Below are 55821 nucleotides of genomic sequence, written 5' to 3'. Positions count from 1 at the left end.
CCGGACCGGCACACAAAGACACCTCCGACTACAACCGGGAACTCGAAGAGGGGCTTGCCGCCCGGAAGCGGATTGAGGGGCACTTCGGAAAGATGGCCCGGACACCAAACCCTGCTCCCCGCAGATCTCCACGAGCGGCACAGGTGGAACCGGCAGAGCCCACCACTGGCGGAGAAGCACCCATTCCGGAATCCGTCGCTCAGGAACCCACTGATGCCGGTGATCTTGAGAAACTTCTGGAGGAAAGCCGGAGGGGTGAGGAAACATGGGCCGGCATAAAGAGCCGGATTGAAACACGAAGATCGGTCTCACTGGATCAGCTCGTCCCGGCCAATGAAGAAGAGCAGGCGGTCGATGAGGATGAGTGCCCAAACGAGAATCTTCCTGCACCCGCAAAGTCGAGTGATGTCGCTCTGCCTGAACCGGTACTCCCTGCAGGACCGTCGGAACGAGATATCCGGGAGAGGGCATCACTCGAACGGTATCTCAACGCTTTGCAGAATGACGACGAGGAGATCCGCGCTGCGGCGGTTGCTGCGTTACGGAGCCTTGGCAAGCCGGCAATCGAGTTCCTCATCCGGGCACTCTCTGATCCGCACTCCACAGTTCGTATCGCCGCCGCTGAAGGGCTCGGTGAGATTGGTGACGATAGCAGCGTCGGTGCGCTGATCCTGTTGCTGGATGATCCTGAGCGGGATGTCCGAATCGCCGCTGCCGGTGCGCTCGGGCAGATCGGAGATGCGCGGGCGATTATCCCGCTCGTACGCCTGTTCGGTGATGGATACCCCACGGTTCGGTCGGCTGCGGCTGCGGCTGTTGCGGCGTTTGGCCCTGATGCGTTTGAGCCGCTTGAAGTGGCACTGGATGATGCGGTGCCGGCAGTCCGGGTGACGGCGGCACGGGCTATCGGGATTATCGGGAATCCCCGGTCGATACCGCTCCTCATCAGGCACCTGGAGGATCCTGCCCGGGAGGTCAGCGTGGTTGCTGCCCGGGTTCTCGGGGGATTTGGGCATCCTGCCGTTGAACCGCTCTCCACGGTGCTGATGAAAGGCGGAAAGGATGGGCGTCTCGCCGCAATTGATGCACTCGCCCTGATCGGGTCGGCGGAGGCGGACGAGTCGCTTGAATACGCCCTGCGCGACGAGGATCGGGATGTTGTGGAACGAGCGGCAACCGTGCTCATGCGGCGGCGGGCTACACGTGTACGGCGCAGCACCTCCGATAGCCGGGTCCGACATGAGGTTGAGACACTCATAACTGCGCTCAAGGACGGGTCCGTAGAGGCACAGGTCTCTGCTGCCACCCGGCTTATCGAGATGGGGCGCCCTGCCGCTGAAGGGCTGATTATGGCGCTCAAAGACGGCGACCCGGCGATGCAGGCCGCTGCTGCCGGGGTGCTTGGCGAGATGCGAGAGGCCGCGGTCGCGCCGCTCATGGATGCCTTAAACGATGCTGATAGGTTTGTTCGGCTCGTTGCTGCCCGCAATCTGGGCAATATCGGGGACAAACGGGCTATCGGGATACTGAGTGAATCCCTGCGAAGGGAGCCCGACACCGAGGTCCGGGCAGCCGTGGCGGAAGCGCTGGGCTACATAGGAAGCAGGCAGGTGATAGAACCGCTGACGCTGGCGCTGCGGGACAGGGACGAGGCAGTCCAGATTGCCGCAGCCCGGTCACTCGGTTATATCGGGGATAACTGCGCCATTGAACCGCTAATTCTGGCCTTGAGCGATGTGGATGATCGGGTCCGATACGCTGCGCTCGAGGCCCTGAAAGATCCCGGAGGCGCGGTACGAGGTCACCTGATCGGTGCCCTGCGTTCCGACGACGTAAGACTCAAGGCGGGGGTCGCCGAAGCACTGGAAGCAGCGGGTTGGGAACCGGAGACCGGCGAAGAGAGGACGCTCTTCCTCATGGCCCTGGACCGGTGGGCTGAGGTGGAGCGGGTCGGTGCCGATGCACTGCCGGTGCTTGCCGGGGCGCTCTCCGACCCTTCGATTGAGGTACGGACAAATGCCGTCAGGTCTATCGCCCGGATAGGGGGAGAGGAAGCCATCGCGCCCCTCATCAGGGCACTCGGGGATGGCGCTCTTGTCGTCAGAATGCGGGCTGAACGGGCCCTGATCGATATGGGCGATGCAGTTGTTCCTGCGCTCACCCTGGCGGCCGAAGGGGCGCGGCCGGAGGAGCACGAGGGGCTGCAGCGGATCCTCGACGAGATCCGCCGGTGAGCGATACTCTAAGGTATCCGCCCGGTTGCTTTCCAGTAGTCGTACTCGTGGTGCCAGCGGTCCTTGTTCGCCAGGACCAGGGCCCGCATGTATTCAAGCCTCTCGGCGTGGAGTCTCTCCTGCTCCGGGTAGGTTGTCTTCTCCGCAATGGCCCTCACGAGTTGTTTGCCGAGTTCGCGGGCCCTCTCCTCGGCCGGTACGATGACCGCCTCCGGGTCTCGCCCGAGGATCACGCCGATCCCGCCGACGGTGTTTGCACCCAGGGTCTGGAGGACATCGTTGAGGTACGCCACGACCTCGTCCGCTTTTGACCCGCCTGCCGTGGCGACGGCGCACCCGTACTTCCCGATGAACATCTGGCAGTGGATGGCGTCCGCCATCCGGTCAAGCAGGGTCTTTGTCTGGGCCGTGATAGAGTCGATGTAGTTGGGCGACCCGAGCACAATCCCGTCGCTTGCAAGCATCTTCTGGTATAACTCGGGGAAATCGTCCTCCTTGACGCATGTTCCCCGCTCGTAGCAGACCTGGCACCCGTTGCAGTACTCGATCTGGAGTTTGCAGACATCCACAAGTTCGACATCGGCCCCGGCGCTCCTGGCCCCGTCGAGGACCGCCTGGACAAGCCGGAGGGTCTGGCTCCGCGGACCCCGCGGACTCCCGTTAATTGCAAGTATCTTCATTTCTTACCTCGTATGTAGCGTTCTGCTGGCTGGTTTTCGTCCGCTCACCCGCAACCTCATGGGATGTCGCGCGTGACGGCGATCTCGGCACGATACTGGCGGTCCGGGTCACCGGGGAGCGGATCGACGGTGAATATCTTTGTCTCGCCCGCCTGGAATCGCGGGATGAGGATGGTCTCGGTCGACCGGATCATACCGGTCTCATCATCGATGAGCATGAACCGGACGACAACGTTTCTCCCGGGAACCGTGCCGGTGTTGGTCACCGTCCCCGTCACAACCCAGTAACAGGACGTGTCGGTGCGGTAATGCTTCTCCGGCGCGGTAACGATGGTTGAGAATGACGGCTGCGGTCCGGTGGAGGAGTAGGTGGCATGGGCGGTCGGCGTCGCTTCCGGTGCAGGCACCTCCAGTCCTCCGGAAGTCTCCATGCAGCCTGCCACGGCAATAACGCCTATGATGCAGGCGAGGAGCAGAAGACTCATGCAGTTCTTCCTCGTGAAAGGCACCTCCTGTATGAAGGTTCATCGACCGGAGGCTATATAACTGATTCGGAAGCGTATTCGGGTCGGGATCTTGGCATCTCCTGATATTATCGGGCATCTCCCCGACCCCACCCGAAGGATAGGTTTACATGCTCTCCGGATAAGGTGGCCGAACCGGAGGAGCCGTGATGTGCGGAGATGTTGCGGAGACCGTTGGGACCGTGAAGGTCTGCAACGCTGTAACAAGAGAGGTTGAAGAGGTCGAGCGAGTCGTCAAGTCCGACGATGAGTGGCAGCGTCAGCTGACGCCGGAAGAGTTCTCTATTGCCCGCAAAGATGGTACGGAACCGGCTTTCACCGGGCGATACTGGGACTGCAAGGAGGACGGCCTGTATGTCTGTGTCTGCTGCGGCAACCACCTCTTCTCCTCGAAGACGAAGTTTGAGTCGGGGACGGGCTGGCCGAGTTTCTGGAAGCCCGTCTCGGACTTGAACATCAGAACTGACCTTGATACCCGGTTCTTCATGAGCCGGACCGAGGTGCTCTGCAGGCGATGCGACGCCCATCTGGGCCATGTCTTTGACGACGGGCCGCCGCCGACCTACCAGCGCTACTGCATGAACTCGGCGGCCCTCCGGTTCGTGCGGCAGAAGGACCTGCAGCACCAACCCTTATCCTCTGCTGGCACCGACCTCTGAGGGTGTGACTGCCCATTCATCGGCCTGGGACGAGGACTACCGGAGGCGGGGAGACCTCTGGGGCGGAGTGCCGGCGCCGCTTCCGGAGATCCCTCCCGGTGCCGCCGTCCTGGAACTCGGCTGCGGGAACGGCAAGACCCTCACAGCCCTTGCCCGACGGTCGGCACGCGTGACCGCGGTCGACATCTCCCCTCATGCCCTCACCCTCGCCCGGCGGCATCCCGCGACCGCAACGGTCCATCTCGCCGTTGCCGACGCGCGGTGCCTGCCGTTCCGTGAGGGGACGTTTGACGCGGTCTTCCTGGTCCACATCGCCGGCCACCTCCCCCTCTCGGGCCGGAGGGCCGTGGCGTCCGAGGTCTTCCGGGTGCTCGGACACGGGGGTACGGCCTTCTTCCGGGCCTTCTCCGTCGAGGATATGCGCGCCGGGAAGGGGACAGAGACGGAGCCGCAGACCTTTCGAAGGGGTGACGGCATCATCACCCACTACTTCACCGAGACCGAGACGGCGGAACTCTTTGCGCCGCTCACCCCGGTCTCTGTCCGGACGCATCGCTGGCAGATGCGTGTCAGGGGCAGGGATCTCCCCCGGGCAGAGGTAGAGGCGGTGTTTCTGAATGCGACGGGCCGACAGGTGCGATGTTCCAACGAACGATTGTCCGTAGGACAGGAGTTCAAGAAGACCGGAGGTCTTTGAGGAGCGGAGCATGAGCACCATTAGGTGCGGGACCGAAGTTTGAGAAGCCATCAGGCTTTGAGGAGCGGAGTTCGAGCACAGTTAGGTTGAAGGGTAGGCGGGTCTGTACGCCCAGGGCGGCTGGATTCTGCCCGATCGGTTTGCATAAATCGTATCTGCGAATCTTCATTACAGATCTGAGAGGGATTGGATACGACTTTTCCAAGCGGTCCCCGCACAGTGGACCGTGGGGATATCACCATACAGAGGGGTGGGGACAGGGGGGGCATGCCCCCTCCGCACCTATCGGTGCTCAAACTCGCTTCGCTCGCACTCCCCGTCAGCCCCACAGCGAAACCCTTCGGGTTTCTCGAACTCCTGTTCTGTGGACAGTCGTTCCCCCAATGGCGATATCCACTGGAAATCCGTGCCCAATGGTTGCAGTTGACGAAAACCCGGATTCTAATGCCGACAGACACAAACCGTACCTTATTCTTCCGGCGCGTTTCACCATGGCACACTAGTCCGGCAACCCGGCTCTGTTTAACATCGGCACACCTGGTGCAAACATCGGAAGGGCGCGGGCCGGCGGCACTGGAGGCGGAGACGTCCCACGGCCGACCCCGCGCTCTGCCCCTCCAGGGGCCGGAACGGGAGACCCTGACATACCTTTTTACCCGCCCGGACCGATCTATTAGGTACCTAAATACGGAGAGGACGGGGATCGCACCGGTCAAAACGGCCGCTCCCCCGGGATTCCCCTGTGCAGTATGGTCAACCTTTTTTGACATTCAAACGAAAGATCAGGAGAGGAAGAGAGGTCATGTGTATTGCAATGCCCGCTGAGGTACTCGAGATAAAAGAGGGCAACATCGGCGTCGTCGACTTCGGCGACCTGCAGCAGGAGGTCAGGCTCGATCTCGTCGACGTGAAGGTCGGGGAGTTCGTGCTCGTCCACGTCGGGTTTGCCATCCAGCGCCTCAGCAGAGAGGAAGGGCTTGAGACCCGCGAGGTCTTCAGGCAGGTCTACGCTGCGATGGAGGAGTGATGCACGAGTACAGCATCGCCTACGATATCTACACGACCGCCCGCCGGGCCGCGGTCGAGAACAGCGGAAAAGAGGTGAAGTGCGTCTCCGTAGACGTCGGCAAGATGGCGATGGCGAATCCCGAGCAGGTAGAGTTCCTCTTCAATATCATCATCGAGGACGACCCGCTCTTCGCGAACGCCCGACTCTCGTGCCGGGACGTCGAGGCACGCACCCGCTGCTCCTGCGGCTACGAAGGGAGCGAGCGGTTTGTCTGCCCGCAGTGCGGGAAACTCCCGGAAATCGTTGCAGGAATGGAGATTGTGGTCACCAATATCGAGATAGAAGTGGACGAAGAAGAATGAAAGTCAACCTCATGCATGGCGCCGGCGGCGAGGTGATGGGCGAGCTTCTGCGCGTCATCACCAACCTCGAGCACAACAACGCCGGCGGAATAGGGCTCGAATCGCTTGACGACGGGGCCGTCATCCCGCTCAACGGCCAGAATATCGTTTTTACGACAGATAACCATGTGGTCTCGCCGATCTTCTTCCCCGGCGGGGATATCGGGCGTATCGCCGTCTGCGGCACCATCAACGACCTTGCGATGATGGGCGGCCGGCCGATCGCCCTCTCGTGCGGCATGGTCATCCCCGAAGGCTTCGACGTCGCCGACCTCGAACGGATCGTCGCATCGATGGATGCCGCTCTCGACGAGTGCGGGGCAAACCTCGTCACGGGTGATACCAAGGTGCTTGAGCGGAGCGCGCTCGACACCATCATCATCAACACCGCCGGCATCGGCGTCGCCGGGCGGGTGGTGCGGGACAACGGCCTCTCGGTCGGCGACAAGATCCTGGTCAGCGGCACCATCGGCGACCACGGCATCGCCATCATGGCCCACCGCGAAGGGTTCGACTTCGGCGGCCAGATCCATTCCGACGTTGCCCCCCTCTGGCCGCTCGTCGAGCAGGCGCTCGCAGCCGGGGATATCCACGCCATGAAAGACCCGACACGAGGCGGGTTTGCGAACGCCATCAACGAGATGGCGAGAAAGAGCGGTGTCGGGGTCGTCATCGAGGAGGAAGACCTTCCCTTCCGGACGAGCGTCCGGAGCGCCGCCGGGATGCTCGGGATCGACCCCCTTGAGGTGGCGAACGAGGGTAAAGTCGTCATGGGAGTCGCGCCCGACGACGCCGAAACTGTTCTCGCGACGCTCCGAAAGCATCCCTACGGACGTGACGCCGCAATCGTCGGCGAAGTCGTCGAAGGCTCCCACGTGGTCATGCGGACCGCGATCGGCGGAGAAAGATTCATCGAACCGCCGGTCGGCGACCCGGTCCCGCGCGTCTGTTAGGAGACGACCATACCTTTTTACATCTCCCCTCGATCCTGCTGGTTTATACATCGTTGTTATGCAGTCTTATGGAGAGGCGTGAATGATGGAAGAAGCAGGCATCGAGGTGCGCCTGGTGAACGTCTGGGACGTTGAGACGATCGCCGACCTCTACCGGGCGGGCGGCTGGTGGAACGAGGAATGGGACCCTGCAGGCCTCGGCGCCCTCATCGCAGGGAGTTTTGCGTTCGCCGTCGCCGTCGACCCTGCGGCCGAAAGAGCCGTCGGCATGGGCAGGGTGATCTCGGATGGGGTCTCGGACGGTTACATCCAGGACCTGGTCGTCCTTCCCGGATATCGGGGCCGGGGTGTTGGAACGATGATCTTATCAACGCTGCTTGATTACTGTAAAACTGCGGGTGTCACCTGGGTCGCCCTTATCGCCGAACCCGGGACCGAAACGTTCTATACCGCGCTCGGGTTCCGGAGAATGGAGGAGCATGTGCCCATGCGGTGGTACCCGGAAGATTGGTGAGCCATGCTGAGATTTGCCGACTTCAAACCCGTGAGCCTGGATGATCGCGACCTCTTCTCTGAGCATTACCGGCAGTTTCCCCAGGTGCATAGCGATAACACGTTTGCAAATATGGTCTGCTGGAACCACTACGCAGACTACCGTTTCACGGAAGCGGAAGGCGCAATCGTCCTCTCAAGCACCATTGACGGCGTAACGGCGTTTCGCATGCCAATCGGCCCGAGAAACCCGGACCTGCTTGAAGACGTCATCGACCTCGCGCTCAGGGAGGGGGGTGAGATACCGTTGCGGGTCCTCGACCCGGTAAACAAAGCGTGGCTCCAGGAACTCTACCCGAACCTTCCGCTGCATGAGAACCGTGACTTCTTCGATTACATCTACCATACCGAAGACCTCGCTGAACTTGCCGGCAAAGGTTACGCCACCATCCGGCGCCAGGTCAACCGATTCGGGCGAGAGTACGCGTACACGGTCGAGGCGATCACAAAAGAGAACATCAACGAGGTGTGGGAGTTCCTGGTTGTCTGGTGCGAGTGGCGGGACTGCGACTCAGAACCCATCCTTGCCGCGGAAAAGGAGGCCATCCTCTTTGCCGTGAATAACTTCTTTGCCATCGGGCTTGAGGGGTGGATCGTCAGGATTGGCGGCACCATCGGGGCGATATCGGTTGTCGGACCGGTCAATGCATCGATGGCGGTCGTCCACTTTGAAAAAGCGCTTCCCGAGACCTACCGCAACATCTACAAGGTGATCACGACCGAGACGGCGGCGGGGCTCCGGGACCGCTACCGCTACGTCAACCGGGAGTGCGACATGGGCGTCGCCGGGCTCCGCGAATCAAAGACGCGGTACCACCCGGCCTACATGGTCGAAGTGCACTCCGCGACCCGGGACGACCTGGAGGCATGCTGCAGGTGAACGCCGATCTGGTGCTTCGGAACGTAACGCTCCCGACGGGCCGGCGGGCCGACATCGTCGTCGCCGATGGAATCGTCCGGCACGTCGGCGCACCGGTGCGTGCCGGCGAGACGATCGACTGCACCGGGTATACCTGTCTTCCCGGAGCGGTTGATATGCACGTCCACATGCGGGGTGGGGTGCAGGCAGAGAAGGAAGACTGGCGGACGGGCACGATGAGTGCGGTCGCCGGCGGGGTGACGGTCGTCGTCGACCAGCCGAACACCGTCCCGCCCATCACCACTCCCGAACTCCTCCGGGCACGTATCCGCGAGGCGGGAGAAGGGGCTGTATGCGGGTTTGCGGTGAATGCGGGGGTCACCGTGGACGCCGATCTTGCCGGGATGCGGGATGCCGGTGCGATGGCGTTCGGGGAGACCTTTGCCGCACCGTCAAGTTACGGCGAGGGACTCGACCCGGAGGTCCTCCGGGAGCTGTTTTACCGCATCCACGCCCTCGGGGGGCTTGCCACGGTCCACGCCGAGGAGGTCTCCGGCCCGGTGCCGGCAACGCTCGCCGACCACGACCGCGCCCGCTCTGGTGCGGGGGAGGCACGCGCCGTGCAGGCGGTCCTGGCCCTTGCCCCGGCCGAAATGAGGCTCCACTTCTGCCACCTGAGCACCGCCGCCTCGGTCAGGGCCGCCCGCGGAACGGTGGAGGCGACGCCCCACCATCTCTTTCTCTCTCACGAGATGTTTGATCCGGACGACACCCGCGCCCGGGTGAACCCGCCCCTTCGTGACGAAGAGACCCGGCGCGGTCTCTGGTCCTGCTGGGATAGGATTGACGTCATCGCCTCGGACCACGCCCCGCACACGGTTCCTGAGAAGGCACTGCCGTTTGATGCCGCTCCCTCCGGCATCCCCGGGGTCGAGACGATGGTGCCGCTCCTGATGGCGGCGCACCGTCGGGGACAGATCACCCTCTCGTCGGTGATCGAGAAGACGGCATGGCGGCCCGCCGCCATCCTCGGCATACTGCGCGCAGGGTTTGAGCCGGGCGACCGGGCAGATTTCGCCCTCTACCCGGACGAAGTCACCCGGATCGACCCTTCATCCCTCCACGCAAAGTGCGGCTGGTCGCCGTTTGAGGGGTTCGACGCGGTCTTCCCGGAGGTGGTGATCGTCCACGGTGAGCGCGCCTACACCTGTGGAGAGTACGGGGAGGCATGCCCGGCATGGTACCCCGGGCAAGGATTTTTATCCCAGGACAATAAATAATATAAGGCCGATATAGCGCATCTTATAGGTCCCCGGGTGATCGCCTGGCGAGATGCCTGATATGATCCATGGGACAACCCAGGTGCGCGACAGGCACGCCTGGCATATGGGTACGATCGGGTGAGGACCGGCAGAAGCCGCCTGTGATCCAGGATCGTTAGTGCCGGGCGACATTCCTATATCAGAAGGGCTATTCTCATGGAACCATATGCCGATGCTGTTGTCGAGACCGCGCATGGTGTGACCATAGCACTCGACGTTACGGCTGGGGCAAAAAGGCAGTCATTTCCAGCAGGTTATAACGAGTGGAGGAAGAGCGTTCGCTGCCAGGTGACCGCACCTGCTGTCGGCGGGAAGGCGAACCGCGCCATCATCGACCTCGTCGCAGAGACGTTCGGCATACCCCGCGCCGATGTAAGCATCATCGCCGGGCACACTTCTTCGTCGAAGATCGTGGCCATCGCCGGCACATCGCGTTCCGAAATCCTTGCAATCCTCTCCGCTTCCGGTGCCTGACCCGGTGGGGACGGGAATCGAGCAATAGCGGGATGATTATCATTCCGGGCAATATATAACCGAAAGAAAATCAAAATCGGGGCGTGTTGAACTTTGATTTTGGATTTTTGCCCTGAAATACCTTATGTTCGCGGTGCCATCTGGTTTAAGTAATTGCACCCTAGATATATAATTGACCCCTATGCCCGCGCATTGATTCCTGCACGGCGTACGGCGATCAAACTTACACTAAAGGGGGCAACATTTCCATGTATTCATCAGAAACCACAAAGTACCTTATCCATCTTACTCTGCAGATCGAGGGGGTGGTCGATAAACCTGACGTGGTCGGTGCCATCTTCGGCCAGACTGAAGGTTTGCTCGGCGAAGACCTCGATCTGCGCGACTTACAGAGGACCGGCCGCGTCGGCCGGATCGACGTCCAGATCACGACGAAGAGAGGCGAGACGAAAGGCGAAATACTCATCTCATCCTCGCTCGACCGGGCGGAGACCGCACTTCTCGCCTCGTCGCTTGAGATGATCGACCGGGTCGGGCCATGCACGGCACACGTGAAGGTCGACCGGATCGAGGACATCCGGGTGACCAAGCGACGCAAGATCGTCGAGCGCGCGAAAGAGCTCCTCCTTGAAGACTTCGACGAAGGCACGATCAACAGCGACGACCTGCTGGACGAGGTCCGGGAAGTCATTAGAATCGAGAAACTCGAGTATCTCGGTGAGGAGAGGGTGCATGCGGGCCCGAACGTCATGGCCTCCGATGCCATCATCCTCGTCGAAGGGCGGGCCGACGTCATCAACCTGCTCCGCTACGGGATCAAGAACGCCGTTGCGGTCGAGGGGACCAACATCCCGCGTGTCATCATCGACCTCTGCTCGCAGAAGACCGCGACGACCCTGCTCGACGGTGATCGGGGCGGGGAGTTGATCCTCCGCGAGCTCCTCCAGGTCGCCGAGATCGACTTCGTGGCATACAGCCCGCGAGGAAAGAGCGTTGAGGAGATGAGCCGCAAGGAGATCGTCAAAGCACTCCGGAACAAAGTGCCCGTGGAGGTAGTCATTGAGCACATCTCCGGTGAAGGAACGGCCGAGGCGCGTGCCCCTGCCCCTGTGCCTGAGACGGAAGTGGACAAACTCCCCGAACAGCAGAAAAGCGTGAAAGAGGGAGGCCAGAAGGTCCCCTCGACGCTCGGCGAGCACATGGCCGACGTCCGGGACAAAAAGATCGCGCGGTTCCTCTCTCCGGATTTCACCGTCATCAGGGAGTCCAAAGCAGCCGAACTTGAGGGTGCGCTCCAGACCCTGAACGACGACGTTGAAGGGCTTATCGTCGACCGCATCGTTGACCAGAAACTCCTCGACCAGATCGGGGGAAGAAATCTCGAATTTGTGGCGGCCCGTGACTTCAAGGGAATCATCAAGCGCCCCCTCTCCATCCGGCTTATAAAGATAGGATGATTGTTATCGGGGGTGCAAATTTATATATGTTTATATTTACTATTTTTATCTCTGGGAGAGAATATGCACAAGGAAGAATTAATAGCCTTACATGGGATCCTTACGGAGATTAAAGACTTTTTTGAGATGAGTAATCCGGAGTTAAAATTTTCGCAGTATTATGCCCTGAAGATCGAGCCTTCTCAGGTGCATAAAAGCAAAATGGAACATAAATACGCAATATTCGTGCTCGGAACGGAACTGGCGAACGCCATGAAAGACGTGGAGTTCTCATCGTCGGGACGGATCTCTGCCCGGATGAAGGAACTTGCAGAGAAGACCTTAAAGGAGATTGAGTATCTCCAATAAGTCTGCCCGATAACTGCGTATCGCCCCGAATGGATACAGCCGCCGCCGGGGGATCCCCCTCTCCCCCGGCGCTCTCCTCAGGCCCGCATCCCGCGCTCGCGCTCGATAAGGTAGGTGGCAAGCAGGGCCGGGATGGGCGCCGCCATGCAGTGCCAGTTCGGCGTCCCGTTCACCTCAAGAACCGTGTAGCCCTCTCTGTCACGGAGAAGATCGACACCGCAGTAGTCGATCCCGATCGCCGAGGCTGAGACCTCGGCAATCGCGCGCATCTCCTCGTCGATCGGGACCGGCATACCGATCCCACCCTGGTGGATGTTATGCATCAGGCTATCGGATACCCGGGTTATCGCCCCGACGGCCTCTCCACCGAGGACAAAGATGCGGAAATCCCGGTCGTTCTCGACATACTCCTGCAGGTACCAGGGTCCCGGCCCGAGTTCGCCCGGTTTCGTCACGAGCCGGATACCGTTCCCGTCATACCCGTAGAGCGGCTTATAGACGACCTTCCCGTGCCGCAGGAGAAAGTCCCGCGCCTGTCCCTCTGTTCGGACGTAGGCCGTTTCCGGCGTCCGCACTCCATTCTGCAGAAGGAGTGCGGATGTCATCACTTTCGATGCGCAGGTAACGATGCTCTCGGGTGTGTTGATCACCTGGTTGTTGAGCGAGAGCACGTTCAGGGTCTCAAACTGGTGGCCGTCCTGCCGGATTCCGCAGACCCATATGAGTTCGTTCTCAAGCCCGGAGTCGAGGGGGTCGATTGCGCCGAGATCAAGGATACAATATCGGGCACCGGCTCTCTCCAGCTCTCGTATAACAGCGCCGGTCGAGTTGTCGTCCGGCGTATCCGTTGGTTTTGGTACGATATGGATCATACGCCTCACGTCCTGGTCCCGGGACTAACAGTTCGCGGTCGAAGGATGTTCAGTATCATTTTGTACTTTGCTGGATATAATCGGTAGGGAAGAAGACCATGCAGAAGAACCGGATTGGTATCATCGGGTGCGGAAATCCCCTCATGGGAAACGATGGAGCAGGGATCCTGGTGATGCGGCTCTTCAAAGGGAGGTACGCCGGGGTCGATTGCATCGACGGCGGCACCGGGGGGTTGGGCCTGATCCCCCTGATGGAAGGCTACGAGAAGGTCGTGATCGTCGATGCGATGATGGGCATCGGCGAGCATATCGGCGACGTCCGTGTCTTTGAGGCACCCCCGTCTTCGGGCCTCCCGGCATGTGCGCTCCACGACATCGGGATCGGGGAGGCGGTAGCGTTAGCCCGTGAGCTCGGGTATGCCGCAGACGTTGTGGTCATCGGGATTGAGGTGGGCGAGATCCGGGCATTCAGCCGGGAGATAGACCCGACGGTCGAGGAAGGGATCCGGGTTGCCGGGCAGGAGATCCGGAAGATCCTGCTGGAGATTGGCCTGTAAGCCCGCCGATGCCGTTAGAAATATGGAGATGAGGCACCAGGGTGTGTGGGTACCAGGATCATTTCAAAAGTTATAAATAGCAAGGTTTATTTCATACCTCTGCGCTGAGTTGTTTGTATGCAGCTGCCACGAGGTCAGTTCCATCGTCTTCTCAAGTCCACGGCACCCTGTGCCCTGATAGAAGAGATGGGCTCTACACGGTTTACCGGGATCTGCACGATCGTCCTTGGCAGTGAGAGCGCCGTCCTGGTGCTGAATGAAGGTCTGGTGGTGCTTGCCGAATATGGGGGCATAAAAGGTAGGCGCGCACTGGATGCGGTGTTGAAGGGCGAAACGAGCGAAGCGGCCGCAGAGTTAAACCTCCTGACATTTGAGCAGATCCGGCTCTCTCTGGAGTTCAACCGGCCGTTTGCGACCACGGATCCCGATGCCAAAGGGCCGGAAAGGCTATCGCCAGCGAAGGCTGGTCGGGAAGGTAAGGAACCGCCTGCCGGGAAGAAGAGGGCCGGTGAGGCTCCCCCGCAGAAGCATCCTCAAAAACCGCCCGCAGAGAAGCACCGGATCCCTATGCCGGGGGTGAAACCCATACAGGAGACAGCTGCAGCGCCTCCCTCCGGGAATGGCGAGATTGACACCCTCATGCGGAATATGGAGGAGATGGATGTTGAGCAACTCGTGAGCAGTTTCAGGGTAAACTGCAAGGATATGCTCCGCCGAATTCATCTCGATCATCTCATCCAGGATGGAGACACTTAATTGGCAGGAGCGGGTAGTTGAATGGATTCAGCAGGCATTATCCAGGTCTTCCTTGGTATCATCACAGTAACGGTCGTGGCCGGTTTCGCCGGCACCCTATACTTCCTCTCGAGGATCTCCACGGCACTCACCGGGCAGCTGCGCGGTGAGGTCTCCGGGGCTGCCGGGGTTCACGAAGAACCGGCACCCGTCGAGCCCGCGAAACCTCGCGGTGAGATCGATCCCGGGGATATAGGAAGCCTGGAAGAGTATATCGGGGCAATCGGGAAGAAGTATGGTCTTGCATCCTTCACGCTGGCAACCGCGGACGGTCTCCTGATCGGCTCGACAAAGCCCGGCAGCGAGGACGAGGCAGCCCGATACAGTTATCTCTACACCCAGGGCAGACTGCAGGACGAGACCGGGGCAGAACTCCTTGGCATACCCTATCGCGGGGAGACGGTGGTCGGTATCGTCCGCCCATCGGAGCATCTTTCCGCCGAACTGATGAGCGCACTGGAACAGGATACCCGGAATGCCCTGCAGTACTGGGTATAAGGCCGGTGAGCCTGGAGTGAATTAAATAACGAGTGATTTCATGGTAAAAGTGTACACAATTGCGTCCGGTAAAGGCGGTACCGGCAAGACGACGGTCACGGCCAACCTGGGGCCGATGCTGGCCCGGTACGGGAAGAGGACATGCATCCTGGATGCCGATGTCGGGATGGCGAACCTTGGCCTCATTCTCGGGCTTGAGGATCTGCCGGTGACCCTGCATGAGGTGCTGGCAGGCAAAGCACGTGTCAGGGATGCCATCTACGACGGACCGTTCGGCGTGAAGGTGGTCCCGTGCGGGCTCTCGCTGCAGGGTTTCCAGCAATCGAACCCGGACCGGTTAAAAGACGTCATGACCGACCTTGTGAGTGAGTTCGATATCCTGATCCTGGATGCTCCTGCAGGGATCAGCAGGGACGGCGTCATCCCGCTGACCATCGCCGATGGAGTGATCCTTGTCATAAACCCCGAGATCTCCTCGATCGTCGACGCCTTAAAGACGAAGATCCTGACCGAGACTGTCGGCGGACACATCGAAGGGGCGATCATCAACCGGGTTGCCGGTAGCGGGGACGAGTTTAACCGCGCACAGATGGAGAAGCTCCTCGGGGTCCGGGTCCTCGGGGTCATACCCGAAGATGCCAACGTTCGGCGTGCGTCTGCCGGCAGGTCGCCGATCGTGGCGAAGTATCCGTCGTCCGACGCTTCCCGGGCCTTTAAGCGTATATCTGCCGATATAGTCGGCATCGAGTATATCGAAGAGCAGACGCCCGTGCCACGGGAAGGGTTCGTCGATCGGCTGGCCCGTGTCCTCTTTCGGGCAAAAGCCTGAAGTTCGAGGATCATCGGCAACCGTCTTTTTTTGATTGCGCCGGGTGCGTGACATGCCGGCGGACCAGGGCTCATCCGGCGAGGGATCGAACGTATCAGTGCGATTGGGGTACACTCTTTCCCGGATAGCCTACAAACGTGAAGAAAATGCGCAATATCTCCAATTCTGCTCTATAATAATTCCTCTTGCGTCGATTAAGATATATATAACTATATTTTAATATCAGGAGGTGATAATCACATTCAGAGGCTCATAATGGATATACGTGTGGATAAGGATGCGTGCGTCGGGTGCGGTCTCTGCGTCAAAGACTGCCCGATGCACGTGTACGAACTCCAGGATAATGTGAGTGTTCCGGTCAGGCCGAATAACTGTATGGGGTGCCTGTCCTGTCACGAGATCTGTCCGGCCCAGGCGCTCGAGCATCGCGGCATCTACCCGGCCCGGAGACACTACATCGACATCAAGGTCTGTGAGATGCTCCGAAAGGTGATCTGATGAGCGCAGGTTACATTGACGAACTGCACGAGGCCTTTCACTCTGATCTCGTCTATCGTGCCGAGGAGATTCCGCTTGAGTGTTCGCCGCGGCCCAAAGAGATGGAACAGACGCTCCATGGAGTGATGAAACTCAATGGTCTCGTTATCCGGTCGCTTGAGGAGATCGCAGGCAGGGGCGCAAACGCAGTCACCTATCGGGCCGGTAAGAAGTTCGGCCACGAGGTCGCCCAGTACTTCCAGAAACGTGAAGATGTGGAGGGGGCCCTCCATGAGCTCTCCGACCTGCTGCGCGGCCAGTATTCCTTTGAGGTCTGGAAGCCCGAGGATAAGGAGACGTTCATCATTGAGGAGAACGGCGAGACCTTCATCTACCTCGTCTTCCACGACTGCATCGTTCGTCAGACGCTCCGGCGCAACGGCCTCGACCAGGGCGGCCCGCTCTGCCAGACGCTCTTTGGCTACGTCGTCGGCGCAATCGAGGAGATCACCGGCAGGAAAGCCAAACTGGAGATCGTCCACACCGGCCCGAATGCCTGCTTGAAGAAACTGGTTCTGAAATGAGGCGGAATGATGAAGATCGCTATTGAGGAACTGGCCGGATGCTCCGGGTGTACGATCGCGGTGCTCGACCTCCACGAGATGCTCCTTGATGTCGTCGCGGAGGCGGATATCGTCTACTCGCCGGTGATCATGGATGTAAAGGAGCCCCCTGAAGGTATCGATATTGCGTTCGTCACCGGGGCGGTCCGCAACGTCGAGAACCGCGAACGCCTTGAGAAGATCCGGAAGCGGTCAAAGACGCTGGTGGCGCTCGGAACCTGCGCCTGCTACGGGGGGATATCGGGTCTCTCGATGCTGAGTTCTAACGAAGACATCTTCTCCTGCGTCTACCGCGAGGTGGAGACGGCGAAACCCGACGGGGTTATCCCGACGGACGTGCCGCCGTTCCTTTACCGGGCGTTTGCGGTGGGCGACCTTGTGAAGGTCGATTACTACATCACGGGTTGCCCGCCCAAAGAGGCGTTCTTAAAGGAGATCATCCCGGCGATGGTCGCAGGTAAAACCCTTGAACTCTCGCGCAAATCCGTCTGTTCCGAGTGCGACCGAACCATGGGGCCGGTCGAGAACTGGACGCTTATCCGGCGGCATGAGGGTGTTCCCGACCGTGAGCATTGTCTGCTTGGGCAGGGTTACCTCTGTCTTGGAAGCGTCACCTTCGGCAGGTGCGCCGCGGCCTGCCCGAAGAACAACATACCGTGCCACGGGTGCAACGGCCCGTCGCTCGATATCCTCCGAGAACCCTGCCGCGACATCCACGGCATGATGGTGCGGCGGATCTCGGATCTCACCGATAAACCCGCAAAAGAAGTGGAGAAGGAGCTCTACGACGTCGCCCACACGATGTACGCCTTCACCATCGGGAGCCTGATCATGGAAGACAAGGAGAACTCAAAGATCCGGGACCTTGTTAAGGAGAGGAGCGGATGAAGGAGATCACGATCAGTCCGGTGACCCGGATTGAGGGGCATGCCGGTGTGAAGGTCTACCTCAACGAACAGGGAGGGGTCGACTCGGCCCACTTCCAGGTCGCTGAGCTCAGGGGGTTTGAGAAGTTCCTCGTCGGCGCTGCGATCGAGGAAGCGCCCCGGATCACACCCCGCATCTGCGGTATATGCCCTTCGGCGCATCACCTGGCGGCGGCGAAGGCGACCGACCAGATCTTCGGCGTTGAACCGCCCGCGACCGGGAGGAAACTCCGGGAACTCCTCAACATCGGCCAGTTCGTCCACTCCCACGCCCTCCACTTCTTCATGCTTGCGGCCCCGGACTTCATCCTGGGCCATGACGCACCGGCGGAGACGCGGAACGTCATCGGGCTTGCCCGCCAGTCGCCTGAGATCGCAAAGAAGGCGATCGCGGTCCGGAAGTTCGGCCAGCGCCTGACGGAAGCGGTCGGCGGCAAACCCATCCACCCGGCAAATGCGCTCCCCGGGGGGATGTCGGCGCCGCTCAAGGAGGGTCAGAGATCGGAGCTGGCCGCTATGGCCGGGGAAGCGCTCGGGATCGCCCGTGAAGGGTGGGATATCGCCCGTAACCTCCTTGACGGCGTCGATACGGAGGTCGGGGCTGTAAAGACCGGGTTTATGGGCATGACCAACCACGGGCTCTATTCGACCTACGGGGGTCCCGTTGCGATGCTCAGGGCCGATGGGGGCCGGATCGGCTCGTTCTCGAGTCAGGAATACACGAACTTCATCGAAGAATACTCGGAGGACTGGTCCTACCTGAAGTTCGCCCGGTTCAAAGGCGGAGACTACTACCGGGTCGGACCGCTCGCCCGGCTCAACATCGTCGAGAGGATGGGTACGGAAGACGCGGACGCCGCCCTCGCAGAGTACCGAGAGCGGTTCGGCACCGTCGCCCAGGCTGCGCTCGCCTACCACCTGGCACGCTACATCGAGTTCGTTGCCTCGTGCGAGCGGGCAGTGGAACTTCTCTCGGACCCCGGCATCACCGCTACAGACCTCCGGACTCCGGCTGGAAAGGTCGTGAACCGGCGGGGTGTCGGGATCATCGAGGCTCCTCGGGGGACCCTGATCCACGATTATACCGTCAATGAGGCCGGCATCATCGAGCGGTGCAATCTCATTGTGGCGACATGCCAGAACAATTACGCGATCGACCGCGGCGTGGAGGATATGGCGCGCCGGGTGGTGGAGAACGGAGCGTTGACTGACGGGGCGGCAAACCGCATCGAGATGATCATCAGGGCGTATGACCCCTGCATATCGTGCGCAACCCATGCAATCGGGCGGATGCCCCTCCGGATCGAACTTCAGAAGAGCGTGAGGTGATATGGATGCTTAAACAGATCCTTGGTGAGTTTCTGAAACTTGACGGGGTTACCGCCGCGGTCGTGGCGGGACGGGACGGCTTTGTGATCGAGAGCGTCGTTGCGGGGGACGTGGATGTCGAGGCTCTGGGCGCCATGGCATCGACCGGCATGGGTACGTCTGAAGCCATGAGCAACGAGCTCGGGAAGGGAGAGATGTATCAGATGCTCGTCGAACTGGAGAATGGGCCCATCCTGCTCTCCCCGCTCTCCGAGGACGAGTTGATCGCCATCGTGGCGGACGCAAACGTCAACGTCGGGCGGATTCGATACGAACTGAAGAAGAACCGGGACCGGATAACCGCTGCTCTGTGAGACGATGCTACCCGACGGCGTCTCACTCGGGCGGATGCAGGGGCCTCTCGCAGCCCTTGCCTCCATCAGTCCCCGGTTCACGGGAGCAGTGCGTATCGACGGCCCCGGGGGGACCGGTTTTCTCCTGGTCCAGAGCGGGAGCCCGTATGCGGCCGCGTTCGAGAGCATCGACGGCAATCTGCTGCTTGGTGGAGATGAAGCCCACAGGTACCTGCTTGGCCGGCCGTCCCTCGATTACGAACTCGTTGCGTACACCGCCGGAGAGACCGAGGCTGCCCGGGAGGTCTCCCGGAGGAGAGGGTATCTGGTCAACGGAGACGGTGCAACGCCTGCTGCCCCGGCCGGGCCGATGAGCACGGAGAGTCTTGAGCAGGTTGCCCGGCAGCCGGGCGTCATTGCCGTCTCGGTCTTTCACGAAGGGTTTGCCCTTCAGTCGCTCGGCTCAGCGGACTTCGAGCAGGTGGCCGCGGTCGCCGAGGACCTGCTCCGGGCCGGCACCCGGATCACGGCCGATATGGAGATGGGGCGTCTCTCCCAGGTGATCCTTGAGACACCGGCAGGGAAGTTCATCATCGCACCTTACGGGGATCTCTTTCTCTGCATACTCGCAAAGCCCGACGCCAACCTCGGTCTGATCCGGCTCTCGATACGGGGCATGCAGGACGGGCCGGCCTGATCGGTGAGTATGGGGCAGCTCCCTTTCTCTTTTGCACCCACAGGTTAATCTCTCTGAAGCATGGAATGGGTTCCATGCATCTCACTGCCACACCGGAACTCCGGCCGGCCATAGCCCTTCCGCGACGGACCGAGAGGTTGCCCTGCCGGGGGGCGGTCGCCGGATGAAGTATTATCCGGTCCACTCGGGATATCCGCCGTATGCCACGGTAAACCAGGCAATCGAGGCGGCCTTTGCTGAGCACGGGAGAGGGAACGTCCAGATGCCGCCGAAGGTCTATGTGACGTTTGTCCAGACTGGGGATTTCCGGACGATGCCTGCCTACCTCCCGGCGCTTGAGATTGCCGGGGTGAAGATCGTCAATGTCCACCCTGATAACCGGGCACGGGGTCTTCCCACCGTCATGGCCCTCACGGTGATCATCGATGTGGAGACCGGCACGCCGGAGGCGATCGTCAACGCCACCGAACTTACGGCAATGCGTACCGGTGCGGCGGGAGCCATCGCCGCGAGGCACCTTTCACCCCGGCGGTCCGTCACCCTCGGCGTCATCGGAACCGGACGGCAGGCCGAGGCGCTCGTCGAGGCGACGGCTGCAACGCTCACGATCGAGAAGATCCTGGCCTGGAGCCGGACTGAGAAGAGTGCAGAGGCGTTTGCAGCCCGTTACGCGGAGTATGACGCTCAGGCTGTCTCGATCGAGCGCGCCTCTGACTGTGACGTCCTCCTCACGACGACGCCGTCGACGAAACCGCTCGTGATGGCGGACTGGATCCACGAAGGGACGCACATCAACGCGATCGGCGCGGATGCGCCTGGCAAACAGGAACTGGACCCCGCCCTCCTGCTGATGGCAGAGGTCTTCGTCGACGATCCCGGCCAGGCGATCCACTCGGGTGAAGTGAACGTCCCGATCAGCACCGGCCTCTACGACTCCGGCCGGATTGCAGGAACCCTCGGCGAGGTCGTCATCGGGAAGAAAGGCCGATCGAGTCCCGACGCTATCACGATATTCGACTCCACCGGGCTTGCCATACAGGACCTCGCCATTGCCGCCCTTGTCGCGCGGAAAGAGGAAGGGTATGAACTGCCGTTTCCCTGATACTCCCGGGGTATAACCGGGTGCCCCGGCCCCTGTGCGTCTCGTGAAGCGTGAAACTGCGCAACGATGGCTGAAATGTATCGGTCGTGGTGTAAGCCGTCCGGCCATCAGCATACCATCCCGGGCAACCGCATCATGGCGCAAAAAAGTTCATCCGGGGGATCACCCCCGGTCAAGATGGGCCGTTACTCGTCTTTTTTGGGCTGCGCGAAGGCTTTCCAGACCTTCTCCCGGTAGACCGGACCGCTGTTGTAGGTGCAGAACGGGATCAGGCGGCCGTCGGGTGTCGCGTAGTGGATACAGCACCGCTCCACCCTGGAGAGGTCGTAGTTGTAGCAGTCCATGAAGTGCATCGTGCCGATGAAGAGAGCGTTCCAGTGGAACTCGCGCAGAGCTTCGAAGTTCTGCATTACGAGCGTCTTTCCGATCAGTTTGAGGAACTCTCCGGTATTCTTCTGCTCCGCCTTCCGCGTGGAGCCGTAGAGGTCCTTGACGCCCTCGACGAGGGTCACATACTTATTGAGCGACCCACCTTTCGCGAGCTTCGCCCCCATCTTCTCGACCGATTCAAAGAAGGCGTCGACGTCGACCATCTTATTTATCGGGACCATCCCTTCCTCGGTGATAAAGACGTAGGTCGCCGCACCACAGTGCTGGTGCGTGGTGAACGTGACCTGGGGTTTGCCGGTGTACTCCTCAACGAGTTCGGAGATCGGGACGACGCAGGGCACGGGGTAGAAGTATTCCTTCTTGATCACCCCATCTGTCTGCTCCTCGATCCGCTCTGCAAGTTCCGGGATGGTGATCCGCTCTTCCCTGACGTCATCCTCGCTTGCCGCCCCGGTGAAGGCCACCGGCTGGAAGTTGACGCCCCGGATGGTCCTGATGTGCTCGGCGGCGTATTGAATGATGGCGCCCACCTCGTGGTCGTTCTTGCCCTTGATGACCGTGGGCACCAGCACCATCCCTAACCCGATCTTCTCGCAGTTCTCGATGGCCCGCCGGTCACTTGCGAGTTTTGGATTGGTCTCGCGGGATATGCCGTCGAAGTGCAGGTAGACGGTGGAGAGCCCTGCTTCCTTGAGCTGTCTGGCGTAGTCGGGCTCCTGGGCGAGTCTGATTCCGTTTGTCGCGACCTGCACCTGATACAGCCCAATCTCCTTTGCCTTTCGGATGAGTTCGGGGAGATCGTCGCGCAATGTCGGTTCTCCGCCGGAAAATTGAACCGCTGGCGCCGGCACAGGCTTTTCCTCGCGCAGCATGCGTAGCATATCCACGACCTGATCAAATGTCGGTTCGTAGACAAAACCGCATGCCCGCGCATTCGCAAAGCAGAAGTCACAGTTAAGGTTGCACCGGTTCGTCAGATCGATATTTGCGAGCAACGTGGTTGACCGGTGGTTCTGACAGATGCCGCAGTCATTCGGGCACCCTGCAGGGGACGAGGCCTTCTGCGGGTTTGAGATGCCATGTCCGATGCGCTCGTAGGCGTCGAACCTCCGGTACATCTCTGCGTCCGACCAGTAGAGGGCCCGGTACATGCCATGCTCTGGGCAGGTACGGACCAGCCAGACCTTCCCCTCTCCCTCAACGATATCGGCGTCGAGGATGCGGCCGCACGTTGGACAGAGGCTCTTTGTCTTTTTTATCAGCATTTTCTCACCGTGCCCATCGAAGTTCTATCTCATATTTCGACACTTTAATCTTTATATTTACTGATTGTAATGGATATTGGCGTTTCTGGATATGGACATCGGCTACTGGATCGTGTCGTTGCTTGCGGCATTGTGGATCATGCTTCCGGCGTACGTGCCGAACTCAGCGGCTGCACTCTTCGGCGGAGGAACCCCAATCGATCTTGGGAAGACGTTCACCGACGGGAGAAGGATCTTTGGTGACGGCAAGACCTACCGGGGATTCTTCGGTGGCGTCCTCAGTGGAGTACTGGTGGGTCTCATCGAGATCTGGGTCTGGTCCTCGTTCAGCCTGACGGCGCTTCCGAATCAGACCATTCTCTCCGTGACTCTGCTTGCGTCGGGTGCTCTCCTCGGCGATCTCGCCAAGAGCTTCCTGAAGCGGAGGCTGGGCAAGGAGCGGGGCGAGTCCTGGTTCCTGGCCGATCAGTATGACCTGGTTATCGGTTCCTTTCTGCTCATCCTCCTGGTTTACCCCCAGTGGTTGTTGGAGAATATTACCTTACCCGTTGCCGTCTGGATCATCATCGTGACACCGCTGCTTCACCGGATAGTGAACATTATCGGTTATTACATCGGAGTTAAAGACGTACCATGGTAAACCCTATCGCGACACTGTTGCTTGAGAGCGGGGCTATCGAGTTCGGGGACTTTGTCCTTGCATCCGGAGCCCGGAGCACCTACTACATCGACATCAAGGCTGCAACAACAAACCCTACCATTCTTGCGGCAATCGGAGAAGCCATTGCCGAAGCCCATGAGTTTGATATGGTTGCCGGGGTGGCCGTCGGTGCCGTTCCGATTGCTGTCGCCGTCTCGCTCGCGAGCGGTCGGCCCTACGCGATCATCAGGAAGGCAGAGAAGGACCACGGCAAGGCCGGGGCGATCATCGGCGACGTGAAGGATAAGCGCGTGCTGCTGGTCGAAGACGTGACCACATCCGGGGGAAGCGCCCTCTACGGTCTTGCAGCACTGCGTGCCGCAGGGGCGCATGTCGACCGGGTAGTAACCGTCGTTGACCGGGAAGCGGGCGCCCATGAGGCGCTTGCAGAAAAAGGGGCGTCGCTTCTTGCTCTTGTGCGGGTCAGTGAGCTGCTGGACGGATAAACATTTTTTTAAGAGCAGACGAATATGATGGATATGAAAGTACTCGTTGTAGGTGGTGGTGGCAGGGAACATGCGATCACCAGGGCGCTTTCCTGCAACAGCGGCGTGAGAATATTTTCTGTTATGGCACGCAAGAATCCAGGGATTGCCCGGCTCGCGGAGCGGGTGCTCCTTGAAAAAGAGACCAATATCCCGGAGATAATACAATTCGCCACCGAGAATGCGGTTGATGTTGCGGTCATCGGGCCAGAGGCGCCCCTTGAGGCGGGCATCGTCGATCACCTCGAAGCGGCGGGGATACCATCTCTCGGGCCGACCCGTGCAGCGGCCCGGCTTGAGACGGATAAGGCGTTCTGCCGCCGCCTGATGGAGCGGCATGAGATTGCGGGATGCCCGGATTACCGGGTCTTCCACGACCCGGAGGAGGCACGGCAGTTCATCGAGACCTACGACGGCGACCTCGCTATCAAGCCCATCGGCCTTACCGGCGGGAAGGGGGTGCGGATCATGGGCGAGCATGTCGATACTGCGGGGGCTGTCGAGTATGCCCGGGAGATCGGGGGCGACGTCGTGCTGGAAGAGCGGCTCATCGGCGAGGAGTTCACCCTTCAGGCGTTCGTCGACGGCGAGCACCTGGTGCCCATGCCGCTCGTCCAGGACCACAAACGTGCATACGAGGGTGATGTGGGGCCGAACACCGGGGGGATGGGCTCGTACTCCCTGCCGGACCACATGCTCCCGTTTGTCGCACGTTCTGACTACGAGAAGGCGCTCCGGATCATGGAGGATACAGTCGCGGCCATGCAGGCTGAGGGGACGCCCTACCGGGGGATCCTCTACGGCCAGTTCATGAACACCCGCGACGGCCCGAAGGTCATCGAGTTCAACGCCCGGTTCGGAGACCCTGAGGCGATGAACGTCCTCTCGCTCCTGGAAACGGACTTCTCCGAGATCATCCGTCATGTCACGGAGGGAGACCTCTCGCCGTCGCATGTCCGGTTTGCTCATAAGGCGACGGTCTGCAAGTACCTCGTCCCCGAAGGCTACCCGGAGGCCCCGATGACCCATGAGCCTCTCGCCATCGGCGACTATGGTGACGCTCTCCTCTACTACGCAAACGTCGAGGAGCGGGACGGGACGCTCTACACCCAGACGTCGCGGACGCTCGCGTTCGTCGGGAGAGGGGAGACGCTCGAAGAGGCCGAGGAGATCGCCGAGAAGGCGGCGGCGTCCGTCTCTGGCCGCGTCTTCCACCGCAAGGATATCGGCACCCGGGCGGTTCTCGAGAGGCGGTGCCGGCATATGAGGGAGATTGCATGAAGAAGGACTTTCTCTCGATCATCGATATCGACGAGTTTGAGCTGGAGAGCATCGTCGCCGACGCAATGCGCTTAAAGCGGCTGAAGAGTGCAGGGGCTGCGCATGAGTTTCTTGGCGGGAAGAGCCTCGGGATGATCTTTGAGAAGGCGTCGACCCGCACCCGTGTCTCGTTCGAGGTGGGAATGACCGACCTCGGCGGCCACGCGCTCTTCTTAAACCCCCAGGATATGCAACTCGGGCGGGGCGAGGAGGTTCGGGATACGGCGCGGGTGCTTGCCCGCTACGTCGATGCGGTGATGATCCGTGCCTACAGCCACGCCACCATCGAGGAGTTCGCCCGCTACTCGACGGTCCCGGTCATCAACGGCCTCTCGGACCGGCTGCACCCCTGCCAGGTGCTGGCCGACATCATGACCTTGAGCGAGCGGTTCGGCGATCTCCACGACCTGAAACTCGCGTGGGTCGGGGACGGCAACAACGTCTGCAACTCGTGGATCCTCTCCTCGGCCCTGACCGGGATGGAGATTGTGGTCGCAAGCCCCGATGGCTACCAGCCAAAAGTTGAGGTCATTGATCTGGCACGGGCGCGAGGCGCTAGGGTCAGCGTCGTCACGGACCCTGCGGAGGCCGCCCGGGATGCGGACGTCCTCTACACCGATATCTGGGTCTCGATGGGTGATGAGCAGGAGCGTGCGGAGCGCCTGCGGGCCCTCAAGAACTACACGATAGACTCCCGCCTTCTGGCGCAGGCATCAGACGACGCTCTCGTGATGCACTGCCTCCCCGCCCACCGGGGCGAGGAGATCACCGACGAGGTGATGGAAGGGCCGCAGAGCGTCGTCTGGGACCAGGCTGAGAACCGGCTCCACGCACAGAAGGCGCTCCTTGTTAGGCTGATCGCCGGCGGGATGCCGGCGACGGATTAAACATCCCGCGACCGTTCCACCTCGGATTCAACGGGTGCAATCGGTTATGGGCTCTTCCCGACCTGGGCGTCACAGTGTCTCCTGGCGGGGGGAGCCTATCCTGGAGAATGCCGGGATGACCTCAGGTAGTCCCTGTCTGACCGGTCCACCTGCAACCGTCCCGGCTTACATGACTCAGCCCGGGGTTATGCCGTACGCGACGATCCCGCGGCGCACGAATCCAAAAAAAAGGTATCTATTCCGCGATGAACTCTTTGAGTTGCGTAAAGAGGTAATTCTGCACCTCTTCGACGACCTCTCTCTTTCCGCGGAATGCAATCAGTTCTCTCGCGTCCCCGTCCATGTTTGCAAACGACAGTTTCTGCGGCCGCCGCACCACTTCCACGTCGTACTTCTCGACGACATCGTAGATCATCTTCCGGGGCACGCCCGGGGGGACAAGTAGATCAAACAGTTCTTCTTCAGCCATTATTACCAGATCCTACTTTCCTATTTTGATCCGGCGGGACATAATACATGGCCCTCCCCGCACCCCGCCGAGCGGGGCCTTCGGTTTCCCGAGGGAGTTCATGCACCGCCCCATCAGTGCTGCTCCTCGGGCAAGACCGTCGTCCACGAAGACCAGATGGTCATTTGGTGTGTCGTAGAGGTTCCGCTCCGTTATCCCCTCGAGAATGTACTCGGGCTTCCTCCCCGATATCGCCGCCCGCCCCGTGAATCCGATCGACGAGTTCGGCGGGACCATTCCCTTCTCGATGGCGACATCGATGAGCCGGAGCGCCATCCTCGCGCAGACACGGTCGACGACCTCGGTCAGCATGCCCATGCCGTGCTTCTCGTGGATTTCGCGCCCGATCTCTTCGAGCGCAGGCATCTCGCTGCCGTTGACGCCGGAGTCACACCCGATAAGGGCGACGCCCGATTTGTCGGCAACGTCGGCGCAGACAGGGACCCGGCCGAACCTCGTCCGGTCGGGCGGGACGATCCGGATGTCGATGTGCTCGTGGCAGCGGTTGACGTAATCCTCGACGACGGAGCGTTTCCTGCCCCCGAACGCGCCCTTGATGCTGTGGTCGCCGAAGAGGTCGAGGGCTGTCCCCGTCCTATTCTTCACAAGCCCCGTGCCCCGGACGATTGCGTCCGGTATGGCACCCGCGAGCCCGCAGAAGTTCCCGATCGTCTGGGCGAACGGGTTCGGGTTGTCGGGTGCGACGTCGCTCGTGATCCGGCCGTCGAGTGTGGTCCCGAAGTCGATCGAGATGCAGGGGTTCCGGAAGTCGACCGGCGTCCATTTGGCGCCTTCCTTGATCCCCGCCATCGCAAGCTCGCCTTCCATCTCGTTTGCCACCATCTCGACGCCGGTACATCCGACCGGCGGCACGACGCCGGCAACCGCGCCGACGAAGACCAGACGGTCGGCGAACGAGAACTGCCGGAGTTTCGGGGGGAGGTTGTCGATCGACATCGGCGGTGTCATCTTCCGCGGGGGAACACCGGCTTCGAGGCAGCCGTTTGCAAGCGCGATGATGAAGTCCCCGACCTGGTCGGGGGAGTCCATCGCCGCCACGACACCGGTGCTCCTGACGACGAAGTCGAGATCGTCCTTGATGCTCAGGTGAGCCTCGTTATGACACCGGATCAGGGTATCGCGCACCAGTTCCGTGACCGATTCCCGGGTCAGTTCCGTGCCGTCTAGGGTTGCCCCGAAGACTGTCTCGCCCGGTTTCGGTGGCCGGACGTCACGGCTCATGGTCACGGTCTTGTTGATGACGTAGGACCTGCCCGTTTCGAGATTCGTGCCGGTCAGAATACACTTCGTCGTGGTATTGCCCATCTCGACAGAGGCCACAATAAAATAAGGCTTCACCCGGTACTCGGGAACACCGGCACCCGCTCCGTGGGAGATCGACGGCGGAGGCGGGCTTTCGACGATATGGGGGGTAGGTTTGAAAAAGCGCTCCAGAAAACGGGCACACATAATAGTCTTTTCCCCGTCTCGCACTTTATACCTTTCCATGATTCCAGACCGTTCCAGTGACCCCGGGAGAGAGGAAATCCTCCAGAAAACTCTTCATCCGGTTCCCGGGACGGCAGTACGGCTTCTCCAGCAGGACGTGTTCGGGCGATGTTTGGCGCCCCGGTCCGAAGCCAGGAGTTTGAAGGGGCTCCGATCTTTGCTGTGCAGGAGCGTGAGAAAGTATTGGGCTTTAAGTCGCGAACGGAGTGACCGTAAGGCGTCAAACGCGATTGGCAGCTGCCCGGCAAGGTTGACGAGAAAAAAGCACCTACAGCGGACCGTGGCGATATCTGCTGAAATCCCGGGGTGGATTGTGACGCTTCAGGCAGATCTGGTAGTATCACCGCCGAACGGCCGGCACTGCCGGTTCCGGCAGAGCCCTTATATATGCACAGCACGGATAACCACACTACCGGACAGGCTGCGGCGCCTCGCCGCGCCCGCTCCGCTCCCCGGGGGAGGTAAATCGTATGGTTGGACTTTCAGGCGATATTAAGGAGATATTTACAAAAACCAAAGTCATGCCGATGGCCACGGCATCAAAGAGCGGCGTCCCGAACGTGGCGCCGATGGCGTCGATCCAGCTCGTCGGCGACGATACCATCTGGATCATGGACAACTACATGGCAAAGACGCTTGACAACCTCAAAGAGAACCCTGTTGTGGCCCTCTACTTCTACGACCAGGAGACCAAGCGCTGCTTCCAGGTGAAGGGCGCGACAGAGATCAAGACGTCCGGCCCCGATTACGAGAAGTTCCGCGACCAGGTGAGGACGAAGGGCCACCAGTACCCGGCAAAATCGCTCATCGTCATCAAGATCACCGACGTCTTCGAGTGCACGCCGGGAAAAGAGGCAGGGAAGAAGGTGCTTTAAGCACCTCTTCAACATTTCTTGCGGTTTTTGAGCAGGCGAGCCTGCAGCCCGAAGTAATTCGAGAACCCGACGGCGTGGTTCTGGTCGATCGTCGTCGAGTCGAAGGAGACGAGATCGTCCGAGTAGAGCCCGGCATCCGAGTTCCGGCCGAGCACCCTGACGCTGCCTTTGTAGAGGCCGACATCCACGGTGCCGTTCACCCGTTCCTGCGTCGTGTTGATGAACGCGTTCAGCGCGTAGAAGAGCGGTTCGTGGACGAGTCCCATGTAGGCGAGTTCGGACCACCTGTCGTCGACGATATGCTTGAACGCGAGTTCGGAGCGGGTCAGAACGAGGTGCTCAAGGTCCCGGTGCGCCGCAAGGAGGACGGTTGCGGCCGGGTGCTCGTAGTTCTCGCGGGCCTTCAGGCCGAGGATCCGGTCCTCGATCATGTCGTTGCGGCCCACCCCGTTTCGTCCGGCAATACGGTTCAACTCCTTGATCAGGGCGATGCCGGGGAGTCTCTTCCCGTTGATGCCGACCGGGATACCCTTCTCGAACTCGATCCGGACCTCCTCCATGGTGTCGGGGGCATCCTTCGGGGAGACCGTCCAGGCATAGATCTCCTCCGGCGGGTGGAAGGCCGGGTCCTCGAGGTTGCCGCCCTCGATGCTCCGGCTCCAGAAGTTCTCGTCGATGCTGTAAGGCTTGTCCTTTACGACGGTCACCGGGACGTTATGCTCCTCTGCGTAGCAGATCTCCCACTCACGGGTCAGGTTCATCTCCCGCATCGGCGCAACGATGTCGTAGCCGGCGGCCCGGAAGATGAAGTCGAACCGGAGCTGATCGTTTCCTTTGCCGGTGCACCCGTGTGCGATCTTTGATGCGCCTTCCTTCTCTGCGACCTTCACGATCTCCTCGGCGATCAGCGGGCGGGCGAGCGCCGTGCCCATCGGGTAGCCCTCGTATGACCCGTTTGCTTTTATCGAGGGGAAGATACAGTCAGATACGAACTTCTCCTTCGCATCGATGGTGTAGTGCTTGTCTGCAAGCATCTGGCCCTTCTCTGTTGCCCGGGTAATATCCTCCTCGGGCTGGCCCACGTCGACTGCAACGGTGACGATCTCGTCAAACCCGTAGTGCTCGCGCAGGAGGGGGATACAGATGGAGGTGTCGAGACCTCCCGAAAATGCTAGGACGACTTTTCCCTTTTCCATGGTATTGATCTCCGCGTTCCTGGTTTCTGTCTGAAAGACAGTCTGGAGTAATCTACATTGGTATGATCTTTCACCCAATAAAAGAAATGGTATTGATGGGCGCACGGGGGGAGCCGGAACCGTTTCCGGGATTTATTGAGGTCGGGAGGTGCCGGAGAGCCAGGGCTCGGAGGGGCACAGGAGACCTTTCGTAACCCCGATGATCCTCCGCGCGACCGGGACGTTCGAACAGATGGGTAGGAGATTGTGATCTGAAAAAAATGAGGATTATATGGGGAATAATCAACAAAACGTCAATTAATTACTGGATAGCAGCCACGACAATATTCTATCCGGAAATGCGCCGCAAATTTCTCGGAAAATTAAAATTCGGCTGAATAACGTGAATTTATCAAAATCACTAATTATAAAATGCATAAGATAGAAATCGTCAAGCTGGAGGGTTCTGTCATTTTTGAGAATGTACCCACAGAAAACACAAGAACACAACAGCCAATAATCAGTGTCAGGGATCTGACCAAGGTATTTGGAGAGGATCCCGAGAAAGCGCTGGCGCTTCATCGGTCCGGCCGCTCAAAACAGGAGATCTACAAAGAGACTGGCGCGACGCTGGCCCTCGATGGCGTCTCGTTTGAGGTTATGCCGGGTGAGACGTTCGTCCTGATGGGGCTGTCCGGAAGCGGGAAATCGACGCTTCTGCGCTGCATCAACCGGCTCATCGACCCTACTGAGGGTGAGATACGGATCGACGGTGAAAATATCGTCGGGATGAGCCAGGAAGAACTCCGAACAACCCGGCGACGCAAGCTGGGCATGATCTTCCAGAGTTTTGCTCTCCTCCCCCACCGGACAATCCTTGACAACGTCGCCTTCGGTCTTGAGATCCAGGGCATCCCGGTAGACGAGCGCCACAAAAAGGCCGAAGAGGTGCTCCAGATGGTGGGGCTCGGCGGCTATGGGGCGAGTATGCCCGGCGAGCTCTCCGGCGGCATGAAACAGCGTGTCGGGCTTGCCCGGGCCCTCACGAGCGATCCGGATATTCTCCTGATGGATGAGGCGTTCAGCGCTCTTGATCCCCTCATTCGCCGGGACATGCAGGATGAACTGCTGGATCTCCAGCAACGGCTCGGCAAGACGATCATCTTCGTCACTCACGACCTCGACGAGGCCCTGAAACTCGGTGACCGTATCGCCCTGATGAAAGACGGTGCAATTGTACAGATCGGCACGCCGGAGGAGATCCTGACGAACCCCGAGAACGCCTACGTCGAGAAGTTTGTCGCTGATGTGGATCTCACGAGGGTTCTCTCGGCAAGCGATGTAATGCGCCATGCCGAACCGGTTGCCCAGTGTACCGCAGGACCCCGGGTGGCCCTGCACCTCATGGAGGAGCACGACATCCCGGGGATATTCGTGGTCACCCGCCAGCGCCTGCTCCGTGGGCGGGTGACGCTCGACGACGCCGTCGAAGCCGTCAAGAAGGGAAAACAGATAACGGATATCCTCATCACCGACATTCCCATCGTGGCTCCCGATGCATCGCTCTCCGACATCATCTCGCTGATCGTCCAGAGCCCCTACCCGGTGGCGGTGGCGGACGATACCGGCAGGCTCAAAGGAGTCATATCGCGCGGCGCCATCCTCGCTGCCCTGGCAAGAAAGGGGGAGGATATCAATGCAACTGCCTAAACTCCCCGTGGGAGATGCCGTTGAGGCGCTGGTTGGCTGGATCGATCAGTACTTAGGCTGGCTGCTTGACGGCGTCAGTGAAGGGCTCGGGTTCCTCATCGACGGGTTGCAGGACCTTCTGACCCTCATGCCGGCACCCGTCCTGATCCTCCTCGTGAGCGTGCTGGTCTGGTTCGTCACCCGACGGGATATCAAACTGGCGGGGCTCACCGCGCTTGGCCTGCTGTTGATCTGGGACCTGCAACTCTGGGACCTCGCCATGCTTACCCTGGCGCTCGTCCTCGTATCGACAGGGCTCGCGCTTGCGATATCGCTCCCACTCGGGATCGCGGCTGCACGAAGCGATCCCCTGAACGCTGCACTCAGGCCGTTCCTTGACTTCATGCAGACCATGCCTTCGTTCGTCTACCTCATCCCCGCCGTGATCTTCTTTGGCATCGGGAACGTGCCGGGCATCATTGCAACGGTCGTTTTCGCGATACCGCCAGCACTGCGTCTCACGAATCTCGGCATCCGGCAGGTGCCGACCGAACTGATCGAGGTTGCGGACGCGTTCGGCTCAACACCCCGGCAGAAACTCCTGAAAGTACAACTTCCGGTTGCGCTCCCCACCATCATGGCAGGAGTGAACCAGTGCATCATGCTCGCCCTCTCCATGACCGTCATCGCATCGATGATCGGTGCCCGAGGACTCGGCTACCAGGTGCTTGTGGGTATCCAGCGGGTGGATATCGGCATGGGATTTGAGGCAGGGCTTGCCATCGTGATCATCGCGATCATCCTTGATCGGATCACCCAGAACCTTGTGCCGCAGCATGAGAGCCGGTGACCTGTCCCAATACTCTTTTCGAGAGGAACGATTTGTCCGGTCATCACCCTGCATCCTCCGTCATACTGCCCCAACAGATGGCGGATAGTCGGCGCATTCCGAACGGTTTCCCGCCCGCACATCCCTTCAATCTGGGTTTTAAACGGGCTCATTTCTCAAAATAAAACCCGTAAAACCTAAATATGGTTGGGGTCATATGTTGACTGGTCAAAATCTGGCCTTTTTGCCCTGGGGTGCAAACACGCCAGGAGCGGCACATGCTGCCGCCTCTGCTCATGTCCGGGCTGTCGGCACAATCGTCGTCCCGGGCAGTTCGTGAGAACCCGGAACCCCACATAGCCGGGCTCTGAATGCAATCTTACCGCTTTCCCGCGGTAAGGAAACGACATGGTGAAGAAATTATGCAAAAGAAAGGAACCCTGCTCGCACTGACGGGCCTTATCCTGATGCTCTGCCTCTTCTCTGCCGGTTGCACCGGTACACAGGCAACCGAGCCCAAGAAGGAAGTCAGCATCGGCTACGTCACCTGGGACTGTGCCATCGCGAGCAGCAACGTGATGAAGCAGGTCTTTGAAGAAGCGGGATATGATGTCGAACTGGTCGCGGTTGACGCCGGACCGCTCTTCCAGGCGCTTGCCAAAGGCGACGTAGATTTCACGACGACCGGGTGGCTCCCCCACACCCACGAGCACTACTGGGAGGAGTACGGCGACCGGATCGATTACGTTAACGAAAACATCCCCGGAGCGGCACGTATTGGACTCGTCGTCCCCACCTACGTGACCATCGACTCGATCGATGAGATGAATGGTGTCTCCGATAAGTTCGGCGGCAGGATCGTCGGCATCGAGCCCGGTGCGGGTGTCATGACCCGGACCGAGCAGGCAATCGACGGATACGGCCTCAATTATGAACTGGTCGCAAGCAGCAGTGCCGGTATGGCAACTGAACTGGGCGCCGCCATCAACGATGAGAAGTGGGTCGCAGTGACCGGGTGGTCGCCGCACTGGAAGTTCGGCCGCTACGACCTCAAGTTCCTCGACGACCCGAAGGGTGTCTACGGCGGGGCCGAGGATATCGTGACCCTCGCGAGGCAGGATCTCGCAACCGACGACCCGGCGGCCTATGGAATCATCGAGCGGTTCCAGTGGACCAATGAGGATATCGCCTCGGTCATGACCGACATAGCGGGCGGTATGTCCGAAGAGGAAGCCGCGCAGAAGTGGGTCGACGCCAACCGCGACAAGGTTGATGCCTGGCTCGGAAACGCCTAACCCTCTCTTTTTTTCGGCTTGTTGAAACTCTCTTAGGATAGTCATCGGTTGCGTCCCAGGCACGGATTCCGGGGGGATATTGCCATGAGGGGGTAGCGAAGGCCTTCGGCCTTCTCAGACTCCGGCCCCGCACTCGCACCTAACGGTGCTCACGCTCCCGCCCTTCGGCCGGTCGCAACTCGAAAACGCTTCGCGTTTTCTCACGCTCCCGCCCTTCGGCCGGTCGCGTTCGGCACGTCGCTCTTTGCGTGGGTTGAAGGAGACGGCAACACTGGAATAAAAAAAGGTTGATAAATTCCGGGTTACGCCAGCCCGTGGTAGTGCCCGAGCGGCTCGATGGTGATCTCTTCGCGCTTGATGGCGTCGATCGCCATCGCCGCCGCCCGCGCCGCCTGGAGCGTGGTGATGTAGGGGATGCCGTAATCGACGGCCGCCCGCATGATCTGGATGTGGTCCTGCCGCGACGCCTTGTCCGCCGGGGTGTTGATGATCAGCCGGATCCCCCCGGAACGCATGACGTCGATGACGTTCGGGGATCCTTCCTGGACCTTCCGGACCAGGTTTGCCCCGATGCCGTTCTGGGTCAGGAACTCGACCGTCCCGCTCGTGCCGTAGAGCGAGAGGCCGAGCTCGCGAAGTTTCCGGGCGATAGGGAGGAGTTCCTCCTTCTGTTCGTCCGTCACCGATATGAAGACGTTCCCGCTCGTCGGCAGGGTATTGTCCGCGGCGGTGCTTGCCTTATAGTAGGCGCGGCCGAAGTCGTAGTCGATCCCCATCACTTCGCCGGTGCTCTTCATCTCCGGCCCGAGGACGGTGTCGACGCCGGGGAGTTTGTTGAACGGCAGGAGCACCTCTTTGACCGCGACGTGCTCGATCTCGCGCTCGACAATATCCATATCGGCAAGTTTGCGCCCAACCATCACCTTTGCCGCGAGCTTCGCGAGGGCGATGCCCGTCGCCTTCGCGACGAACGGCACGGTCCGGCTTGCACGCGGGTTTGCTTCGAGGACGTAGACGATGTCGTTCTGGACGGCGTACTGGATGTTGATCAGCCCGACGACACCGAGGCCGAGGGCAATCTTCTTCGTGTAGTCCCGCACCCGCGCAATCACCGAGGGGGAAAGGGACTGCGGCGGGATGACGCAGGCCGAGTCGCCGGAGTGGACCCCGGCCCACTCGATATGCTCCATGATGCCGCCGATCAGGACGTCCGTTCCGTCACAGACCGCGTCGACGTCGATCTCGACGGCCCCCTGGAGGAAGGAGTCGATCAGCACCGGGTGTTTCCTGCTCACCCGGACGGCCTCTTTGATGTAACTCTCGAGTTCGGTCTCGTCGTGGACGAGTTCCATCGCCCGCCCGCCGAGGACGTAGGACGGCCGGACCAGGACCGGGTAGCCGATTGCCCGGGCCATCTCCCGCGCCTCATCCTCCGAGTAGGCGGAAGAGTTCGCCGGGCTCGGGATACCGAGCCGGGTGAGGAGTTGGCTGAACCGGTCCCGGTCTTCCGCCGCGTCCATGGCGTCGGGTGAGGTGCCGAGGATCTTCGTCGCCAGACCGAGCCGTTTGATCTCCGCTTCCAGCGGGACGGCCAGGTTCACCGAGTTCTGGCCGCCGAACTGGACCATGACGCCGTAGTAGTCGTCCTTTTTGAGGATGTTCACGACGTCCTCAAGCTGCATCGGCTCAAAGAAGAGCCGATCGGAGGTATCGGCGTCGGTCGAGACCGTCTCGGGGTTGTTGTTGACGATATGGACCTCGATCCCCTCTTCCTCGCGGAGCGCCATCACCGCGTGGACGGTGCAGTAGTCGAACTCGATCCCCTGCCCGATCCGTATCGGCCCGGAACCGAGGATCAGCACCTTCTTCGCCCCGTCCCGGACGAGTTCGCACCCCTCCTCCCAGGTGGAGTAGAAGTAGGGCGTCGTCGCCGGGAACTCCGCGGCGCAGGTATCCACCATCTTGTAGGTCGGCGTTCCGGAGAGGGCCTCGATCTCAGCGGCGGTCTCCCCCGTCAGCGCCTGTAGTTCCTCGTCCGAGAAGCCGCAGCGCTTCGCGGCCCTGATATCCCCGGGCTCAAAGGCGGTCGCGAGTTTTTGTTCCAGGTCCACGATGTTCTTGATCTTCTCAAGGAAGAACGGCGTGATGGAGGTGAGGCCGGCAACCTCCTCGACCGTGAATCCCTCCCGGAAGGCGTCGAAGAGGCACCCGAACCGCTCGTCCGTTGGGGACGTGAGGATCATCCGGATCTCGCTTGGGCTCGTGTGCCGCTGCATGTCGTTATCGAGCGACCTGAGCGCCTTTTTGAACGCCTCCTCGGCCGTCCGCCCGATCGCCATCACTTCACCCGTGCTCTTCATCGCTGTCGTGAGCGTCCGGTCGGCCGACTTGAACTTGTCAAACGGCCACCGGGGCACCTTCACCACCACATAATCGATCGCGGGCTCGAAGGATGCCGGGGTGACACCGGTCACGGGGTTCATGATCTCGTCGAGCCGGAGCCCGATCGCTATCTTTGCCGCCACCCGGGCGATCGGATAGCCGGTCGCCTTGGACGCGAGCGCCGAGGACCGGGAGACCCGGGGGTTTACCTCGATGATCCGGTAGTCGCAGTCTTTGTAGGCGAACTGGATGTTGCAGCCGCCCTGGACGTCGAGCGCCCGGATGATCCGTATTGCGGCGGTCCGGAGCATCTGGAACTCGTCGTCCCGCAGGGTGAGGATGGGGGCGACGACGACGCTCTCGCCGGTGTGGATGCCCATCGGGTCGACGTTCTCCATGCCGCAGACGATGATACAGGTATCGGAAGCGTCCCGCATCACCTCGAACTCGATCTCCTTCCAACCGGCGACGCTCTCCTCCACGAGCACCTGGTGGATCCGGGAGCGGGCGAGACCGAGCTCGCAGATCCGCCGCATCTCCTCGGGTGTGTGCGCCACGCCGCCGCCGGAGCCGCCCAGGGTATACGCCGGCCTGATGATTGCCGGGAGGCCGACCTCGCGGATCGCCTCGTCGATCTGGTTCATGTTCTCAAGAATCATGCTCCGGGGGACGGGCTCGCCGATGGCGTTCATCAGGTCCCGGAACTGCTCCCGGTCTTCGCCCCGGTAGATCGCTTCAAGCGGCGTCCCGAGGATCTCCACGCCCTCAAGGGCCCCCATCTCCGCGAGTTCCGCGGTCATGTTGAGGCCGGTCTGGCCGCCCATACCGCTCAGGATCCCGTCCGGCTTCTCTTTTGCGATGATCTTTGCGATGAGTTCGGCCTTCAATGGCTCGATGTAGATGACGTCCGCGGTATCGGGGTCGGTCTGGATCGTTGCGGGGTTGGAGTTGACGAGGACGACCTCGACCCCCTCTTCCCGCAGCGCCCGGCAGGCCTGCGACCCCGAGAAGTCGAACTCGGCCGCCTGCCCGATCTGGATGGGGCCGGAACCGATGATGATGACTTTTTTAATATGAGATTTCTTCGGCATGCTTAGATCTCCCTATAGACGCGGTCAAAGAAGTGCATCTCCGTATCCCGGGGTCCGCCGTGCGCCTCCGGGTGGAACTGGACGCAGGTGATGTTGAGGTCTTTATCCTCGAACCCCTCGACCGAACCGTCGTTCACGTTCCGGTACGAGACGGTGCATCCCTCGGGAAGCGTCTCCTCGTCCACAGCAAACCCGTGGTTCTGCGTCGTGATGTAGATGCTCCCGTCCCGGTAGCGGACCGGCTGGTTCGTCCCCCTATGCCCGAACTTCATCTTGTAGGTCTCGGCGCCGAGCGCAAGCGCGGCCACCTGGATGCCCATGCAGATGCCGATGACCGGCACCTCGCCGGCCAGATCCCGGACGCACCGGATGGCGTGGGTTGCCCTCCGCGGGTCGCCGGGACCGTTGCTGATAAAGAGGGCTTCGGGCTCTGCCGTCATCACCTCGTCCGGTGTGGCGGTGTGCGGGAAGACGTGGATGTCGGCGCCACGGGCTCTTAGGCTTGCAAGAATGTGCCGCTTTACTCCGAGATCGATGACGGCAATCCGTTTGCCGGAGCCGCTGATCCGGTAGGGTTCAGGGCAGGAGACACTTCCGATGAGGTCGGCGTCGCTGATCGGGGGGGCGGCCCGGGCGAGCCGGACTGCTTCTTCACCGTCGTCGCTCCCAACGATGAGGGATGCCCGGAGTGCCCCGACCGTCCGGGTCTTTATTGTCAGGCTGCGGGTATCGACGCCCGATATCCCAAAAAGACCTTTTTCTTCAAAGAATTCGGCAACCGAGGGTTGCATCGTGGGGGTTGCGGCGATCTCACGCGCCACGCAGCCCCGCGCATGAACCTCCGGACTCTCAAAGTTCTGAAGATCCACACCATAATTCCCGATGAGGGGATACGTGAACATCAAGATCTGTCCGGCATAACTGGGGTCAGTCAATGCCTCCATGTAACCGGTCATCTGCGTCGTGAAGACGAGCTCGCCGGAACATGTTCCTTCAACGCCAAAACCATTCCCTACAACAAATGTTCCGTCTTCAAGACCCAGAACCGCCTTCATGAATTACCATACCATGTGGATCAGATTCCTTATTAACGCTAATGACGGATCATGCGCCTGCCTCTGCAACCCCGCCGGAAACCCGAAACGGCGGGCTTCTGGCTACCCGAAATGTTGAAGTGTGTTGAATGCCTGGTGACGCGCGGGGTGAGAGCGCGGCGGAGAAGACCAAAGCGGTCGAGACGCCTGAGGGGACGTTTACCATCAGGCTTACATCTGATAACCTGGGCAGCATTTATCCGGGCATGATCAGGTACACCGTCGAGGTCCTCCATGGCACGGAGACGGTCTACACCTACGCGATCAACTCCTACGAGAGTGCACCCCGGGGCTCCCTCTTCGATACCAGGAAGGCGGCGGAGATTGTCTTTGCCCGGCTCGCGCACGACGTTGTCTCTCGTCCCGGGGCCTACACCCGGCCACGGGTCTTCACCCGGCCGCTTCCGGGCACCGGCACAGTGGATGTCGTCATCCTGCAGGGGAGTCCGCGCCGGTTCGGGAACTCCGCAAAAATCGCGTCGTGGTGCGATGACGAGGCCACTCAGGCCGGTCTCTCCTCCCGGGTCTTCTTCCTGCAGGAGATGGATATCAGGCCGTGTGTCGGCTGCTATGTCTGCTACGACTACGGTTACTGCCCGGTTGAGGACGATATGCCCCTGGTCATCCGGGCGCTTGAAGCGGCTTTGGTCCTCGTTGTCTGCACCCCGGTCTACACCGGCACCGTCCCCGCACCCCTCAAGGCAGTGATGGACCGCTGCCAGTGGCTCCATGCTCGGGAGAAGGTGCTCGGAAGCGAGGTGAACGCCCGTGGCTTTCTTGTCGCGGTCGCAGGACGGCGGGGGACCGAACCGTTTGTCTGCGTGACACGTGTGGTTGATGCTTTCATGAGGAACCTGGGCATCCGTCCCGCTCTGCCGGTGCTGATCGGCGACCTCGACCGGGCCCGGGACGTCGAAACGATCGAGGGGGCTGAAGACAATGTCCGGGCGGCATCGCGTGCGGTGCTTGCTCCCCGAGACGAAGGCTAATATATCTCGAATCCCCCACCGATGATGCATGGCAGAAGTGACTGTTGAGATTGTCGGGTTTATGGAGTCCGAATGTGGGCCGTTTCCCTGCGACGAGACGCGATCCTGCGGCCTTGAGACCTGCTATCCGTCAAATAATCTGATGGACGCCATCGGCGCCCTGCGCGACGAGCTCCTCGACGAATACGGGGATAAGGTCGAGGTGAAGACAATCCTGCTCGACGACGAGATGCCCGACCGCATCCGAGAGCTCATCGAGGAGCGCCACCCCCCTATCCCGATCATCCTGGTCAACGGCAGACTCACGTCAATCGGGAGGGTCTCGCTCGATCTGATAAAAGAAGAGATTGATTATGCACTTGAAGAGTCTTAGAATATCTTCTTCAACTCTCCTGTCGCCAGGTCGAAGTAAAGGCCGTGAAGCCGGACCCGCCCATCTTTTTCGGCAGCCTTGACCGGCGGATAGGTGCGGATGTGCTCAAGCTGCAGGCCGACGTTCTCGATCTCGATGAGCCGCCGCCGGATCTTCTCTTCTTCAGGGGTCTTCGGGACCTGTATCCTGCCGTCGACACGGCGTTTCGCCTCCTGCGCGTTGTTGAGCCAGAGGGGGACATATGCGTCCGTGCTCTCGTGGTCGAGCCCCTTTATGGCGCCGCAGTCAGAGTGCCCGCAGATGACGATGTCTTCGACTTTGAGATGGTTGAGCGCGTACTCGAGCACGGTCGCGAAGTTCCAGTCGTGAACCGGGACGATGTTGCCGATGTTGCGCTGGACGAAGATCTCACCGGCCTTTGCACCGGTGATGCGTTCCGGGTCCACACGCGAGTCGGAGCACCCTATCCAGAGAACCACCGGGTGCTGGCTTGACGCAAGCGGGCCGTAATGCTCGGGATCCTTTGCAAAATCTTCTTCCCGGAAACGCGTGTTGCCCTCAAGAAACTTCTGTATCATCATAAGCTCCGTAAGTGATTGGGCGACCGTCTCGGACGGGTGCGCCTTAGGAGGGAGTTATGCCCAGGGGTTTAAAAATATATACGCCTGGATGCTGCCGGATGATGAGCCGGGGAAAAAAACGTTCTCCTGCCAGAAATTGCGCCGGGCGCACCGGAGCACCTCTGTGCATCAATGTGCTGTTTGGGGGTGCAGGGTACGCGTACATCATGGCGTTCGGGTATAATTATCTAACATGAGAAATTTGTCAACGAGACCAAATTGACGTCGGGCGCCCTGACGCCGGTGAAGAGTATGCGCTCTCCCCGGATGAGAAGATACGAACCATTCCGCCCTGCCCGGCAAAAAAGGGGTTACCTCTGGACGGCACCGAGGTTCGCCTGTTCGACGGTCTGCGCATACCGGGCGAGCACTCCGGTCAGGCGCCGGGCCGGCGGTTTCCATGCCTGCCGCCGCTCCTCGAGGGTCGCTCTCTCGACGGCGAGATCGAGGCGTTTTTCGTAGAGGTCGATCACAATCTCGTCACCGTCCTCGACAAGGGCAATCGGCCCGCCGATCGCGGCTTCAGGGGCGATATGCCCGATGCACGGACCCCGGGTGCCGCCCGAGAAACGCCCGTCGGTCACCAGGGCGACCCGGGCGTAGCCGAGACCCATCAGCGCTGACGTCGGTGAGAGCATCTCGGGCATCCCGGGTCCCCCCCGCGGGCCCTCGTAGCGGATCACGACAACGTCGCCTTCCGCGATCTCGCGGTGGAGGATCGCCTCCATTGCGGCTGTCTCCCCATCAAAGACCCGTGCCGGGCCCCGGTGGCGCCACATCGCCTCCGTGACCGCGGCGCACTTGACGACGGCGCCGTCGGGGGCGAGCGTTCCCCTGAGAACCTTGAGGCCGCCGGCGGGGCTGACCGGGGCATCGGTCGTCCTGATCACCTCCGGGTCGGCGACCCGGGCGGTTTTCGCTATATCAAGGATCGAGCGTCCCGAGACCGTCGGGGCGTCATCGAGGTACCCCTCAAGCATCTTCAGGATGGCGGGGATACCGCCCGCCCGGTAGAGAGCGAGCATCGAGTGCGGTCCCCCGGGCTGCATGTGGCAAATGTGCGGGGTCTCCTCGGCGACGGTGTTGAAGGTCTCAAGGTCGAGGGGGACGCCTGCCTCCCGGGCGACGGCCATCAGGTGGAGGACTGTGTTTGACGACCCGCCGAGTGCCATGTCAACACGGATGGCGTTCTTAAGGCCTGTCCTTGTGACGATATCCCGCGGGAGGATACCTTCCCGGACGAGGGCGACCGCCCGCTCCCCGCTCTCCCGGGCTATGCGGAGTTTTGCCGCGTCGACCGCGGGGGTGGCGGCAGTCCCCGGGAGGGAGAGGCCGAGTGCCTCGGTCACGCACGCCATCGTGTTTGCGGTATAAAGCCCCTGGCAGCTCCCGCACCCGGGCATCGCCGCACACTCGAGTTCCCCGAGTTCCTCCTCATTCATCGTCCCGGCGGCGAAACGGCCCACGCCTTCAAAGACGTCGATGAGCGAGAGTTCGCGGCCCGCCGCGTAGCCGGGGAGCATGGGTCCGCCGGTGACGACGATCGTCGGGATATTGCACCGGACCGCCGCCATCAGCATGCCGGGGACGATCTTGTCGCAGGTCCCAACGCAGACGAGACCGTCGAACCGGTGCGCCTCGACCATCAACTCAACGGCGTCGGCGATGTTCTCCCGCGAGGGGAGGGAGTAGCGCATCCCCTCGTGGCCCATCGCGATCCCGTCGCAGATCCCGATGGTCCCGAACTCGAACGCCACGCCGCCCGCGGCCGCGACACCCTCCTGCACCTTCTGCGAGAGCGACCGGAGGTGGGTGTGCCCGGGGACGACCGTGTTATACGCGTTTGCTATACCGATGAAGGGCTGGTCCATCTCCCGGTCGGTCACGCCGAGCGACCTGAGCAGCGCCCGGTTCGGGGCACGCTGATAGCCTTTCTTTACCGTCTCACTCCGCATGGTAATCCTTGTATGAGAATACGCATGTGGAGAGAAAAGAGTATTCCGGTTGGCGGGGAGGTGGCGCGCCAAGGAGATTGGCCTGCATTGTGAAGCAGGTGAATCGTCACGTGTGCGAACGCTTACGTTACGCACTCTTTAGATGAGCATGTTTATCGATCAAATAGACCCCAGGCACGGCTTTCGTGGGGGTATCGCCACGCACTGCCCCCGCCCCTGGGGTGTGGGGGACGATGCTCCGTAGGAGCAGAGTTCGAGCACCGCAGGTGCGAGTGAGGAGCGCGAAGCGCGGGTGGGGTGGGGGTTTCAGGCATCATCTTGCAGACAGGATCCTCAAAAACCTCTTGATTTCCTAGATCTGTTACTGAAGTGACCATTTCTTCATATTAACGAGTCTCCATGGAACAGCCGTTTTAGGTGTGGAGACAGGAGAGGGGGGCAAGCCCCCCTCCCCGTCAGCCCCTCCCCCAAGGGCAATAGCCACCACGGTCCAGTGTATCTGGCTATTCTTTGTTTTAACGGACCAGTTCGTCGCAACATGACATAACAAGCGTCAAAAAAAAGGAACCACACCGACACAGGGGAAGAGAAACCCCCCGCTCCTCACCCCTCAAGCCCCCTCATACAACTCTACCACCCCTCCAATCACGATCACCGCCGGGGGCCGGACGCCTGCGGCGCGGGCTTTCCCGGCGATATCCGCAAGCGTCCCGACCGTCACGCGCTGGTCGGGCCGGAGCCCCCGCTCGATGATTGCCACCGGGGTTGCGGGGTCCTTCCCATTCGCCGTGAGGGCCGCCGCGATGGCGGGGAGGTTCTTTACGCCCATCAGGATGACAAGGGTCCCCTTCAGCCGCGAGAGGACCTCCCAGTCGAGGGCGGACTCGGGCTTCGTCGGGTCCTCGTGGCCGGTGATGAACGTCACCTGCGACGCGTACTTCCGGTGGGTGACCGGGATCCCGACCATCTCCGGGACGGCGATGGCGCTCGTCACCCCGGGCACCACCTCGACGGAGATCCCGTGCTCCCGGAGGGTCTCGACCTCTTCGCCGCCGCGGCCGAAGAGGAAGGGGTCACCGCCTTTCAGGCGCACGACCGTCTTCCCTGCCTTCACCCGCTCGACCATCAGCGCCTCGATCTCGTCCTGCTCCATGGTGTGGTTGCCGCCGTACTTCCCGCAGTCGACGAGTTCGGCGTCCTCCGGGAGCGTCGCGAGGATCTCCTCGCCGGGGAGCTGGTCGTAGAGGATCACGTCCGCCGCGTCGATCACCTCGCGGGCCTTCATCGTCAGGAGGCCGAGCCCGCCCGGGCCGGACCCCACAAGATATGCTTTTCCTGTCATGGTTTTATCCCCAGTGCCGCATATGCCTCCCGGATCAGGCCGCCCGCCTGCCGGCGCAGCGCCCGCCCGCACTCCCGGGCTTCGTCGATCGTCGCGATCCGTCGCTCAATCCGCTCCCACCGAGAGCCGTCGAGCGCGAGCACCTCGGCTATCAGGTTCCCGTCCCGGCAGTAGATCCCCTGCGGGGTGAAGCACCCGCCGCCGACCTCCTCCATGACCGCACGCTCGATCTCCACGTCGAGACGGGTGGGCGCGTGATCGAGGGCCGTAAAGGCCCCGGCGACGGCCGGGTCGTCCCGGCAGACGACCGCGATGGTCCCCTGGTTCGGGGACGGGACGAACCGGTCGGTCGGGAGGGGCTCGCCGGAGAGCGTGAGCCCGAGGCGCTGGAGGCCCGCCTCCGCGAGGACGATGGCGTCGTACTGTCCCTCACGGAGCTTCCGTATCCGGGTATCGACGTTCCCGCGGAGCTGCTTCACCTCAAGCGTCGGGTCGTCGCGGAGGAGCTGGGCGCGGCGCCGGGTGCTCGATGACCCGACGACGCGGACTGTATCAAGGGAACCCTCGTGCGCGAGGAAATCGGCAGGCGAGTCCCGCTCAAGCACCGCACAGCAGGTGAGTCCCGCCGGTCGGGCTGCGGGGATATCCTTCATGCTGTGTACCGCGGCGTCGATCTCGCCGCGGAGGATCGCGTCGTCGAGCGCCCGGACGAAGACCCCCTGCCCGCCGATGGCGTGGAGCGGGACGCCGGTCGCGGTATCGCCCTCGGTCGTGATCGTGACGACCTCTACCTCGATACCCTGGCCGGCGAGGATGCCGGCCACCTTGTTCGTCTGTGCAAGCGCAAGAGCGCTTCCCCGTGTGCCTATGCGAAGAGACATGATCCGTATGCGTCTGCTATCTGTTCGATATCCTGTGTCGTGTGCGCTGCAGAGAGGAAGTTCGTCTCGAACTGCGACGGCGGGAGGAAGATCCCGGCATCAAGCATCGCCTTCCAGAACCGCGAGAACGCCTCCGTGTCACACTCCTTGACCTCCCGGTAGTCCCGCGGGGCTGCGTCCCGGAAGAAGTGCTTGAAGAGCGAGCCCATCCTGACGAACGAGCCGCGGTGTGCATCCTCGGCGACCTCTCCGATCGCCCGCGTGGCCTCGTCGAGCCGCCGGTAGACATCCGGGTGCTCGTGGAGGTGGCGGAGGGTCGCATACCCCGCCGCGAGGCTCGCCGGGTTGCCGCTGAAGGTTCCGGCCTGGTAGACCGGTCCTGCAGGGGCGACCAGTTCCATGATATCGCGCCGCCCCCCGAACGCCCCGATGGGGAGACCGCCGCCGATGATCTTGCCGAACGTGGCGAGATCCGGTTTTACCCCGTAGAGTACCTCCGCGCCGCCGATCCCGACCCGGTAGCCGGTGATAACCTCGTCGAGGATGAGGAGGACGTCGTGGGCGGCGGTGATCTCCCGGACATCGGCGAGATAGCCGTCGTCCGGGAGGACCGGGCCGATATTCCCCATGATCGGCTCGAGGATGAACGCGGCAACATCGCCGTTCCCGGCGAGGAGGTCCTCCAGCGCCTCGGGATCGTTGTAGGGGACCTGCCGGGTATGCGCCACAAGGTCCGCGAGGACGCCCGCGGAGTCGGGCACCCCGAGCGTGGTCGCCCCTGACCCGGCCTTGACCAGGACCGCATCGTGGGCGCCGTGGAAACCGCCCTCGATCTTGATGATGTCCTGCTTGCCCGTGTAGCCGCGGGCGAGCCGGATCGCGGCCATCGTCGCCTCCGAGCCTGACGAGACGAACCGGACCATGTCCACTGCGGGGTGGTCGCCGGTGATCATCCCCGCAAGGTCAAGTTCGAGCGGCGTCGGGGTGCCGTAGAGCCACCCCTTCTCGAGCTGGCGCTCGATCGCCTCCCGGACCTCCGGGTGGGCGTGGCCGAGGATGAGGGGGCCGTAGCCGAGGCAGCAGTCGACCAATTCGGTCCCGTCGACGGTCGCAAGGCGGGAGCCCGCCGCACGCTCCACGTAGAACGGGTAGGGTTTGATCGCCCTGACAGGGCTGCTGACGCCGCCCGGCATCAGGGTCTTTGCCCGTGCGAAAAGATCAGTGCTCTTCATCGAGCCACCTCGCCGCATCTTCTGCAAAGTAGGTGATGATCAGGTCGGCCCCGGCCCGTTTGATGGCGGTGAGGGTCTCGAGAGCGACGGCCCGCTCGTTCAGCCACCCGCGCTCTGCCGCAGCCTTGATCATCGCGTACTCACCGCTGACCTGGTAGGCCGCGACCGGCAGCCCGAACTCTGTCACGGCCGCAAGGATGTCGAGGTAGACTCCGGCCGGTTTGACCATCAGGATATCCGCCCCTTCGGCCGCGTCGAGCTCCGACTCCATCACCGCCTCCCGGGCGTTGCCCGGGTTGATCTGGTAGGTCGTCCGGTCGCCGAACGAGAACCCCGAGTCCGCTGCGTCACGAAACGGCCCATAAAGGGCGCTTGCAAACTTGGAGGAGTAAGACATAATCAGGACGTCCTGGTATCCGGCGGCATCGAGCGCCTGCCGGATCGCTCGCACCATCCCATCAAGCATGCACGACGGCGCGACGATGTCCGCGCCGCTCTCGGCATGGGAGACGGCTATCTGCGCCATCAGGTCAAGTGAGGGGTCGTTTAATAGATCCGGACCCTCAGAGGTCTCCCCGACGATCCCGCAGTGGCCGTGGTCGGTGTACTCGCAGGCGCAGACATCGGTCACGACGACCATCTCCGCCAACCGCTCCTTGATGCTCCGGACGGCCCGCTGGACGACGCCTTCCGCTGCATATGCCTCCGTTGCCACGCTGTCTTTCGCTGCCGGAATCCCAAAGAGGATCACAGCCCGGATGCCGGCGTTCCAGAGGCGCTCGCAGTAGTCGGCGACACCGTCTACCGGATACCGGGACTGTCCCGGCATCGAGGCGATCGGAAACGGTTCGCTGATCGATTCGTCCACGAAGACCGGCATAATGAGGTCGGTCTTTCGAAGTTCCGTCTCGCGGAGGAGCGGCTGGACGATACGCCGCCGCATCCGCCTCATTCTTCGTTCTGGAAACATGGTTCTCCACGGGTAATTGCCCTCATCAGGGCTTCTGCTGCTGCTATATCGCCGCGCTCCGCGCTCGTCCGGATGGATGCGGTTGCATCCGAGAGGAGTTTCTTCGTGAGCGCCCGGCAGAGGTCATCGATGACCTCAGCCGTCCTGCCGTCCTTCTCCCCAAGGCGGGCAAGCGCCCGGTCACGTTCACGCACCCGGATTGACTCAGCCCAGGTGTAGAGGAGGGCGAGCGTCTCGTCGGCTGCCGTCCGCCGGAGGAGCCGGATGAAGTGGCCGACCTCCTCGTCGATGATCTCCCGTGCCCGGTCAGCCTCGCCCCTCCGGGAGTCCATGGCGGCGTCGTTGATGCTCCGGAGGTCGTCGATCGTGAAGAGGTGTACGCCCTCGATCGACCGCACCCCTTCCTCGACGTCACGGGGCTGGGCGATGTCGATGAGGACCAGGTGACGGGGATGGGTGTCGAGCGGCCAGAGTCGCTCCTCCATCACCCCCCGGAGGTCTTCGGTCCGGATGACCGGGTGCGGCGCGGCGGTGCAGGAGATGACGACATCGGAGAGTGCGACATAGCGGTAGAGGTCCTTGAAGTTGACCGCCCGCCCGCCGATCTTATCCGCAAGCATCACCGCTCTGTCATAGGTCCTGTTCGCGACGTAGATGGCCGTGAGGCCTTTCGCCGAGAGTGCCTGCGCCACGAGCACCCCTATCTCCCCGCTCCCGACGACCAGGATGTGCCGGTCGCGGAGGGTGCCGAGGAGTTTCTCCGCAAGCGTCACGGCGGCAGAACCGATCGAGACCGCTCCTTGGTTGATCCGCGTCTGGCGCCGGACCCTGACCCCCACGTGCACCGCCTTGTTGACACAGAGCCCGATGAGACTGCTCGCGGTCCCCGCCTCCTCTGCGGCCGCGAACGCCCGTTTGAGCTGCCCGAGGATCTGGTCTTCGCCGACGACCAGGGAGTCGATGCCGGCGGCCAGTTCCAGGAGATGGCGGGGCACGGCCTCGCCCTCGAGAACCACAAAGCCGCTCCTGCCCTGCTCCTGCAGGAACCCTTCAAGGCTCCGCGCGTCGCCCTGCACCAGGATCTCGACCCGGTTGCAGGTCTGGAGCAGGAGGGCGCCCCGGAACCGCTCCCGCGCATCGTGGAGGAATGCCGCCTCGTCGGGGAACCGGAACGCCTCGAGCGTGGCGATGTCTGCGGTGTGGTGGCTGATGCCCGCGAGCGCGAGCGGTGTCGTGAGCGGTTCAGGCATGCAGGTACCTCTTGATTGCCAGTTCGCGCGCCCGGTCGTAGTCGGCGGCAAGCGCTCCCCAGATCTCGTCGTCCGAGAGGATACTCCAGAGGATGCGGGACCGCTCGGCCTGCACCGGTTCGGTTTCTTTAAGCATCGAGCGCACCTCGTCCTGCAGGTCGATCATCCGGTCGAGATCCGCGTACTCCGTTTCAAGCCTCATGCGAAGGTAGCGGGCGACGGCAGGGCTCTTTCCGCGGGTGCTGATCGCGACCAGGTAGCGGCTGCCCCGGACGACCGAAGGGATGATTACATCCCCTGGCTCCCCGGCGGCGTTGTTGAAGAGGACCCCCGCCCCGGCGCACAGCCTCCCGATGCGGTTGTTGAGCCCCGGGTCCGGGGTCGCGGCTACCGCAAGGAACGCACCCTCGAGGAGGTCCCGGAGCGCCCCATCCGTGAGGGACGAGAGGTCGGCCTCCTGCCGCTCTATCACGAGACCGTCAAGGTGCGGCGAGAACGCACGGCTGACCACCGTCACCTCCGCCTCATGCTCGAAATACGCGGCCTTCCGGGCACCGATGTCGCCTCCCCCGAAGATGAGCACCCTCCTGCCCGTCAGGTCAAGCATGAGAGGGATCATTCGTTCTATAGTGTGGTGAACGGAATAGATTAAGGTGTTGAAAAATCCAATTTCCCCGGCACCCGTTGGTATATGCCCGGGATCCGGATTGCTGCACCCTGTTTATCAAAAGAAGGTTTTAATGGCAGGAAGATCCTTTTCTTCGTGAGAAATATGGCTGATGAGATGTATGCATTCAGCAGGCTCGAAGGCGCCCTCCAGCGCACGAAAAGTCTGCTCTGGCCGATCAGGTGGGGTGTCTGGCTCCGCCTGGCGGTGATCGCGCTCTTTGTAGGAGGGGGCATAAGCTTCCCGAGCACCTCTGGATATAACTTTGGAGATGGTGACCTCCCGCCTGGTGTTATGGAGTCCCTCCCCGCTATTGCGCCGCTCATTGTGGCGCTCTTCATTGTCGTGCTTGCGATCGCTATCATCTGGTGGATCATCGGCACGGTGATGCAGTTCGTCTTCGTCGATATGCTTCGAAAGGATGACATCCATATCAGACCGTTCTTTGGAAAACGGCTCGGAAAAGGGGTGCGGCTCTTCGTCTTCCAGGTCGCCCTCACGCTGGTCCTGATCCTCGCCATGGTGGCGCTTATCATCATGCTCGTCGGACTCGGCGGGTCGGGTGTCGGCGGTGCTGCACTCATCCTGGTGTTCATCCCGTTCGTCCTGGTCGCAGCCCTCCTCTTCGGGATTGTCTTCCTCCTGACCAACGACTTCGTCGTCCCGATCATGATCCATGAGGACTGCGGCGTCATCGAGGGCTGGCAGCGGCTTATCGAGACAATATCGGCAAACATCTGGCAGTCTGTCGTCTACGTCGTCACCCGGCTCATTCTGGGCCTCGTCGCCGGGATTGTGCAGGCGGTTCTGGTCGTCCTTGCCCTGCTGGTCATCGCAATACCCTTTGTCCTCATCGGGATCGTGCTCCTTGCCGCGCTCATGGCCAACTACGTGCTGCTCCTCGTCCTCCTCATACCCTACCTCATCATCGCCATCCCTGTCGCGCTCCTGATCGCGGTTCCGTTCGTCACGTTCTTCCGATACTACGGGCTGCTGGTGCTCGAAGGGCTCGCCCCGGAGTATCATCTCCTCCCCGAATAACCTCTTTTTGAAGAAGGGTGCCCCGATCGGGAACCCCGTGCCCAATGCGCGGCTTTCCCCGGTCACGGCTCCCCAATTCCGGGCAAGACCGGGAATCGCTTCGCCGGCCCGGCCTATCTGACGGAAAGACTCTTCCTCTCTGAAACCATGGATCCCGATCAGCATGGTCGATATCGAGCCGCTGGTGATCCTTGCCCTGGCGCTGGGGCCGGGGATCTTCTGGGCGTGGTATTTCTACCGCAGAGATAGATATGAACCTGAGCCGGCGGCCCTGATCGTGAAGATCTTCCTCCTCGGCGTCCTCGTCACGTTTCCCGTGGCTTTTGTCGAGGGGTTCTTCGGCCTCTTCATCGTGTCTCCCCTGATCATGGGCGCAGTTGTCGCGCCCATTGTCGAGGAGTACGGCAAGTTTGCGGTCGTGCGCCGGTTCGCCTACCGGGACAGGGAGTTCGACGAACCGATGGACGGCATCGTCTACGCCGCCGCCGCCGCCCTCGGGCTCGCCTCGCTTGAGAATGTCCTCTACGTCTTTGCGGCCTACGTGACGTCGCCGGAGCTGGCCCTCGGCACAATCGCTGTCCGGGCGATCTTCTCGGTCCCCGGGCACGCGCTTTTTGCCAGCGCCTGGGGATACGCTCTTGGCCGGGCCAAGTTCTCGGCCCCCGAACGGCGCTCCCGGATCGTGCTCGAGGGGCTTGTCCTCGGCATGGTCCTGCACGGCGTCTTCAACTTCCTGCTCATGACTGCCGAGGTCTTCGCATACACCATGGTCGTCTTCATCCTGATCCTGACTCCAGGGCTCTGGATACTGGCAAACCGGAACATTACAGCCGCACTTCGCCACGGGCGGCAGTAAGCGCGCGGTGGATGCGCGGTCGCCACCTCAAAAATGATGCACAGCGCTTGAATCCAGCCCGGTTGCGGGGAACCACCAGGGACGGCACTACCTGAACCCTGGCTGGCTCCAATAGGTTTATTAACCAGCGAGTGCCATGTTGTAAGGCACACAGGTGCGAGAGCACACGCGTGCGCCGATAGTGTAGTGGTTATCACTAGGCGTTGCCAACGCCTAAACCCGGGTTCGAGTCCCGGTCGGCGCACTGGAATACTTCTTCTTTGAGTTTTTCACCCATTCAGCAGACCTGCATGAATTTACCCGCTGTTTCACGGGAAGCGCCAGCATTTCCCCGCTAGAGGGGATCGGGGTGCTGCTCCGCCTTCATGAGCATCCGGCGTCAATACCCGGCGATATGCCCCCAATAGATTGACGCGGAATATTTATCCCCGCTACTGCCTCCTCCCCCTGCTACGATGGGACTACAGCGGGGGCTCTCGCAGTTTGACCTGACCAGCATCATTGTCGGGGCGATCGTCGGTGCTGATATCTACATAGCCTCGGCACTCACGGCCGGCCTGGTCGGCCCGTTCTCGATCGTTCTCTGGGTGGTGGCCGGCCTCTTTGCCGTAACCATCGCAATGGTCTTTGCCTACTGCAGTTACTACGTCCCCCGGGTTGGCGGGCCGTTCGCCTACGTTTCGGAGGCGTTCGATGATTTTTACGGTTTTCTTGCCGGCTGGAGCATGTGGGTCGCGGAACTCCTCGCACTTCCGGTCTTTGCAATCGCATTTACGAACTATCTCCAGACGCTCGTCCCCCTCACTCCGGCTGCAGGAGTCACCGTGAGAGCAGCCTTCGTCGTCTCCCTGACGCTCGTCAACATCGTCGGCGTCCGGGCCGCAGGGAGACTGAACGACGTCCTGACGCTCATCAAACTCTTCCCCCTGCTCCTCCTGATCATAGCGGGGTTCGGTGTCTTCATCCTCCGGCCGGAGATGTTCATCGGGAACTACACCCCGCTGCTCCCGCTCGGACTCGAGAACATCTCCCATGCTCTGGTTTTGATCTTCTGGGCTTATGCCGGGTTCGAGATGGGGACGCTCCCGGCCGGCGAGGTGCAGGACCCGCAGAAGGCCATCCCCCGCGCCATCACCAGCGGGATACTGATTGTCGCTCTCTTTTACCTCTCGACGAACTTCGTGCTCTTCGGGCTCGTCAACTGGACCATACTCGAACAGAGCACCGTGCCGCTCGTCACGGCCGGCACCATCCTCTTCGGGTCGATAGGAGCGCTCATCATGACGGTCGGCGCTCTCTTTTCGGTCGCGGGGTCAGACGAGTCGGGGATGCTCGGCAGCGCACGGCTCGCATATGCGATGGCGATTGACGGCCTCTTCCCTCGTGCGTTTGCGAAGGTTCACCCGCGCTACGGAACGCCGTACGTGGTCCTCATCGTCCAGGGGGTGCTTGCGTTCGTCCTCTCCAACATCGGGAACCTGTCCGGGCTGATATCGTTCGCTGTCCTCAACCTCGCGCTCTCGTTCCTGCTTACCTGTTTTTCCCTCATCGTTCTCCGCAGCGACCGCGCTACCAACCTCCGCGGCCAGCACATTCTCCCCCTCGCAGGGATCGCGATCTGCCTCTTTCTCCTCTTCTCAACCACAACCTTCGATAAAGTTGCGGGGGCCCTGGTCGTCCTCGCAGGCATCCCGGTCTATCTCTATTACTCCCCGAAGACGGATATCCGTCACTTAAAAAGCCTCTTCCTCTCTGAGGAGGCCATGCTCCTGCGGCGGCTCGAGGTAAAAGAGATGTATCTCGCAAACGCTCTGAACCTTATCCGCAGAGCTCTTCGCTGGGCTCAAGGGTAACGCTTATTCCCTCCTGCTCGTGAAGGTGCCGATGGTCCTGGTCATCGCCTTACCGCTCCTTGCCGCCACCGTCATGACGGGCATGCACCTGGCGACAGGCTGGCGGCGTGATCCCCAACGTGCTCAAAGAGGAATCCTTCTAAAAATGGAAAAACTGTGTTGTATCCTTCGTCCCTGGCGCGTACGGTTATGCCTCCTCCTCCTGCTGGCGTAACGGGGGCCTCCCCGCCGCATCACGCGAAGGGATGCTTCGCCGTGTCCTTTTGAGCGAGCACCTCGCTCATCGTCGGCTCGCCCGTCATCGCCCGGCGGATGGCGGTCTTCGTCGCCTCGTAGTTCCAGTCGTAGATCTTCTTCCTGTCCGCCGCGTCCCACCCGATGAAGACCGAGGCGATGATCAGCAGGCCGTCGGCCTCCACTTCCGGTATGATACCTTCCGCGACGCTGTCAATCACCGCCTTCGCGACGGCGGCCTGTGCGGGGCCGAATATCAGGAGCGCCTGGTTTGCGGTTTTGATGGTGATCTTATTGACCATCAGCGTCGCGGGCCGTGCGGGGAGGTTCGGGGTGAGGACGGCAAGGAGCGGCATGTAGCCCCGTGCAGGCAAGGAGAGCGCCGTGACGAAGGCCTGCTCCACGCTGCCCCCCTTCTTCTCGATGACAAGATCGATGTGGGCAACCTCCGGCCCTTCGCCGACGAGTGCTTCCCCGATGAGTGCATGTTCAACATTGACCATGGTCTCTGACCTCCTGAATCTGGACGGTGCTGATGTGGGATGTGGAGAGGAAAATGGTTGTGGCCGGTCCCTCTTCTCCTGTGGAGAACTCACGCGGGCCCCGGGGGGCAGGTGGGATGCCTGCATCATCATGGTCTTCTCCGGCAGCCTGGCACATGAACCCCCGGCGCTTCTCAAAGCATACCCTTATATTTCCCGCTCGGCATTATAGTCGAAAACGCAACTGCCTCCACAGTTGTGTCTTCCCTGATGGTGCGTCAGGTGGTATACCGAATCTATTGGGAGGCTGTCGTGGACTCGATCAGGATTGCAATTGTTGGTGTCGGAAACTGTGCCAGTTCGCTGCTCCAGGGAGTCGAGTACTACCGGGGAAGAAGCGAGAAGGATGCGACCGGACTGATGCACTGGGACCTCGGCGGCTACCTGCCGTCTGATATTGAAGTGGCCGCAGCGTTCGATATCGATGCAAGGAAGGTCGGGAAGGATGTCTCAGAGGCCATACTCTCCCCGCCAAACTGCACCACGGTCTTCTGTCCCAATATGCCCCGGACCGGGGTGACCGTCCGGATGGGGCGGGTGCTGGATGGCTTTCCCGAGCATATGCAGGGATATCGGGAGGAGTCCAGGTTCATGCTTGCCGACGAGGAGGAGGCGTCGCGCGAGGACGTCGTCCGGGTGCTCGAGGACTCGGGTGCCGAGATGCTGCTCAACTACCTCCCGGTGGGGTCCGAGGAGGCCGCACGGTTCTACGCCGGGTGTGCGCTGGAGGCGGGGGTCGGCCTCATCAACAACATGCCGGTCTTCATTGCAAGCGAGCCCGCCTGGGCGGAGCGGTTTCGCGAGAAGGGCCTCCCGGTCATCGGCGACGACGTCAAGGCCCAGCTCGGCGCGACGATCACCCACCGGGTCCTTGCCGACCTCTTCCGGCGACGGGGGGTGAGACTGGACCGGACCTACCAGTTGAATACCGGCGGCAACACGGACTTTCTGAACATGCTGAACCGCAGCCGCCTGGCCTCAAAGCGGGAGTCAAAAACCGAAGCGGTGCAGTCGGTTCTTGAAGAGCCGCTCGATGACGACGACATCCATATCGGCCCGAGTGATTACGTCTGCTGGCAGAAGGACAACAAGGTCTGTTTCCTCAGGATGGAGGGGCGCCTCTTTGGGGACGTCCCCATGCACATTGACCTCCGCCTCTCCGTCGAGGACTCGCCCAACTCTGCCGGGATCGTCATCGACGCCATCCGGTGCTGCAGACTTGCCCTTGATAGGGGCATCGGCGGCGTGCTGACCTCCCCATCCGCCTACTTCATGAAGCACCCGCCGGTCCAGATCAGGGATGATGATGCCTGCCGCATGACTGAGGAGTTCATCCAGGGCCTTCGGGACGACTGAGGGCATCACTCGATGAGGACGAGGCCTACCGACGTGATGTTGCCGTGCTCGATCTTGCCGTACTCGAGGTTCCGGCAGGGATGACGTGCAGGTCCCACCCGGCCTTCCGTGCGGTGGAAAAGACGTCGTTCCCGGCCCCCTCCATCGTCGGCCGGACGAGGTCCATGTGCCAGCAGAGCCTCCGGATGCTCTCGTCGACGACACCCTCGTGCTCCTCGGCGACGCAGTGCAGGTGTTCGCAGTAGATGCAGGGGTATCCCCCGAACCCGAACGCCTTCGGGAAATCGTCGTAGAAGGCCGTCTTTTCAAGAAGGTGGATCGTCGAGTTCACCCAGAGGATGAGGTCGCGGAAGAACGGGTGGAAGTCAAGCGGGATTTCGTCGGGTTTCAGGTTGGGGCGTCCCGGCACGCCCTCGAACCGCAGCAGGAGGGCGGTGCTGTACTCGGCGAGCAGCCGGTTGGGTTCGGCGACGGTGGGGGCATAGGGCGGGCAGGACATGTGCTTCCCGTAGCCCTTGCACCCGAACCGGCACTTGAACCGGACCCATTCCGCGACGACGACGTCGTGGGTAGCAATCCGCTGCACCTCCGCACCGCGCTCCCGCGCGAGGGAGGAGAGTTTCCCGATCTCTTCCTCGAGTTCGCTTCTCACTGTGCTTCCCCCTCGGTGAGGGTATCTGCCGTGTCCGGGTATTTATAGGTGGCGTGGGGGAGAGCGGCGCTCCGGCGGGTGATGAGTGAGATGGGAGAGTCTGGAGACACCCGGAGGGGAATGTATCGGAGATGTGAGTGCCGTAGGTAGGTGAGCGTGAGAGAGCGCTAACTAAGATTATTGTTATGGTTATTGGGTCAATCGAAGCGATGATGTAGCCTAGTAGGCTGGACTGGGGGTAAGGAAACGTTAGATATTGTCAAAAATGCCCATACGCTGGACCGTGGGGGTATCGCCTTTGGGGGAGG

56 protein-coding genes and 1 tRNA gene (1 of these 57 only partly in view) are annotated in these 55821 nt (G+C 61.3%); 38 read left to right on the top strand and 19 right to left on the bottom strand.

The annotated features are described in order from the left end of the window. On the top strand, positions 1-2234 hold the 3' portion of the coding sequence (locus QZ650_RS01435) for a HEAT repeat domain-containing protein (protein WP_292521130.1). 1111 nt of this gene lie to the left of the window's left edge; only the last 2234 of its 3345 coding nucleotides appear in the window; its start codon lies beyond the left edge, outside the window; the stop codon is at positions 2232-2234. Between the two features lie 8 nt (positions 2235-2242). Here QZ650_RS01435 and QZ650_RS01430 read toward each other — a convergent pair whose 3' ends face one another. Together QZ650_RS01430 and QZ650_RS01425 are read right to left on the bottom strand one after the other, a co-directional pair. Next, on the bottom strand, positions 2243-2914 hold the full coding sequence (locus tag QZ650_RS01430; RefSeq protein ID WP_292521132.1) for a flavodoxin family protein: 672 nt from the start codon (positions 2912-2914) through the stop codon (positions 2243-2245). Between the two features lie 56 nt (positions 2915-2970). Then, a complete protein-coding gene (locus tag QZ650_RS01425; RefSeq protein WP_292521134.1) occupies positions 2971-3399 on the bottom strand; it encodes an FxLYD domain-containing protein in 429 nt (142 codons plus the stop codon). Between the two features lie 188 nt (positions 3400-3587). On the opposite strand from QZ650_RS01425, the gene msrB reads away from it, so the two are divergent. The 11 genes from msrB to QZ650_RS01370 all read left to right on the top strand — a co-directional run bounded on the left by msrB (position 3588) and on the right by QZ650_RS01370 (position 12169). Beyond that, positions 3588-4097 carry a peptide-methionine (R)-S-oxide reductase MsrB gene (msrB, locus tag QZ650_RS01420; protein WP_292521136.1) on the top strand — a complete coding sequence of 170 codons (510 nt, stop codon included), beginning with the start codon at positions 3588-3590 and terminating at the stop codon, positions 4095-4097. Positions 4098-4101: 4 nt separating this feature from the next. Beyond that, the gene (locus QZ650_RS01415; protein WP_292521138.1) at positions 4102-4794 is read left to right on the top strand and encodes a class I SAM-dependent methyltransferase; all 693 of its coding nucleotides are present in this window, start codon (positions 4102-4104) and stop codon (positions 4792-4794) included. 802 nt (positions 4795-5596) lie between these two features. Further along, positions 5597-5821, top strand: coding sequence for a HypC/HybG/HupF family hydrogenase formation chaperone (hypC, locus tag QZ650_RS01410; RefSeq protein WP_011843868.1), 225 nt, complete (start codon positions 5597-5599; stop codon positions 5819-5821). Then, a complete protein-coding gene (locus tag QZ650_RS01405) occupies positions 5821-6165 on the top strand; it encodes a hydrogenase maturation nickel metallochaperone HypA (protein ID WP_292521143.1) in 345 nt (114 codons plus the stop codon). Before hypC ends, QZ650_RS01405 begins: the two co-directional genes overlap by 1 nt. Next, a complete protein-coding gene (gene hypE / locus QZ650_RS01400) occupies positions 6162-7157 on the top strand; it encodes a hydrogenase expression/formation protein HypE (RefSeq protein WP_292521145.1) in 996 nt (331 codons plus the stop codon). Before QZ650_RS01405 ends, hypE begins: the two co-directional genes overlap by 4 nt. Positions 7158-7239: 82 nt before the next feature. Then, positions 7240-7671: a GNAT family N-acetyltransferase gene (locus QZ650_RS01395; RefSeq protein WP_292521147.1), complete on the top strand. Its 432-nt coding sequence runs from the start codon at positions 7240-7242 to the stop codon at positions 7669-7671. 3 nt (positions 7672-7674) lie between these two features. After that, entirely contained in the window at positions 7675-8589 is a 915-nt protein-coding gene (locus QZ650_RS01390; RefSeq protein ID WP_292521150.1) for a phosphatidylglycerol lysyltransferase domain-containing protein, read from the top strand. Then, positions 8577-9848 carry a dihydroorotase family protein gene (gene pyrC / locus QZ650_RS01385; RefSeq protein ID WP_292521152.1) on the top strand — a complete coding sequence of 424 codons (1272 nt, stop codon included), beginning with the start codon at positions 8577-8579 and terminating at the stop codon, positions 9846-9848. The genes QZ650_RS01390 and pyrC overlap by 13 nt, the downstream gene beginning before the upstream one ends. A gap of 240 nt (positions 9849-10088) precedes the next feature. Beyond that, positions 10089-10364, top strand: a complete 276-nt coding sequence (locus QZ650_RS01380; protein WP_366829930.1) for a DUF167 domain-containing protein — start codon at positions 10089-10091, stop codon at positions 10362-10364. 248 nt (positions 10365-10612) lie between these two features. Continuing rightward, entirely contained in the window at positions 10613-11821 is a 1209-nt protein-coding gene (gene dnaG, locus QZ650_RS01375; RefSeq protein WP_292521156.1) for a DNA primase DnaG, read from the top strand. Between the two features lie 63 nt (positions 11822-11884). Then, positions 11885-12169 (top strand): UPF0058 family protein, encoded by a 285-nt coding sequence (locus tag QZ650_RS01370; RefSeq protein WP_292521158.1) that lies wholly within the window; start codon positions 11885-11887, stop codon positions 12167-12169. A gap of 77 nt (positions 12170-12246) precedes the next feature. Here the strand turns inward: QZ650_RS01370 and QZ650_RS01365 are convergent, their stop codons facing one another. Further along, positions 12247-13041 (bottom strand): RimK family alpha-L-glutamate ligase, encoded by a 795-nt coding sequence (locus QZ650_RS01365; RefSeq protein ID WP_292521160.1) that lies wholly within the window; start codon positions 13039-13041, stop codon positions 12247-12249. Positions 13042-13139: 98 nt separating this feature from the next. Between QZ650_RS01365 and QZ650_RS01360 the strand changes: the two genes are divergently transcribed. The 11 genes from QZ650_RS01360 to QZ650_RS01310 all read left to right on the top strand — a co-directional run bounded on the left by QZ650_RS01360 (position 13140) and on the right by QZ650_RS01310 (position 21206). Then, positions 13140-13598 carry a hydrogenase maturation protease gene (locus tag QZ650_RS01360; protein ID WP_292521162.1) on the top strand — a complete coding sequence of 153 codons (459 nt, stop codon included), beginning with the start codon at positions 13140-13142 and terminating at the stop codon, positions 13596-13598. A 117-nt stretch (positions 13599-13715) separates the two neighbouring features. After that, positions 13716-14354, top strand: a complete 639-nt coding sequence (locus QZ650_RS01355; RefSeq protein ID WP_292521164.1) for a hypothetical protein — start codon at positions 13716-13718, stop codon at positions 14352-14354. A 21-nt stretch (positions 14355-14375) separates the two neighbouring features. Further along, on the top strand, positions 14376-14891 hold the full coding sequence (locus tag QZ650_RS01350; protein WP_292521166.1) for a hypothetical protein: 516 nt from the start codon (positions 14376-14378) through the stop codon (positions 14889-14891). A 40-nt stretch (positions 14892-14931) separates the two neighbouring features. Continuing rightward, the gene (gene minD / locus QZ650_RS01345; RefSeq protein ID WP_292521168.1) at positions 14932-15720 is read left to right on the top strand and encodes a cell division ATPase MinD; all 789 of its coding nucleotides are present in this window, start codon (positions 14932-14934) and stop codon (positions 15718-15720) included. Positions 15721-15975: 255 nt separating this feature from the next. After that, on the top strand, positions 15976-16218 hold the full coding sequence (locus tag QZ650_RS01340; RefSeq protein WP_292522443.1) for a 4Fe-4S dicluster domain-containing protein: 243 nt from the start codon (positions 15976-15978) through the stop codon (positions 16216-16218). Then, positions 16218-16781: a hydrocarbon binding protein (contains V4R domain) gene (locus QZ650_RS01335; protein WP_292521172.1), complete on the top strand. Its 564-nt coding sequence runs from the start codon at positions 16218-16220 to the stop codon at positions 16779-16781. The genes QZ650_RS01340 and QZ650_RS01335 overlap by 1 nt, the downstream gene beginning before the upstream one ends. 6 nt (positions 16782-16787) lie before the next feature. Next, entirely contained in the window at positions 16788-17708 is a 921-nt protein-coding gene (locus tag QZ650_RS01330; protein ID WP_292521174.1) for a F420-nonreducing hydrogenase, read from the top strand. After that, positions 17705-19075, top strand: coding sequence for a Ni/Fe hydrogenase subunit alpha (locus tag QZ650_RS01325; RefSeq protein ID WP_292521176.1), 1371 nt, complete (start codon positions 17705-17707; stop codon positions 19073-19075). Before QZ650_RS01330 ends, QZ650_RS01325 begins: the two co-directional genes overlap by 4 nt. 5 nt (positions 19076-19080) lie before the next feature. Then, positions 19081-19428 carry a roadblock/LC7 domain-containing protein gene (locus QZ650_RS01320; protein WP_248533150.1) on the top strand — a complete coding sequence of 116 codons (348 nt, stop codon included), beginning with the start codon at positions 19081-19083 and terminating at the stop codon, positions 19426-19428. 4 nt (positions 19429-19432) lie between these two features. Continuing rightward, entirely contained in the window at positions 19433-20104 is a 672-nt protein-coding gene (locus QZ650_RS01315) for a roadblock/LC7 domain-containing protein (RefSeq protein WP_292521180.1), read from the top strand. Positions 20105-20267: 163 nt separating this feature from the next. Further along, positions 20268-21206, top strand: coding sequence for an NAD(P)-binding domain-containing protein (locus QZ650_RS01310; protein ID WP_292521182.1), 939 nt, complete (start codon positions 20268-20270; stop codon positions 21204-21206). 185 nt (positions 21207-21391) lie between these two features. Here the strand turns inward: QZ650_RS01310 and tes are convergent, their stop codons facing one another. Beyond that, entirely contained in the window at positions 21392-22861 is a 1470-nt protein-coding gene (tes, locus tag QZ650_RS01305; RefSeq protein WP_292521185.1) for a tetraether lipid synthase Tes, read from the bottom strand. A gap of 139 nt (positions 22862-23000) precedes the next feature. Between tes and QZ650_RS01300 the strand changes: the two genes are divergently transcribed. The 4 genes from QZ650_RS01300 to argF are packed head-to-tail and all read left to right on the top strand — an operon-like array spanning position 23001 to position 26253. Beyond that, positions 23001-23501 (top strand): CDP-2,3-bis-(O-geranylgeranyl)-sn-glycerol synthase, encoded by a 501-nt coding sequence (locus QZ650_RS01300; protein ID WP_292521650.1) that lies wholly within the window; start codon positions 23001-23003, stop codon positions 23499-23501. After that, positions 23495-24007 carry an orotate phosphoribosyltransferase gene (pyrE, locus tag QZ650_RS01295; RefSeq protein ID WP_292521187.1) on the top strand — a complete coding sequence of 171 codons (513 nt, stop codon included), beginning with the start codon at positions 23495-23497 and terminating at the stop codon, positions 24005-24007. The genes QZ650_RS01300 and pyrE overlap by 7 nt, the downstream gene beginning before the upstream one ends. Before the next feature lie 27 nt (positions 24008-24034). Continuing rightward, the gene (gene purD / locus QZ650_RS01290; protein WP_292521652.1) at positions 24035-25327 is read left to right on the top strand and encodes a phosphoribosylamine--glycine ligase; all 1293 of its coding nucleotides are present in this window, start codon (positions 24035-24037) and stop codon (positions 25325-25327) included. Further along, on the top strand, positions 25324-26253 hold the full coding sequence (gene argF, locus QZ650_RS01285) for an ornithine carbamoyltransferase (protein WP_292521189.1): 930 nt from the start codon (positions 25324-25326) through the stop codon (positions 26251-26253). The genes purD and argF overlap by 4 nt, the downstream gene beginning before the upstream one ends. A gap of 235 nt (positions 26254-26488) precedes the next feature. Here argF and QZ650_RS01280 read toward each other — a convergent pair whose 3' ends face one another. Continuing rightward, the gene (locus QZ650_RS01280) at positions 26489-26722 is read right to left on the bottom strand and encodes a hypothetical protein (RefSeq protein WP_292521191.1); all 234 of its coding nucleotides are present in this window, start codon (positions 26720-26722) and stop codon (positions 26489-26491) included. A 12-nt stretch (positions 26723-26734) separates the two neighbouring features. Beyond that, positions 26735-28231 (bottom strand): methanogenesis marker 14 protein, encoded by a 1497-nt coding sequence (locus tag QZ650_RS01275; RefSeq protein ID WP_292521192.1) that lies wholly within the window; start codon positions 28229-28231, stop codon positions 26735-26737. Between the two features lie 509 nt (positions 28232-28740). On the opposite strand from QZ650_RS01275, the gene QZ650_RS01270 reads away from it, so the two are divergent. Further along, positions 28741-29145, top strand: coding sequence for a pyridoxamine 5'-phosphate oxidase family protein (locus tag QZ650_RS01270; protein WP_292521194.1), 405 nt, complete (start codon positions 28741-28743; stop codon positions 29143-29145). 8 nt (positions 29146-29153) lie between these two features. Here QZ650_RS01270 and QZ650_RS01265 read toward each other — a convergent pair whose 3' ends face one another. Then, entirely contained in the window at positions 29154-30341 is a 1188-nt protein-coding gene (locus tag QZ650_RS01265; protein WP_292521196.1) for an argininosuccinate synthase, read from the bottom strand. 411 nt (positions 30342-30752) lie between these two features. Between QZ650_RS01265 and QZ650_RS01260 the strand changes: the two genes are divergently transcribed. The 3 genes from QZ650_RS01260 (at position 30753) to QZ650_RS01250 (ending at position 34133) form a co-directional block, all read left to right on the top strand. Continuing rightward, on the top strand, positions 30753-32030 hold the full coding sequence (locus tag QZ650_RS01260) for a glycine betaine/L-proline ABC transporter ATP-binding protein (protein WP_292521198.1): 1278 nt from the start codon (positions 30753-30755) through the stop codon (positions 32028-32030). After that, complete coding sequence (locus QZ650_RS01255; RefSeq protein ID WP_292521200.1) at positions 32017-32859, top strand: proline/glycine betaine ABC transporter permease; 843 nt, start codon at positions 32017-32019, stop codon at positions 32857-32859. Before QZ650_RS01260 ends, QZ650_RS01255 begins: the two co-directional genes overlap by 14 nt. Before the next feature lie 401 nt (positions 32860-33260). Further along, positions 33261-34133 carry a glycine betaine ABC transporter substrate-binding protein gene (locus tag QZ650_RS01250; RefSeq protein ID WP_292521201.1) on the top strand — a complete coding sequence of 291 codons (873 nt, stop codon included), beginning with the start codon at positions 33261-33263 and terminating at the stop codon, positions 34131-34133. Positions 34134-34435: 302 nt separating this feature from the next. On the opposite strand, the gene carB is transcribed toward QZ650_RS01250, so the two are convergent. Beyond that, the gene (gene carB, locus QZ650_RS01245) at positions 34436-37606 is read right to left on the bottom strand and encodes a carbamoyl-phosphate synthase large subunit (RefSeq protein ID WP_292521203.1); all 3171 of its coding nucleotides are present in this window, start codon (positions 37604-37606) and stop codon (positions 34436-34438) included. A gap of 2 nt (positions 37607-37608) precedes the next feature. Next, the gene (gene carA, locus QZ650_RS01240) at positions 37609-38661 is read right to left on the bottom strand and encodes a glutamine-hydrolyzing carbamoyl-phosphate synthase small subunit (RefSeq protein ID WP_292521205.1); all 1053 of its coding nucleotides are present in this window, start codon (positions 38659-38661) and stop codon (positions 37609-37611) included. A gap of 128 nt (positions 38662-38789) precedes the next feature. On the opposite strand from carA, the gene QZ650_RS01235 reads away from it, so the two are divergent. Beyond that, positions 38790-39689 (top strand): flavodoxin family protein, encoded by a 900-nt coding sequence (locus QZ650_RS01235; protein ID WP_292521207.1) that lies wholly within the window; start codon positions 38790-38792, stop codon positions 39687-39689. Between the two features lie 28 nt (positions 39690-39717). Next, positions 39718-40062, top strand: a complete 345-nt coding sequence (locus QZ650_RS01230) for a hypothetical protein (RefSeq protein WP_292521209.1) — start codon at positions 39718-39720, stop codon at positions 40060-40062. On the opposite strand, the gene QZ650_RS01225 is transcribed toward QZ650_RS01230, so the two are convergent. From QZ650_RS01225 to QZ650_RS01190, 8 genes are all read right to left on the bottom strand, one after another. Then, on the bottom strand, positions 40059-40640 hold the full coding sequence (locus QZ650_RS01225; RefSeq protein WP_292521655.1) for a carbonic anhydrase: 582 nt from the start codon (positions 40638-40640) through the stop codon (positions 40059-40061). The genes QZ650_RS01230 and QZ650_RS01225 overlap by 4 nt on opposite strands. Positions 40641-40993: 353 nt before the next feature. Further along, entirely contained in the window at positions 40994-42637 is a 1644-nt protein-coding gene (ilvD, locus tag QZ650_RS01220; RefSeq protein WP_292521211.1) for a dihydroxy-acid dehydratase, read from the bottom strand. Positions 42638-43247: 610 nt separating this feature from the next. Beyond that, complete coding sequence (gene cobA, locus QZ650_RS01215) at positions 43248-43979, bottom strand: uroporphyrinogen-III C-methyltransferase (RefSeq protein WP_292521213.1); 732 nt, start codon at positions 43977-43979, stop codon at positions 43248-43250. Then, entirely contained in the window at positions 43976-44860 is an 885-nt protein-coding gene (gene hemC / locus QZ650_RS01210; protein WP_292521215.1) for a hydroxymethylbilane synthase, read from the bottom strand. The genes cobA and hemC overlap by 4 nt, the downstream gene beginning before the upstream one ends. Continuing rightward, the gene (hemL, locus tag QZ650_RS01205) at positions 44845-46092 is read right to left on the bottom strand and encodes a glutamate-1-semialdehyde 2,1-aminomutase (protein ID WP_292521217.1); all 1248 of its coding nucleotides are present in this window, start codon (positions 46090-46092) and stop codon (positions 44845-44847) included. Before hemL ends, hemC begins: the two co-directional genes overlap by 16 nt. Further along, complete coding sequence (gene hemB / locus QZ650_RS01200) at positions 46079-47062, bottom strand: porphobilinogen synthase (RefSeq protein WP_292521219.1); 984 nt, start codon at positions 47060-47062, stop codon at positions 46079-46081. Before hemB ends, hemL begins: the two co-directional genes overlap by 14 nt. Further along, the gene (hemA, locus tag QZ650_RS01195) at positions 47041-48312 is read right to left on the bottom strand and encodes a glutamyl-tRNA reductase (RefSeq protein ID WP_292521221.1); all 1272 of its coding nucleotides are present in this window, start codon (positions 48310-48312) and stop codon (positions 47041-47043) included. Before hemA ends, hemB begins: the two co-directional genes overlap by 22 nt. Then, positions 48305-48931 carry a bifunctional precorrin-2 dehydrogenase/sirohydrochlorin ferrochelatase gene (locus QZ650_RS01190; protein ID WP_292521223.1) on the bottom strand — a complete coding sequence of 209 codons (627 nt, stop codon included), beginning with the start codon at positions 48929-48931 and terminating at the stop codon, positions 48305-48307. The genes hemA and QZ650_RS01190 overlap by 8 nt, the downstream gene beginning before the upstream one ends. Before the next feature lie 153 nt (positions 48932-49084). On the opposite strand from QZ650_RS01190, the gene QZ650_RS01185 reads away from it, so the two are divergent. The 4 genes from QZ650_RS01185 (at position 49085) to QZ650_RS01170 (ending at position 52729) form a co-directional block, all read left to right on the top strand. Further along, entirely contained in the window at positions 49085-50020 is a 936-nt protein-coding gene (locus QZ650_RS01185; RefSeq protein WP_292521225.1) for a hypothetical protein, read from the top strand. Between the two features lie 163 nt (positions 50021-50183). Then, the gene (locus QZ650_RS01180) at positions 50184-50876 is read left to right on the top strand and encodes a PrsW family intramembrane metalloprotease (RefSeq protein ID WP_292521226.1); all 693 of its coding nucleotides are present in this window, start codon (positions 50184-50186) and stop codon (positions 50874-50876) included. Between the two features lie 172 nt (positions 50877-51048). Next, positions 51049-51120: transfer RNA gene (locus tag QZ650_RS01175), tRNA-Gly, on the top strand. Between the two features lie 211 nt (positions 51121-51331). Further along, positions 51332-52729: an amino acid permease gene (locus QZ650_RS01170; protein WP_292521227.1), complete on the top strand. Its 1398-nt coding sequence runs from the start codon at positions 51332-51334 to the stop codon at positions 52727-52729. A gap of 233 nt (positions 52730-52962) precedes the next feature. Here QZ650_RS01170 and fae read toward each other — a convergent pair whose 3' ends face one another. Beyond that, a complete protein-coding gene (gene fae / locus QZ650_RS01165; protein ID WP_292521228.1) occupies positions 52963-53466 on the bottom strand; it encodes a formaldehyde-activating enzyme in 504 nt (167 codons plus the stop codon). Positions 53467-53727: 261 nt separating this feature from the next. Here fae and QZ650_RS01160 point away from each other — a divergent pair, with 261 nt between their 5' ends. Then, positions 53728-54861, top strand: coding sequence for an inositol-3-phosphate synthase (locus QZ650_RS01160; protein ID WP_292521230.1), 1134 nt, complete (start codon positions 53728-53730; stop codon positions 54859-54861). 25 nt (positions 54862-54886) lie between these two features. Here QZ650_RS01160 and QZ650_RS01155 read toward each other — a convergent pair whose 3' ends face one another. Continuing rightward, positions 54887-55513, bottom strand: a complete 627-nt coding sequence (locus tag QZ650_RS01155; protein ID WP_292521232.1) for a DUF2284 domain-containing protein — start codon at positions 55511-55513, stop codon at positions 54887-54889. Positions 55514-55821: the final 308 nt, after the last annotated feature.

It is taken from the genome of Methanoculleus sp. (assembly GCF_020696975.1).
In the GTDB taxonomy this organism is placed as follows: Archaea; Halobacteriota; Methanomicrobia; order Methanomicrobiales; family Methanoculleaceae; genus Methanoculleus.
The sequence above is the reverse complement of the archived record's forward strand: the minus strand, read 5'-3'. Positions and strand labels throughout refer to the sequence as shown.

Excerpts from the sequence above, each read along its gene's own strand:
- QZ650_RS01430 (WP_292521132.1), bottom strand. The coding sequence starts at position 2,914 with ATGAAGATACTTGCAATTAACGGGAGTCCGCGGGGTCCGCGGAGCCAG.
- QZ650_RS01425 (WP_292521134.1), bottom strand. The coding sequence starts at position 3,399 with ATGAGTCTTCTGCTCCTCGCCTGCATCATAGGCGTTATTGCCGTGGCA.
- msrB (WP_292521136.1), top strand. The coding sequence starts at position 3,588 with ATGTGCGGAGATGTTGCGGAGACCGTTGGGACCGTGAAGGTCTGCAAC.
- hypC (WP_011843868.1), top strand. The coding sequence starts at position 5,597 with ATGTGTATTGCAATGCCCGCTGAGGTACTCGAGATAAAAGAGGGCAAC.
- QZ650_RS01405 (WP_292521143.1), top strand. The coding sequence starts at position 5,821 with ATGCACGAGTACAGCATCGCCTACGATATCTACACGACCGCCCGCCGG.
- hypE (WP_292521145.1), top strand. The coding sequence starts at position 6,162 with ATGAAAGTCAACCTCATGCATGGCGCCGGCGGCGAGGTGATGGGCGAG.
- QZ650_RS01395 (WP_292521147.1), top strand. The coding sequence starts at position 7,240 with ATGATGGAAGAAGCAGGCATCGAGGTGCGCCTGGTGAACGTCTGGGAC.
- QZ650_RS01390 (WP_292521150.1), top strand. The coding sequence starts at position 7,675 with ATGCTGAGATTTGCCGACTTCAAACCCGTGAGCCTGGATGATCGCGAC.
- pyrC (WP_292521152.1), top strand. The coding sequence starts at position 8,577 with ATGCTGCAGGTGAACGCCGATCTGGTGCTTCGGAACGTAACGCTCCCG.
- dnaG (WP_292521156.1), top strand. The coding sequence starts at position 10,613 with ATGTATTCATCAGAAACCACAAAGTACCTTATCCATCTTACTCTGCAG.
- QZ650_RS01370 (WP_292521158.1), top strand. The coding sequence starts at position 11,885 with ATGCACAAGGAAGAATTAATAGCCTTACATGGGATCCTTACGGAGATT.
- QZ650_RS01365 (WP_292521160.1), bottom strand. The coding sequence starts at position 13,041 with ATGATCCATATCGTACCAAAACCAACGGATACGCCGGACGACAACTCG.
- QZ650_RS01360 (WP_292521162.1), top strand. The coding sequence starts at position 13,140 with ATGCAGAAGAACCGGATTGGTATCATCGGGTGCGGAAATCCCCTCATG.
- QZ650_RS01355 (WP_292521164.1), top strand. The coding sequence starts at position 13,716 with ATGCAGCTGCCACGAGGTCAGTTCCATCGTCTTCTCAAGTCCACGGCA.
- QZ650_RS01350 (WP_292521166.1), top strand. The coding sequence starts at position 14,376 with ATGGATTCAGCAGGCATTATCCAGGTCTTCCTTGGTATCATCACAGTA.
- minD (WP_292521168.1), top strand. The coding sequence starts at position 14,932 with ATGGTAAAAGTGTACACAATTGCGTCCGGTAAAGGCGGTACCGGCAAG.
- QZ650_RS01340 (WP_292522443.1), top strand. The coding sequence starts at position 15,976 with ATGGATATACGTGTGGATAAGGATGCGTGCGTCGGGTGCGGTCTCTGC.
- QZ650_RS01335 (WP_292521172.1), top strand. The coding sequence starts at position 16,218 with ATGAGCGCAGGTTACATTGACGAACTGCACGAGGCCTTTCACTCTGAT.
- QZ650_RS01330 (WP_292521174.1), top strand. The coding sequence starts at position 16,788 with ATGATGAAGATCGCTATTGAGGAACTGGCCGGATGCTCCGGGTGTACG.
- QZ650_RS01325 (WP_292521176.1), top strand. The coding sequence starts at position 17,705 with ATGAAGGAGATCACGATCAGTCCGGTGACCCGGATTGAGGGGCATGCC.
- QZ650_RS01320 (WP_248533150.1), top strand. The coding sequence starts at position 19,081 with ATGCTTAAACAGATCCTTGGTGAGTTTCTGAAACTTGACGGGGTTACC.
- QZ650_RS01315 (WP_292521180.1), top strand. The coding sequence starts at position 19,433 with ATGCTACCCGACGGCGTCTCACTCGGGCGGATGCAGGGGCCTCTCGCA.
- QZ650_RS01310 (WP_292521182.1), top strand. The coding sequence starts at position 20,268 with ATGAAGTATTATCCGGTCCACTCGGGATATCCGCCGTATGCCACGGTA.
- tes (WP_292521185.1), bottom strand. The coding sequence starts at position 22,861 with ATGCTGATAAAAAAGACAAAGAGCCTCTGTCCAACGTGCGGCCGCATC.
- QZ650_RS01300 (WP_292521650.1), top strand. The coding sequence starts at position 23,001 with ATGCTTCCGGCGTACGTGCCGAACTCAGCGGCTGCACTCTTCGGCGGA.
- pyrE (WP_292521187.1), top strand. The coding sequence starts at position 23,495 with ATGGTAAACCCTATCGCGACACTGTTGCTTGAGAGCGGGGCTATCGAG.
- purD (WP_292521652.1), top strand. The coding sequence starts at position 24,035 with ATGGATATGAAAGTACTCGTTGTAGGTGGTGGTGGCAGGGAACATGCG.
- argF (WP_292521189.1), top strand. The coding sequence starts at position 25,324 with ATGAAGAAGGACTTTCTCTCGATCATCGATATCGACGAGTTTGAGCTG.
- QZ650_RS01280 (WP_292521191.1), bottom strand. The coding sequence starts at position 26,722 with ATGGCTGAAGAAGAACTGTTTGATCTACTTGTCCCCCCGGGCGTGCCC.
- QZ650_RS01275 (WP_292521192.1), bottom strand. The coding sequence starts at position 28,231 with ATGTGTGCCCGTTTTCTGGAGCGCTTTTTCAAACCTACCCCCCATATC.
- QZ650_RS01270 (WP_292521194.1), top strand. The coding sequence starts at position 28,741 with ATGGTTGGACTTTCAGGCGATATTAAGGAGATATTTACAAAAACCAAA.
- QZ650_RS01265 (WP_292521196.1), bottom strand. The coding sequence starts at position 30,341 with ATGGAAAAGGGAAAAGTCGTCCTAGCATTTTCGGGAGGTCTCGACACC.
- QZ650_RS01260 (WP_292521198.1), top strand. The coding sequence starts at position 30,753 with ATGCATAAGATAGAAATCGTCAAGCTGGAGGGTTCTGTCATTTTTGAG.
- QZ650_RS01255 (WP_292521200.1), top strand. The coding sequence starts at position 32,017 with ATGCAACTGCCTAAACTCCCCGTGGGAGATGCCGTTGAGGCGCTGGTT.
- QZ650_RS01250 (WP_292521201.1), top strand. The coding sequence starts at position 33,261 with ATGCAAAAGAAAGGAACCCTGCTCGCACTGACGGGCCTTATCCTGATG.
- carB (WP_292521203.1), bottom strand. The coding sequence starts at position 37,606 with ATGCCGAAGAAATCTCATATTAAAAAAGTCATCATCATCGGTTCCGGC.
- carA (WP_292521205.1), bottom strand. The coding sequence starts at position 38,661 with ATGAAGGCGGTTCTGGGTCTTGAAGACGGAACATTTGTTGTAGGGAAT.
- QZ650_RS01235 (WP_292521207.1), top strand. The coding sequence starts at position 38,790 with ATGCCTGGTGACGCGCGGGGTGAGAGCGCGGCGGAGAAGACCAAAGCG.
- QZ650_RS01230 (WP_292521209.1), top strand. The coding sequence starts at position 39,718 with ATGGCAGAAGTGACTGTTGAGATTGTCGGGTTTATGGAGTCCGAATGT.
- QZ650_RS01225 (WP_292521655.1), bottom strand. The coding sequence starts at position 40,640 with ATGATACAGAAGTTTCTTGAGGGCAACACGCGTTTCCGGGAAGAAGAT.
- ilvD (WP_292521211.1), bottom strand. The coding sequence starts at position 42,637 with ATGCGGAGTGAGACGGTAAAGAAAGGCTATCAGCGTGCCCCGAACCGG.
- cobA (WP_292521213.1), bottom strand. The coding sequence starts at position 43,979 with ATGACAGGAAAAGCATATCTTGTGGGGTCCGGCCCGGGCGGGCTCGGC.
- hemC (WP_292521215.1), bottom strand. The coding sequence starts at position 44,860 with ATGTCTCTTCGCATAGGCACACGGGGAAGCGCTCTTGCGCTTGCACAG.
- hemL (WP_292521217.1), bottom strand. The coding sequence starts at position 46,092 with ATGAAGAGCACTGATCTTTTCGCACGGGCAAAGACCCTGATGCCGGGC.
- hemB (WP_292521219.1), bottom strand. The coding sequence starts at position 47,062 with ATGTTTCCAGAACGAAGAATGAGGCGGATGCGGCGGCGTATCGTCCAG.
- hemA (WP_292521221.1), bottom strand. The coding sequence starts at position 48,312 with ATGCCTGAACCGCTCACGACACCGCTCGCGCTCGCGGGCATCAGCCAC.
- QZ650_RS01190 (WP_292521223.1), bottom strand. The coding sequence starts at position 48,931 with ATGATCCCTCTCATGCTTGACCTGACGGGCAGGAGGGTGCTCATCTTC.
- QZ650_RS01185 (WP_292521225.1), top strand. The coding sequence starts at position 49,085 with ATGGCTGATGAGATGTATGCATTCAGCAGGCTCGAAGGCGCCCTCCAG.
- QZ650_RS01180 (WP_292521226.1), top strand. The coding sequence starts at position 50,184 with ATGGTCGATATCGAGCCGCTGGTGATCCTTGCCCTGGCGCTGGGGCCG.
- QZ650_RS01170 (WP_292521227.1), top strand. The coding sequence starts at position 51,332 with ATGGGACTACAGCGGGGGCTCTCGCAGTTTGACCTGACCAGCATCATT.
- fae (WP_292521228.1), bottom strand. The coding sequence starts at position 53,466 with ATGGTCAATGTTGAACATGCACTCATCGGGGAAGCACTCGTCGGCGAA.